Origin of the sequence: Clostridioides sp. ZZV14-6150 (assembly GCF_020657875.1) — a bacterium.
Classification (GTDB): domain Bacteria; phylum Bacillota; class Clostridia; order Peptostreptococcales; family Peptostreptococcaceae; genus Clostridioides.
The window spans coordinates 170,856-228,526 of record NZ_JAGWDA010000004.1; the positions used below are offsets into that span (position 1 = coordinate 170,856).

General features: G+C 28.1%; 56 protein-coding genes and 1 other annotated feature (2 of these 57 cut by a window edge). Of the genes, 12 read left to right on the top strand and 44 right to left on the bottom strand.

Annotation, left to right across the window (positions count from 1 at the left end; genetic code table 11):
- Window positions 1-685 carry the 3' portion of an NAD-dependent protein deacylase gene (locus KGF41_RS06900; RefSeq protein ID WP_227827189.1) on the top strand. 53 nt of this gene lie to the left of the window's left edge, so the window shows 685 of its 738 coding nt (coding positions 54-738); its start codon lies beyond the left edge, outside the window; its stop codon occupies window positions 683-685.
- Between the two features lie 118 nt (window positions 686-803).
- Window positions 804-1,124, top strand: a complete 321-nt coding sequence (locus tag KGF41_RS06905; RefSeq protein ID WP_009905401.1) for a MazG-like family protein — start codon at window positions 804-806, stop codon at window positions 1,122-1,124.
- 213 nt (window positions 1,125-1,337) lie between these two features.
- Here the strand turns inward: KGF41_RS06905 and KGF41_RS06910 are convergent, their stop codons facing one another.
- The 8 genes from KGF41_RS06910 to KGF41_RS06950 form a co-directional block, all read right to left on the bottom strand.
- Complete coding sequence (locus KGF41_RS06910; RefSeq protein WP_227827188.1) at window positions 1,338-1,487, bottom strand: hypothetical protein; 150 nt, start codon at window positions 1,485-1,487, stop codon at window positions 1,338-1,340.
- Between the two features lie 1,037 nt (window positions 1,488-2,524).
- Window positions 2,525-3,976: a leucyl aminopeptidase gene (locus tag KGF41_RS06920; RefSeq protein ID WP_227841968.1), complete on the bottom strand. Its 1,452-nt coding sequence runs from the start codon at window positions 3,974-3,976 to the stop codon at window positions 2,525-2,527.
- Window positions 3,977-3,991: 15 nt separating this feature from the next.
- Entirely contained in the window at window positions 3,992-4,432 is a 441-nt protein-coding gene (locus KGF41_RS06925; protein ID WP_227827474.1) for a MarR family winged helix-turn-helix transcriptional regulator, read from the bottom strand.
- Window positions 4,433-4,692: 260 nt separating this feature from the next.
- Complete coding sequence (ytfJ, locus tag KGF41_RS06930; RefSeq protein WP_227434208.1) at window positions 4,693-5,121, bottom strand: GerW family sporulation protein; 429 nt, start codon at window positions 5,119-5,121, stop codon at window positions 4,693-4,695.
- Window positions 5,075-5,707, bottom strand: coding sequence for a DUF2953 domain-containing protein (locus tag KGF41_RS06935; protein WP_227827185.1), 633 nt, complete (start codon window positions 5,705-5,707; stop codon window positions 5,075-5,077). The genes ytfJ and KGF41_RS06935 overlap by 47 nt, the downstream gene beginning before the upstream one ends.
- Window positions 5,708-5,905: 198 nt before the next feature.
- Entirely contained in the window at window positions 5,906-6,445 is a 540-nt protein-coding gene (gene scpB, locus KGF41_RS06940) for an SMC-Scp complex subunit ScpB (protein ID WP_227827184.1), read from the bottom strand.
- Between the two features lies 1 nt (window position 6,446).
- The gene (locus KGF41_RS06945; RefSeq protein ID WP_227827183.1) at window positions 6,447-7,166 is read right to left on the bottom strand and encodes a segregation/condensation protein A; all 720 of its coding nucleotides are present in this window, start codon (window positions 7,164-7,166) and stop codon (window positions 6,447-6,449) included.
- Between the two features lie 29 nt (window positions 7,167-7,195).
- Entirely contained in the window at window positions 7,196-7,792 is a 597-nt protein-coding gene (locus tag KGF41_RS06950; RefSeq protein ID WP_227434204.1) for a site-2 protease family protein, read from the bottom strand.
- A gap of 258 nt (window positions 7,793-8,050) precedes the next feature.
- Here KGF41_RS06950 and KGF41_RS20865 point away from each other — a divergent pair, with 258 nt between their 5' ends.
- From KGF41_RS20865 to KGF41_RS06960, 3 genes are all read left to right on the top strand, one after another.
- Complete coding sequence (locus KGF41_RS20865) at window positions 8,051-8,185, top strand: hypothetical protein (protein ID WP_255287758.1); 135 nt, start codon at window positions 8,051-8,053, stop codon at window positions 8,183-8,185.
- A gap of 207 nt (window positions 8,186-8,392) precedes the next feature.
- A complete protein-coding gene (locus KGF41_RS06955; RefSeq protein WP_227850151.1) occupies window positions 8,393-9,247 on the top strand; it encodes an AraC family transcriptional regulator in 855 nt (284 codons plus the stop codon).
- Between the two features lie 3 nt (window positions 9,248-9,250).
- Window positions 9,251-9,673 (top strand): DUF2000 domain-containing protein, encoded by a 423-nt coding sequence (locus tag KGF41_RS06960; RefSeq protein ID WP_227434201.1) that lies wholly within the window; start codon window positions 9,251-9,253, stop codon window positions 9,671-9,673.
- 114 nt (window positions 9,674-9,787) lie between these two features.
- On the opposite strand, the gene KGF41_RS06965 is transcribed toward KGF41_RS06960, so the two are convergent.
- The 3 genes from KGF41_RS06965 to KGF41_RS06975 form a co-directional block, all read right to left on the bottom strand.
- On the bottom strand, window positions 9,788-10,951 hold the full coding sequence (locus KGF41_RS06965; protein WP_227434200.1) for a D-alanyl-D-alanine carboxypeptidase family protein: 1,164 nt from the start codon (window positions 10,949-10,951) through the stop codon (window positions 9,788-9,790).
- A gap of 53 nt (window positions 10,952-11,004) precedes the next feature.
- Complete coding sequence (locus KGF41_RS06970; protein ID WP_227434199.1) at window positions 11,005-11,205, bottom strand: CD1290 family small acid-soluble spore protein; 201 nt, start codon at window positions 11,203-11,205, stop codon at window positions 11,005-11,007.
- Between the two features lie 201 nt (window positions 11,206-11,406).
- A complete protein-coding gene (locus KGF41_RS06975) occupies window positions 11,407-13,083 on the bottom strand; it encodes a ribonuclease J (RefSeq protein ID WP_227827473.1) in 1,677 nt (558 codons plus the stop codon).
- Between the two features lie 216 nt (window positions 13,084-13,299).
- Here KGF41_RS06975 and KGF41_RS06980 point away from each other — a divergent pair, with 216 nt between their 5' ends.
- Window positions 13,300-14,037: a metal-dependent hydrolase gene (locus tag KGF41_RS06980; RefSeq protein ID WP_227827181.1), complete on the top strand. Its 738-nt coding sequence runs from the start codon at window positions 13,300-13,302 to the stop codon at window positions 14,035-14,037.
- Between the two features lie 120 nt (window positions 14,038-14,157).
- Here the strand turns inward: KGF41_RS06980 and KGF41_RS06985 are convergent, their stop codons facing one another.
- From KGF41_RS06985 to KGF41_RS07070, 18 genes are all read right to left on the bottom strand, one after another.
- Entirely contained in the window at window positions 14,158-14,616 is a 459-nt protein-coding gene (locus tag KGF41_RS06985) for a Fur family transcriptional regulator (RefSeq protein WP_227434196.1), read from the bottom strand.
- A 275-nt stretch (window positions 14,617-14,891) separates the two neighbouring features.
- On the bottom strand, window positions 14,892-15,179 hold the full coding sequence (locus KGF41_RS06990) for a DUF1292 domain-containing protein (RefSeq protein WP_009889069.1): 288 nt from the start codon (window positions 15,177-15,179) through the stop codon (window positions 14,892-14,894).
- Between the two features lie 77 nt (window positions 15,180-15,256).
- Window positions 15,257-15,682, bottom strand: coding sequence for a Holliday junction resolvase RuvX (gene ruvX / locus KGF41_RS06995; RefSeq protein ID WP_227827180.1), 426 nt, complete (start codon window positions 15,680-15,682; stop codon window positions 15,257-15,259).
- 151 nt (window positions 15,683-15,833) lie between these two features.
- Window positions 15,834-18,005: a hypothetical protein gene (locus tag KGF41_RS07000; RefSeq protein ID WP_227856523.1), complete on the bottom strand. Its 2,172-nt coding sequence runs from the start codon at window positions 18,003-18,005 to the stop codon at window positions 15,834-15,836.
- Between the two features lie 9 nt (window positions 18,006-18,014).
- A complete protein-coding gene (locus tag KGF41_RS07005) occupies window positions 18,015-18,272 on the bottom strand; it encodes an IreB family regulatory phosphoprotein (RefSeq protein ID WP_003419418.1) in 258 nt (85 codons plus the stop codon).
- A 24-nt stretch (window positions 18,273-18,296) separates the two neighbouring features.
- Window positions 18,297-20,936, bottom strand: a complete 2,640-nt coding sequence (gene alaS, locus KGF41_RS07010) for an alanine--tRNA ligase (RefSeq protein ID WP_227856524.1) — start codon at window positions 20,934-20,936, stop codon at window positions 18,297-18,299.
- 67 nt (window positions 20,937-21,003) lie between these two features.
- Window positions 21,004-21,247: a binding site (T-box leader), on the bottom strand.
- Window positions 21,248-21,388: 141 nt separating this feature from the next.
- The gene (gene mnmA, locus KGF41_RS07015) at window positions 21,389-22,468 is read right to left on the bottom strand and encodes a tRNA 2-thiouridine(34) synthase MnmA (RefSeq protein WP_227827177.1); all 1,080 of its coding nucleotides are present in this window, start codon (window positions 22,466-22,468) and stop codon (window positions 21,389-21,391) included.
- Between the two features lie 146 nt (window positions 22,469-22,614).
- A complete protein-coding gene (locus KGF41_RS07020) occupies window positions 22,615-25,455 on the bottom strand; it encodes a cell wall-binding repeat-containing protein (protein ID WP_227856525.1) in 2,841 nt (946 codons plus the stop codon).
- Window positions 25,456-25,782: 327 nt separating this feature from the next.
- A complete protein-coding gene (gene nifU / locus KGF41_RS07025) occupies window positions 25,783-26,223 on the bottom strand; it encodes a Fe-S cluster assembly scaffold protein NifU (RefSeq protein ID WP_227840395.1) in 441 nt (146 codons plus the stop codon).
- A 56-nt stretch (window positions 26,224-26,279) separates the two neighbouring features.
- Complete coding sequence (nifS, locus tag KGF41_RS07030; RefSeq protein WP_227827174.1) at window positions 26,280-27,473, bottom strand: cysteine desulfurase NifS; 1,194 nt, start codon at window positions 27,471-27,473, stop codon at window positions 26,280-26,282.
- Between the two features lie 17 nt (window positions 27,474-27,490).
- The gene (locus tag KGF41_RS07035) at window positions 27,491-27,940 is read right to left on the bottom strand and encodes an RrF2 family transcriptional regulator (RefSeq protein WP_227827173.1); all 450 of its coding nucleotides are present in this window, start codon (window positions 27,938-27,940) and stop codon (window positions 27,491-27,493) included.
- 109 nt (window positions 27,941-28,049) lie between these two features.
- Window positions 28,050-28,820 (bottom strand): GNAT family N-acetyltransferase, encoded by a 771-nt coding sequence (locus KGF41_RS07040; protein WP_227850150.1) that lies wholly within the window; start codon window positions 28,818-28,820, stop codon window positions 28,050-28,052.
- 30 nt (window positions 28,821-28,850) lie between these two features.
- Window positions 28,851-30,116: a replication-associated recombination protein A gene (locus KGF41_RS07045; protein WP_227827171.1), complete on the bottom strand. Its 1,266-nt coding sequence runs from the start codon at window positions 30,114-30,116 to the stop codon at window positions 28,851-28,853.
- 115 nt (window positions 30,117-30,231) lie between these two features.
- Window positions 30,232-31,017, bottom strand: coding sequence for a GTP-sensing pleiotropic transcriptional regulator CodY (gene codY / locus KGF41_RS07050; RefSeq protein ID WP_227827170.1), 786 nt, complete (start codon window positions 31,015-31,017; stop codon window positions 30,232-30,234).
- 163 nt (window positions 31,018-31,180) lie between these two features.
- Entirely contained in the window at window positions 31,181-33,268 is a 2,088-nt protein-coding gene (gene topA, locus KGF41_RS07055; RefSeq protein ID WP_227827169.1) for a type I DNA topoisomerase, read from the bottom strand.
- Between the two features lie 32 nt (window positions 33,269-33,300).
- On the bottom strand, window positions 33,301-34,401 hold the full coding sequence (dprA, locus tag KGF41_RS07060; protein ID WP_227827168.1) for a DNA-processing protein DprA: 1,101 nt from the start codon (window positions 34,399-34,401) through the stop codon (window positions 33,301-33,303).
- Between the two features lie 18 nt (window positions 34,402-34,419).
- Window positions 34,420-36,003 carry a YifB family Mg chelatase-like AAA ATPase gene (locus KGF41_RS07065; protein ID WP_227827167.1) on the bottom strand — a complete coding sequence of 528 codons (1,584 nt, stop codon included), beginning with the start codon at window positions 36,001-36,003 and terminating at the stop codon, window positions 34,420-34,422.
- Window positions 36,004-36,033: 30 nt separating this feature from the next.
- Complete coding sequence (locus KGF41_RS07070; protein WP_227827166.1) at window positions 36,034-36,378, bottom strand: YraN family protein; 345 nt, start codon at window positions 36,376-36,378, stop codon at window positions 36,034-36,036.
- 184 nt (window positions 36,379-36,562) lie between these two features.
- On the opposite strand from KGF41_RS07070, the gene KGF41_RS07075 reads away from it, so the two are divergent.
- From KGF41_RS07075 to KGF41_RS07100, 6 genes are all read left to right on the top strand, one after another.
- A complete protein-coding gene (locus KGF41_RS07075; RefSeq protein ID WP_227827165.1) occupies window positions 36,563-37,726 on the top strand; it encodes a sensor histidine kinase in 1,164 nt (387 codons plus the stop codon).
- Entirely contained in the window at window positions 37,719-38,363 is a 645-nt protein-coding gene (locus KGF41_RS07080) for a response regulator transcription factor (protein ID WP_227827164.1), read from the top strand. Before KGF41_RS07075 ends, KGF41_RS07080 begins: the two co-directional genes overlap by 8 nt.
- Before the next feature lie 187 nt (window positions 38,364-38,550).
- Window positions 38,551-39,486, top strand: a complete 936-nt coding sequence (locus KGF41_RS07085; RefSeq protein WP_227827163.1) for an ATP-binding cassette domain-containing protein — start codon at window positions 38,551-38,553, stop codon at window positions 39,484-39,486.
- A 13-nt stretch (window positions 39,487-39,499) separates the two neighbouring features.
- Window positions 39,500-40,597, top strand: a complete 1,098-nt coding sequence (locus KGF41_RS07090; RefSeq protein WP_227827162.1) for an ABC transporter permease — start codon at window positions 39,500-39,502, stop codon at window positions 40,595-40,597.
- Between the two features lie 2 nt (window positions 40,598-40,599).
- Window positions 40,600-41,664, top strand: coding sequence for an ABC transporter permease (locus KGF41_RS07095; protein WP_227827161.1), 1,065 nt, complete (start codon window positions 40,600-40,602; stop codon window positions 41,662-41,664).
- A 243-nt stretch (window positions 41,665-41,907) separates the two neighbouring features.
- Window positions 41,908-42,405 (top strand): CarD family transcriptional regulator, encoded by a 498-nt coding sequence (locus KGF41_RS07100; RefSeq protein ID WP_227827160.1) that lies wholly within the window; start codon window positions 41,908-41,910, stop codon window positions 42,403-42,405.
- Between the two features lie 122 nt (window positions 42,406-42,527).
- Here KGF41_RS07100 and KGF41_RS07105 read toward each other — a convergent pair whose 3' ends face one another.
- From KGF41_RS07105 to ftsY, 15 genes are all read right to left on the bottom strand, one after another.
- The gene (locus KGF41_RS07105; protein ID WP_227827159.1) at window positions 42,528-42,776 is read right to left on the bottom strand and encodes a hypothetical protein; all 249 of its coding nucleotides are present in this window, start codon (window positions 42,774-42,776) and stop codon (window positions 42,528-42,530) included.
- Between the two features lie 65 nt (window positions 42,777-42,841).
- Complete coding sequence (locus KGF41_RS07110) at window positions 42,842-43,858, bottom strand: alpha-hydroxy-acid oxidizing protein (protein ID WP_227827158.1); 1,017 nt, start codon at window positions 43,856-43,858, stop codon at window positions 42,842-42,844.
- Between the two features lie 57 nt (window positions 43,859-43,915).
- Window positions 43,916-44,683, bottom strand: coding sequence for a ribonuclease HII (locus KGF41_RS07115; protein ID WP_227841973.1), 768 nt, complete (start codon window positions 44,681-44,683; stop codon window positions 43,916-43,918).
- Between the two features lie 71 nt (window positions 44,684-44,754).
- Window positions 44,755-46,947: an adenosylcobalamin-dependent ribonucleoside-diphosphate reductase gene (locus tag KGF41_RS07120; protein ID WP_227841974.1), complete on the bottom strand. Its 2,193-nt coding sequence runs from the start codon at window positions 46,945-46,947 to the stop codon at window positions 44,755-44,757.
- Between the two features lie 527 nt (window positions 46,948-47,474).
- A complete protein-coding gene (gene brnQ / locus KGF41_RS07125) occupies window positions 47,475-48,770 on the bottom strand; it encodes a branched-chain amino acid transport system II carrier protein (protein WP_227827155.1) in 1,296 nt (431 codons plus the stop codon).
- Between the two features lie 1,133 nt (window positions 48,771-49,903).
- A complete protein-coding gene (brnQ, locus tag KGF41_RS07130) occupies window positions 49,904-51,196 on the bottom strand; it encodes a branched-chain amino acid transport system II carrier protein (protein WP_227827154.1) in 1,293 nt (430 codons plus the stop codon).
- Window positions 51,197-51,586: 390 nt separating this feature from the next.
- The gene (gene ylqF, locus KGF41_RS07135; RefSeq protein ID WP_227827153.1) at window positions 51,587-52,483 is read right to left on the bottom strand and encodes a ribosome biogenesis GTPase YlqF; all 897 of its coding nucleotides are present in this window, start codon (window positions 52,481-52,483) and stop codon (window positions 51,587-51,589) included.
- 317 nt (window positions 52,484-52,800) lie between these two features.
- Window positions 52,801-53,151 (bottom strand): 50S ribosomal protein L19, encoded by a 351-nt coding sequence (gene rplS, locus KGF41_RS07140; protein WP_227434167.1) that lies wholly within the window; start codon window positions 53,149-53,151, stop codon window positions 52,801-52,803.
- A 188-nt stretch (window positions 53,152-53,339) separates the two neighbouring features.
- Window positions 53,340-54,035: a tRNA (guanosine(37)-N1)-methyltransferase TrmD gene (gene trmD, locus KGF41_RS07145; protein WP_227827152.1), complete on the bottom strand. Its 696-nt coding sequence runs from the start codon at window positions 54,033-54,035 to the stop codon at window positions 53,340-53,342.
- A gap of 8 nt (window positions 54,036-54,043) precedes the next feature.
- Window positions 54,044-54,559 (bottom strand): ribosome maturation factor RimM, encoded by a 516-nt coding sequence (rimM, locus tag KGF41_RS07150; protein WP_227827151.1) that lies wholly within the window; start codon window positions 54,557-54,559, stop codon window positions 54,044-54,046.
- Between the two features lie 110 nt (window positions 54,560-54,669).
- On the bottom strand, window positions 54,670-54,897 hold the full coding sequence (locus tag KGF41_RS07155) for a KH domain-containing protein (protein ID WP_227434164.1): 228 nt from the start codon (window positions 54,895-54,897) through the stop codon (window positions 54,670-54,672).
- A gap of 65 nt (window positions 54,898-54,962) precedes the next feature.
- Window positions 54,963-55,235, bottom strand: coding sequence for a 30S ribosomal protein S16 (gene rpsP / locus KGF41_RS07160; protein WP_003419338.1), 273 nt, complete (start codon window positions 55,233-55,235; stop codon window positions 54,963-54,965).
- Between the two features lie 39 nt (window positions 55,236-55,274).
- On the bottom strand, window positions 55,275-56,627 hold the full coding sequence (gene ffh / locus KGF41_RS07165; RefSeq protein ID WP_227434163.1) for a signal recognition particle protein: 1,353 nt from the start codon (window positions 56,625-56,627) through the stop codon (window positions 55,275-55,277).
- Complete coding sequence (gene ylxM / locus KGF41_RS07170) at window positions 56,624-56,992, bottom strand: YlxM family DNA-binding protein (RefSeq protein WP_227827150.1); 369 nt, start codon at window positions 56,990-56,992, stop codon at window positions 56,624-56,626. The genes ffh and ylxM overlap by 4 nt, the downstream gene beginning before the upstream one ends.
- Before the next feature lie 102 nt (window positions 56,993-57,094).
- On the bottom strand, window positions 57,095-57,671 hold the 3' end of the coding sequence (gene ftsY / locus KGF41_RS07175) for a signal recognition particle-docking protein FtsY (protein ID WP_227827149.1). The gene runs 716 nt beyond the window's last position; the window shows 577 of its 1,293 coding nt (coding positions 717-1,293); the start codon falls outside the window, past its right edge; it ends in the stop codon at window positions 57,095-57,097.

Below are 57,671 nucleotides of genomic sequence, written 5' to 3' on the forward strand. Positions count from 1 at the left end.
TTTTGGTGGAGCAGGTGTTTCAACTGAATCTAATATACCAGATTTTAGAAGCTCTACTGGACTTTTTAATCAAAAACTTAATAAACAATTTACTGCTGAGCAATTAGTTTCACATACTTTCTTTGTTAAATATCCAGAAGAGTTCTTTGAATTCTACAAAGATAAACTAATATATCCTAATGCAAAACCTAATAATGCCCACATAGCTTTGGCAAAGCTAGAAGAAATGGGTAAACTTAAAGCTGTTATAACTCAAAATATTGATGGGCTTCATCAAATGGCTGGAAGTAAAAATGTTTTAGAACTTCACGGTTCTGTACATAGAAATTATTGTACTAACTGTGGTAAATTTTTTGATTTAGAAGCTATGCTAAATCTAGGAGGTAATATTCCTCATTGTGATGATTGTGGCTCTATAGTAAAACCTGATGTAGTGCTTTATGAAGAAGCTCTTGACAGTGATGTTATTACTAAGACAATTTCTGCTATAAGTAATGCTGATTTACTGATTATAGGAGGTACATCATTAGCTGTATATCCAGCAGCTAGTTTTATAGATTATTACAAAGGTAAATATATTGCTCTTATTAATAAGGCAAACACAGTTTATGATAAATCTGCATCTCTTGTAATTAATAGACCTATTGGAGAAGTTCTATATGAAGCTGTATTAAGACAAATATAGATTTATTTTACTATTTTTATTATATATATGAGTTTTTATGTTGAATTTAAAGTTTCTTTTTAGCATTATTTTTGTTATAGTATTTTAGTATAAATATATAATTTGAAAGGAGCTTTTTATGAAACTAAAAACTATATCTTTACCAGAACTTAATAATTTAGACCCAACACTGGAGTCTACATTTATCAAAATGGGTGAAGAACAAGGCGAATTAGCTGAATGTATAGGCAAATTCAGAAATCTAAGTGGAGAAAATAATGACTTAGATGAAGTTGATATCATAAAGAAAACTGCTAAAGAATTGATGGATGTGGCTCAAACATGTGTAACTATGATGTTTAAACTAGAAGAGCAATATGGTATTAATCTTGATGAAATACGCAAAGAACATATAAAAAAACTAGAAAAAAGAGGTTACATAAAAAACATAGATAAGTAAACCTTCTATCTCTAAATATTTATTAAAATAAATTTAAAGTATGAAATATTTAATTTCTGTGTAAATTTGCTATTAAATGGTATCTCAAAATGATTTTTTTAGATTGTAATTGAGATACCATTTTTTGTTTTATTTGCATATATTATTTAATATTTTCATAAACGATTAAATTTTATCCAGTATAACGAGTTTTTTGTCAGCAAAATTTTATTTTTAACTTCTATATTGTTCTCTCTTATTTTCATAAATTTTACTATATTCTTCTACTGCTTCCTCCCATGCTTCTATATCTGTTATCCCCTTTTCAATTGCTAATAAATGAACTATCTCAGCTAACTTTGATGCTGATTCTATTATTCCCATTTGTTACACCCTCTCTATTGTCAAATACTTACAAAAACTGTTAATTAGTTCTAATATTTGTTATTATTATTCCCAAAAACTTTAATAAATAAAAATATTTTTATTTTTTGACATGATTCCAATATGCCCACTAAATTTAAAAATTTTTATCTCTTTAAAATTTCTATATAAAATCTTAACTTTATTAAATTTTTTATATATTAAATTGATAGAGGATGAATATATTTATATAGGTACATATTAATTTATTATAGGAGAGAATGCTCTATGTTTAAAATTTTTCTTTTTTCTAGTGAACAGTTTGTAAGTCTTTTTATATTCGGATTATTTCTATATCATTGTCCAAAGCTAACAAAAAATATTTTACCCTATAGTTACACAGTTGAGAAAATACTTTGTACCTTAATGGTAATAGTCGTTGCCTTAGAACAAATTTTAATTATTTCTTCAGGGAATTATAGCACCTTGAATTCCTTACCAATTGGAATTAGCCATATTTGTCTATACATATGTATAGCTATATTAGCTTTTAAACAGTATCATTTTTTTAACATATTTTTTTCTTGGAGTTTAGTCTGTTCTGTTGGAGAACTTATTTTTTCTAAAAACTTAGGATACGAATTCCCTAGCTTCATATATTTTCTATTTATCTTCTCTAAATGTTTGATAATATATGCAAATATTTATATGGTTGATGTAAGAAAATTTAAAGTTAACAGACATGCATTTAGAGATAATTTTGGAATTTGTCTTATTTACTTTTCATTTATATTTTTACTAAATACATTTACTGATTCACAATATTACTATAGCTTTTTAAGTTACAATACAACTACCATTTTCATATTTATTTTTGCTACTAGCATTGTGTACATACTTCCTCTTTTATCTAATATAGATACCTTTATCCTTAAAAAAAAGAAAAAGAGTAAATAATTTATTTAAATTTATAAATAAAGCCACTTGGACATTTTTTAAGTTTTAAAAATATCCAAGTGGCTTTACACGTTAAACTATAGTTTTTGTATTATATAATTTTATATCTCTGCTAAATAATACAATGTCCTAACAGGCTCTCCTGTCGCTCCTTTTGATTTATATCCCTTTGATTTTGATGATGTACTTGTACCTGCTATATCCATATGTATCCATGGAGTACTGCCAACAAATTCTCCAATAAAGGCTCCTGCTGTTATGCATCCAGCATTTTTACCTCCAGTATTTTTAAGGTCTGCTTCTTCTCCCTTTACCATATTTTTAAACTCATCATAAAGTGGCATCTTCCAGACTCTTTCTCCAGATAAAGTAGATGCTTTTTCCAACTCACAATAAAAATCCTCATTATTTGTTACTACAGGAGTTGCAACATTACCTAATAATGTTAGAGCTGCACCAGTCAATGTTGCTACATCAACAACTTTTGTCACTTTTTCATTATTTATAATGTAATATATTGCGTCAGCTAATGTAAGTCTACCTTCTGCATCTGTATTTAAAACTTCAATAGTTTTTCTTGCCATAGAATTAATTATATCTCCTGGCTTATATGAACCTCCTGATAAAGCATTTTCACATGCAGCCACTACTGCTATAACATTTTTCTTTAATTTACTCTGAGATATGGCACACATAGCTCCTATTACACTTGCCGCTCCAGCCATGTCTGTTTTCATATCTAGCATAGATGCATTTGATTTTAAAGAATATCCACCAGTATCATAAGTCAATCCTTTACCCACTAGACCTAGTATATCTGTATTTTCTTCATCTCCAAAATAGCGCATTACTATAAATCTTGGTTTATTAACTGAACCTTTTGATACAGCAAAAAAAGCTTCCATACCCAATGCTTTTATTTTTTCTTCTTCATAAATCTCAACATTAAATCCATACTCTGCCCCAAGTCTAACTGCCTCTATTGCCAATGTCTTTGGGTATATTATATTTGATGGTTCGTTAACTAAATCTCTAGCTATTATAGTTGAATTAGATAGTATTTTAGCTTTTTCTATTTCATACTCTGCTTCTTTTTCAGTAAATATAATTATATTATCTATTTCTCTTTCTTCAAAAGCTTCACTTTTTGTCTTATATTTATCAAATTTATAGTTGCCAAGCAATATTCCTTCTGAAAAAGCACCTATCTGCTCTATGTCTAAATTAACATTTATTATGTTAATATCATTATTTTTACATACTTTATTTCTAAATACCCCTTTTATTTTTTTACACAAGTTGCCACCTATGATTCTAAGTTTTTCCTTATCTAAAGATTCTTTCTTACCAAGACCAACTAAGCAAAGGTCTACTAGATTGTCATTTTCAAGCAATGTCACAATTTCTATGTTATTTTCTTTAGCACTGAAGTTTTTACTTACAATATTTAATTTATCAAACATTGTAGAAACATTCTCATCTTCAAACACAGTAACTACAGTTATAGCATCATCCAAACTTTTTAATATTTCTTTAGAACATTTTATATGCATATTAAATTCTCCTTTTTAAAATAATTGTTCAATTATATTTCTAGAGTCTTCCAAAGAAGCAGATAATTTATCTTTGTTTTCTATATCTAAACAGTTCATTTTATCACTTATTATAGATATAAATTTTAATATTTCATCATCTAGTATTTTTTCTCCACTTTCAGTTATTCCATAAAAAGTATTTCGTCTATCTCTACTATCTTCTTCCCTATATACATACTCTTGCTCAACTAACTTATTAAGTAATATACACAAACTAGAAGTAGATACATGTAAATCTCTACTTAAATTTTTAAGTTCCATTTTATTATGTTTTCTTATACTTACTAAAGCAAAAAATTGCCTTTCTGTAAGTACTTTACCTTTTTTATATCTTTCATTATTAATAATCTTTATTAAATTATGAAAGTTATTCATACTCTCCAACAACAAAATAGATAACTCTTTATCACTCATAAAATTCACCTCAAAATTAATAATTGGGACTCCCTCTTATCCCCCAAATATGTTTATATATCTCTAATATAATACTTCTTTTCTTTTTATAATTATACTATAGATAAACTTTATTATCCATTTAAATTGTTTTAAACTAAAATATTATTAGGTATAAAGTAAAAAACATTTAAATTACATTATAAAATAGTGAGACTTATATCAATCTCACTATTTTATTCAATGATATATTTTATTTTCAAAACTATTCTAATCTTATACTACATATTGTTCTTGTCTGTATTTTTATTATTTTGAGATATATTCTGAATTTTTTCTAATACTCTAGGAGTTATAGACAAGATATTATCCACTAGATTAATATTACTATCTAAGCTCATTATTCTAGTCTCTCCACTTTCAACTACTACAAATGCTACTGGTTGTACAGATATAGCTCCTGCACTACCTCCTGCAAAATTTGTATCTGCTTTTTCACTTTTTATTTCAATATTTTTATCTTTCTCATCATATCCTTTTGAATACTCTCCTCCACCTATACCAAATCCAATTGTTACTTTTGATATAGGAACAACTACTGTAGTATCTGTTTTTATAGGGTCTCCTATAATAGTATTTGCATCTATAGAACCTTTAATAGTTTCAAGAGTTGTTTCCATAAGACTTTGTATCGAACCTGTTGCTCTCATTACTATCACCTCCCTTATAATTTCCTTTATTTTTATTCATAACTTTATTAACCATTATTATAAAATGAAATAAATCTTTTATTCTTGACCTTATATGTATCCTTACATTTCCCAAAAAGTAATCTTTTGTAAAATTTGGATTTACATTTAAATATATTTTTTCTGCATCAATTATATTAAATAAATTTCCATATAGGGTATTTATTAATACATACACAGAAGATGTCAAACTTATATTTTTAGTTCCAAAATCAATGTTTGAATAAAATTCATGTATTTTTATCTTTTTTAATAGTCTATAAACACTTAAAAGGTCATCAGCTAATAATATACTAGAGTCTATATTATTCTTCATCCCCTCTTTTTTATCATTATTGTTACTATTTTCAGCTGGATAGAGTTGTCTATTTATATTTATTAAATCAAACATGTATTTTATATTAAGTTTTAAACAAACATCTTTATTGTTTATATCTGCTATTAATAAGATATTTATATGAGACATTAAAAACAATATAATTATACTTATTATAAAAATTATTGCTACTATTAAGTATTTAAAATTAAGTAATTCATTAATCTCCATGTTTATATTATCATCAAAAAATTACTATTTATACTTAATTAACCATATTTATTTTACCAAAACCATTTTTTTATATTCACAAAAAAAACACAATAACTTAGATTATTTTAAACCGTCTAAAAAATTTAAAACTATAAACTAAATTACTGTGTTCTTCATATTTTTATTTTAAAATTAACATTATCTTTGTATAACACTTTATTCATTTGTTACTGCTTCTTGATAAGTTTCTATAGCAGGCAACTCTTCAAGGCTTTCTATATTTAACAGCTTTAAAAATTCATCTGTTGTCTTATAAATTATTGGTTTTCCTATTTTATTAAGTCTACCAGCCTCTCTTATAAGTTGATTTTCAAATAGAGTTTGTAACACCTTATCACATTTTACTCCCCTTATATCTTCTATCTCTACTTTTGTTATTGGTTGTTTATATGCAATTATAGTAAGAGTCTCTAGTGTAGCTTGACTCAAACTTTTCTTTTTCTTTGGTTCAATAATTTTTTTTATATATTCTGCATAATCTTCATTTGTACACATTTGATATTTGTTTTCCAATTTGATTATCTGAATACCTCTATTTTTTTCTCTATACTCATCAATAAGCAAATTTAACATAATCTCTATCTCTTTTGATGAAAGTTCTTTATTTATTATATAATTTAATTCTTTTATACTTATTGGGTCACCATATGCAAACATAATAGATTCTATAATACACTTTATATCTTCTCTTTTCATTTTAACACTCCGAACTTTTTCTTATTAAAATATCATCAAAAAATATATCTTGTACCACTACTATTTCTTTTTCTTTTATAAGCTCCAATATAGATAAAAAAGTAGCAATTATTTCATCATTTTCATATGATTTTATGATATTTGTAAAAGTAACTTCTATTTTCTCTTTTATAACATTTCTTATATACACTATTTTTTCTTCCACAGATATTATCTTTTTTCTCACTATTTTATCCAATTTTTCATCATTAGTATTTTCAATTTGTGATGTTTTAACCTTAAATATATATGGAAGTATATTTTTTATTGCCTCTATTGATATATCTTCTAAATCTACATTATCATCAATAACTATTTCTTCTTTTGTTCTATAAAATCTTTCATTAATATAAGTTATATTTTCCCTTATATCTTGTGATGCTATTTTAAATTTTCTATATTCTTCTAATTTCTCCATAAGTTCTATTCTTGGGTCTTCTTCTTCATCCTTTTGTTTGTAAAGTAAGTATTTAGATTTTATCTCTAAAAGCTTAGATGCCATAGTTATAAATTCGCTAGTTATCTCTAAATCCATTTTATCTAACATTTTTAGATAATTAAGATATTGCTTAGTTATATCTATAATTGATATATCTTTTATATCTATCTTATGTTTAGTTATCAAGTCATACAGCAAATCTAATGGTCCCTCATAGACTTGTAATTGTATATTATACTTCATATTAACCCCTCTTTAAGTTGTTTATTTTATTAAACAAATAAATATACTATTCTTAGTAATACGGTATATATTGGTGTTAATATTATTTGATATATACCTGTAAATAAAGCAATCAACAAAATTATATAACTCATATTTTCAAATTTATACACATATTCATTCCATTTATATGGAACAAGTGTAGATATAACTCCCCATCCATCAAGTGGAGGTATAGGAAGTAAATTAAAAGCAGCAAATCCCATACTATATAAGAATACATATTCAGCTATTGTATTTATCGCATACATGTGCACATATTTATTTATAATGACACAGACTATAGCAGTCAGAACATTACAGAAAACACCTGCAAGTGAAACTATCAAATTGCCTATCTTGTAATTTTTAAAGTTATTAGGATTTACTGGGACTGGTTTTGCCCATCCTATTCTAAGAATAAACATAGCCAAAAGACCAATTGGGTCGACATGTCTTACAGGATTTAATGTCATTCTTCCATAAGCCTTAGCTGTATCATCACCTAATAAATGTGCCGAGTATGCATGACCAAACTCATGTATTGATATTGCCATGGCTATACCAACCAAACTTGCTACGATTTCTCCTATATTCATACTTAACATTAATGTACATCTCCTAAATTGAATTTTTAATACTATTATAACAATTAAATAACTTATAATCAAAATTATTTTATATTATAATAATTGTGTATACAGGCATAAAATTAAAATTCATTTTTTATTTTATAACTTTTATTATTATATCATATTAGCTGTAAAAATATAATAATTACACTTATTGGTAGTATAATATTATATTGACATAAACTGACATTGTTGTTATCTTATCCGTGTATTACAAATAAAGAGAGTAACAAAATGAATAGTACTGTAGAAAATAATGAACTGAAATTTATATACACAATTGAATCAGATACAGCCCTTGTATTAAAATTTATAAAAGAATTTGCTTCTTATGGGAACATGTTAGACGAAGTTATTGCAACTGAATAAATACTTAATAACTAGCTATTTGTAAAGAAAAAGGCAGAAGCTTTAATCGGTTAGCAAAATAAATTACATATAAATATTATTTAATTTGACAACTAAAAAAATTAAGTTGTCATTTTTTTAGTTGTTATTAGTTTTTAGTCAATATCATACAAGAAGTACAAAAAAATATATGTTACACTTTATACAATATGAAAGGAGGTTGTTCAGGTGAAACAAGAAAAACGCACAGTATGTTTTGATAGTGAATTAGAAGTTGAAGCATATAGATTCAAAGGTATCATGCAAAATTTTCCAAACCATTTTCATGAACACTATGTAATTGGTTTTATAGAGAAAGGTCAAAGATATTTATCATGCAAAAACAAAAAGTATACTACAAGCACAGGAGATTTATTACTTTTTAATCCTTTTGATAGTCATACTTGTGAACAAATAGATAATGAAGTTCTTGATTATAGATGTATTAATATTAAACCAGAAATAATGCAAAAAGCTGTCTTAGAAATTACAGGGAAAAATTATTTACCTAAGTTTAATCAGCAGGTAATATTTCGTAGTGAATTAGTACCTTTACTACAAGAACTACATCATATAATTATGGAAGAACAATTAGATTTTAAAAAAGAAGAAATATTCTTTTTCCTAATTGAACAAGTAATAAAGGAATATACAGAACCAGTTTTGCAGTCTAACTCAGAAAAAATAAGTACAGAAATTCAAATAGTCTGTGATTATTTAGAAAATAATTATGCTGAACGTATAGCACTTGATGAGTTAAGTTATCTAGCAAAAATGAATAAGTACTCATTACTTCGTAATTTTACAAAATTAAAAGGCATTACACCTTACAGATACCTTGAAAATATACGAGTAAATAAAGCTAAGAAACTTTTAGAAAATGGAATAGAACCCATAGATGCTGCTATACAAACAGGATTTGTAGACCAAAGTCACTTTACAAATTTCTTTAAAAACTTTATTGGTCTTACACCTAAACAATATCAAAATATATTTATAAACAATGATAAAAATAACTCTAAAGAAGATGAAAAGGAGAATTAAAAAATGGAAAATAAAAATGTGAAATGTGTTATGGTAATAGATGAAAATTTACCAATGGGAATTATATCAAATACAGCAGCGGTAATGGGAGTTACACTAGGTAAGTATACTCCAGAAATAGTAGGTCCAGATGTAGTTGACAAAACAGGTAATAATCATTTAGGAATTGTTGCTATACCTGTACCTATCTTAAAAGGAAACAAAGAAATTATAAAGAATTTACGTAAAAAATTATATACTCCTGAATTTGAAGGATTAACTGTTGTAGATTTTTCAGATGTTGCACAAGGTTGTAATATTTATGAGGAATTCACACAAAAAATTGCCACTGTCCAAGAAGACGAACTACAGTATTTTGGTATAGGAATATATGGAAATAAAAAGCAAGTAAATAAACTTACAGGTAGCATGCCTTTACTTAGATAATCATTGTAAGCATATGATTATAACAACTTTTAATAGACTAAATAAAAATACCCATATAGTACTTCTATACGGGCATTTTTTATGTGAATTATAGTTTTATCTTATCACAAGTGATTATATCATATTATCAATTATTCTTTGAAGCATTTGTAGGTAACTTGCCTTATTTATATCTTTATTATTTATTAATTCTACTTCACCTATTACTTTTTTATCTTTACATATCTTTATCTTTCCTAAAACAGTACCTTTTTTAATTGGCATTTTAGGATTTTTTACTATTTCTATTTTCTTTTCAAACTTTTTAGAACTTCCTTTTTTAATAAGAGCATTTAAGTCTTCTTTAGCAACTAATTTGACTTTATTTTCATCAGCTTTATCTAATGTAAGTGTAGCAATATTATCTCCCTTACTACATAGCTTAACGCTTTCATAATTTGCAAATCCATAATTTAAAAGACTAGATGCATCATTAAATCTTTCGGGAGAAGTTTCTGCACCTAAAGTTGCCGCAACTAAATGAGTATTACCTCTTTTTGCTGATGCTGATAGACAATATTTAGCTTCTTGAGTAAATCCAGTTTTAACACCAGTAGCTCCTTGATAATGCTTTATAAGCTTATTAGTATTTGCAAGACCTACTGTAACTTGTTTTTTACCTACTACAACCTTATCCATCCATGTAGTTAAGTATTTGCTTATCATTTCATGTTTTAATAATTCTCTAGACATTAAAGCTATATCATGAGCAGATGTATAGTGATTTGCTACTGGAAGTCCATTTGTATTTGCAAAATGAGTATCATTCATATTTAACTCTTTTGCTTTAGAATTCATCCTATCAACAAATCCTTCAACACTTCCAGCCAAGTGTTCAGCCATAGCTACACAGGCATCATTTGCAGAAGCAACAGCTATACCTTTTAATAAAGTATCAACTTTTTGAGTTTCTCCTGGCTCTAAAAATATTTGACTACCACCCATACTAGATGCAGTTTCACTCACTTGTACTTCATCATCAAGTTTAATATCACCTGAATCCAAAGCTTCTACAATAAGTAACATTGTCATTACCTTTGTTACACTGGCAGGAGGAAGCTTTTTATGAGCATCCTTTTCATATAAAATTTGTCCACTACCAACATCCATCAAAATTGCCGATTTTGAAGATATATTTAGTTGGTTGGCATCAGCATTGTCCTTACTATTTGCAAAAGAAAAACTCAAAGGAGTAAATGCAAGTAATATAGCCAAAGCAGTACTAGCTAATTTTTTCATAGATGTCACCTCTTAAAGTTTATTTAAACTTATTTTCTCACAATTAACTTTTTTTATTCTAAATGCCTAGATATACCTTGACCTAAATTTTTTTTCTTTTCAAGCTTTTTAAAATAACCTTCTAAAACACCTTTATTAGATGCATTTTCTATTATTTCAAAGGCATCTTCATAATTCATTCCATATTCTCCTGCTATTTCCATCTTAGTTTGTTTTAAAGCTTTTCTAGCATTTTGTTTTGAAATATTATCCATAAATATCCTCCTATTAATAAAATTTATATATAAGTAGTTTTTACTAATAAAAGATTGTTATAATTGGTATTTTATGTAATATGTAAATTTTTCAATATTAAAAAGACCCCTTGTAATTCTTAAGATGATATCAATTTAATTTTTTGATATCATTTTAAAAATTACAAGAGGTCTACTTTTCAATTTTATAAACTTTATATCCTATACTTCCATTATTATAGGAAGTATCATTGGATTTCGCTTAGTTTTTTGATATAAATATTCTTTTAGGTTTTCTTTAATGTTATTCTTTAAATAAGCCCATTCTTTAATATTTTTCTCTTCACACTCGTTTAGAACGTTTTTGATTATATCCTTTGCTCCATCCATTAAATCTTCAGACTCTCTTACATACACAAAGCCTCTAGATATTATATCTGGACCTGCTAAAACTTTACCTTCATCTTTAGAAATAGTTACTACAACTATCATAAGACCATCTTCTGATAAATGCTTTCTATCTCTTAAGACTATATTACCTACATCTCCTACACCTAATCCATCAACTAGTATGTTTCCTGTTTGTATACGATTTGCTACTTTAGCAGAGTTCTTATCTAACTCTAAAACATCTCCTGTTTGCATGACAAAAATATTTTCCTTGTCCATACCAAGTTGTTCAGCTATTTCAGCATGTCTTTTTAACATTCTATATTCACCATGAGCTGGCATAAAAAACTTTGGTCTAACTAATGCATGTATAAGCTTTAATTCTTCTTGACAGGCATGTCCAGAAACGTGTATATCCGCTATATCACTATATACTACTTCTGCTCCTTTTTCAAATAAGAAGTTTATTACTCTTGATATTAATTTTTCATTTCCTGGTATTGGATGAGCGGATATTATCACTAAATCGCCACTCTTTATTTCTACTTTTTTGTGCTCTGAAAAAGCCATTCTAGCAAGAGCTGACATAGGTTCACCTTGTGAACCAGTCGTTATTATCACTAACTCGCCATCTTCATACTTGTATATATCATTTAAATCTATTAGCATATCATCAGAAATATCTAAATATCCTAATTCCTTGGCAACTCCAACTACATTTACCATTGAACGACCTGATATAGCAACCTTCCTATTAAACTTTTCAGCGGTATTTATTATTTGTTGTAATCTGTGTATGTTAGATGCAAACGTAGCAACTATAATTCTTCTACCATTTCCCTTTGCAAATAACTCATCAAGACCTACTCCAACAGTTTTTTCAGACATAGTAAATCCTGGTTTTTCTGCATTAGTACTATCTGCTAACATTAAAAGAACTCCTTTTTTGCTTAACTCACAGATTCTATGCATATCCATAACATCACCATCAATTGGAGTTAAATCAATCTTAAAGTCTCCTGTATGGTATATTATCCCTTGGTCTGTGTGTACTGCAATAGAGTAAGCATCTGGTATACTATGGTTATTTTTCAAAAACTCTACTTCCATATTATCAAGCTTTATAACTTGTCTTGGAGTTATGACATTTAACTTAACATTATTCATCTTATGTTCTTTCAATTTTACTTGTATAAGACCTATACTAAGTCTCGCTCCATATACAGGAACATTTATCTTTTTTAGTATATATGGAAGAGCTCCTATATGGTCTTCATGTCCATGTGTAATAAATATACCCTTTATTTTATCCCTGTTTTTGACTAAATAAGTTATGTCTGGTATAACTATATCTACCCCTAACATTTCATCTTCTGGAAAACTAAGTCCAGCATCTATAACAATTATTTCATCTTTATACTCAACAACAGTCATATTTTTTCCAACTTCGTTAAGTCCACCTAAAGCCATTACCTTTATCTTGTTGGTGTTCTTTTTGAACAATTGCATCATCTCCTTCTGTCTATTTAATTTTTTAACACGTTCTACAATCTTAAATAATATCAAATCACGCACTCGCTACCAGTTATTCTTATTGTACCATAATTCGTATCATATTTTAAGCTATATTTAAAATACATTTAACGTATTATTTTGACAAACCTATTTTATTTTGATATCCTCTAAATATTATATGATTTAATATCTGATATTTTAGGAGGATTTATGCGTGGTAAAACTCATTGTGCAATAGGAATTTTAACAGCTATCCAGACATCTTTAATTTTTAAAATTCCTATATCTCTAGTAGATATTTTAGTTTCAGCTACTTTTGCAGTACTGCCCGATTTGGATAAATCTAATTCTATGGTCTCAAATTTCATTCTAAAAAACAATATATCCAAATACATATATAGAATTTTTATATACGCTATTAATATTATTATTTTCTTTATTTCAATAAATATAAATGATAATTTTTATTTAAGTGCAATAATTACATTTGTTGCAATTATAATTATTGAGGCAAAACTAACCCATACATTTCTGAGAAAAATCTTTCTATCATTAATATTTATACTATTAGCTATATGCTTATACATCGTAGAAGTTGAAATATATTTTATAATTTTTTGTCTAATGTTGTCAATTTTCCCCTGGCTAAAGCACAGAAGCTTTTCTCATAGTATATTTGCAACCATCATAATATATTTTTTACTAAAACAAATAGAATTAATCACTAGTATTAATAATTTATCTTTTTATGGAACACTTGGCTATGCAAGCCATATGTTTTTAGGGGATTTATTTACAAAACAAGGAATACCACTTTTTTATCCACTAAGTGAAAAAAAGATTTCCTTAGGATTTTTAACAGTCGGAGGACCATTTAGTAATTTTATAGAAAAATCATTTATTTTCATACTTATAGGATTAATTATATTTTCAATATTAAAATTATAAAAAGCTTTAAAGTTATTTATCTTTATACTATATATCCAAATTTATAATAAAAAATGGAAGAATAGCATAGAATATAAAAGTTCTATACTATTCTTCCATCGACATTAAATTACAGAAGAACTATTCTTCTGAATCACTTATTTTATTACACTCATCACATAATCCATAAAATTTAACATCATGATCAAGTATTTTAAATTTGTACAATGATTGTATTTCTTTTTCTATATTGTCTAAAAGGTCTTCTTTAGCTTCCATTATCTTTCCACAATTTTTACAAATAAGATGATGATGATTATGACAGTCTTCTTTATGTAGACTAATCTCATATCTTATACACCCATCATCTAAGTTTAGTTTTGATATTAATCCTATTTCGTCTAATAACTGCATTGTTCTGTATACAGTAGCTAGACCTATTTCAGGACAGTCAACCCTAACTAAATCATAGATTTCTTCACTACTTAAATGTGAATGGTCATGTTGAAGCAATATCTCAACTATTGCTCTTCTTTGTGGCGTAATCTTAAAACCAGTTTCTTTTAACTTGTCTTTTAATAAATCCATTGTGTTTGCCATAACATCACCCTTACTATTTTCAATTGATAATCTTTATTAAGTAATATTGTAATTGATAATTCTTTTTTTGTCAAGACATTTGAAAAAATTTAATTTCTTCTCATAATATAAATATATACCCATAAAAGATATATTATTCACCAAAATCTATAAATTTTTTAATAAAAAATAAAAAAACAGATATATACTATAAATACTTTTTACAATTAATAATTCTTAATTAAAGTAAATACAGTAAAATACCTGATTTTTTATATACAAACTTAATTATTTACTTAGTTAAGTCCATTTGATTCATCTTCATCGTAATTTAAACCTTCTTCTTCCATTATAGCAGTATATACAGCTACAACAGTTTCATACTCTTCATCACTTTCTAAAGGTATTAGTATTTCTCCTTCTTCATCTTCATCAATTCTAAATATTAAAGCTTCTTCAGCCTCTTCATCATCTAAAGGCATTAATATTGCATATTCTTTTCCTTCTGCTTCTAATGTTAATATTATTTCAAATTGGCTTTCTACACCATTTTCATCAATTAAATTTATTATATTTTCTTCCATAATGTCATTCACCTCAAATTTATTTTTATTTTTATTATTTATATTATATATCATAAGTATTCAATTTTATAGTTCTTTTATGAATTTCTTTTAAAATCTAAATATCCTTGTAAAATTATTACTGCTGCTAACATATCTATAACCTTTTTTCTTTTTTGTCTGCTAACATCTGCTTCTAACAAAGACCTCTCTGCTGCTACTGTAGAAAGTCTCTCATCCCAAAAATCTACATCAATTCCTGTTTCTTCTTTCAATAATTCACAAAACTTAATTACCTTTTCTCCTTGTGGTCCTAAAGTACCATTCATATTTTTTGGTAATCCTGACACAATTTTATTTACTTGTTTTTCTTTTATTATAGCTTTTAATTCTTCAATATCCTTCTTCTTGCCAACTCTTCTTACCGTTTTTATACCTTGTGCAGTTAATCCCATTAAATCACTTACAGCAACTCCAATAGTTTTATCTCCAACATCAAGACCCATTATTCTTCCATCTAACATATTTTCTCCTTTTATTTACCTTATTTTATAAACCATATACATTTCATTAATTATAAAAATTGCAATATGAATTTTTGATGTAAGCTGTTTGGTTTACATTAATAATCATATTGCAATTTTTTATTCAAAGCATATATGCATTAAAAAATTTTTAGTTATTTTTTTCAAATATTATCATGTTTATGCTTATTATTATAAGTGGTATAAGTATATATATAGATGCTGTAGATGCAGCAACTATACCAGAATCATTAACTAAAAGAGTAATTATACAACCAACCATAGATGCAATGAATCCTTTGAACAAAATTGGGAAATTATTCATTATCTTTCTAAAATGTCTAGATGGTTTAAATATAAGTACTGCAATCACACCAATTCCCACAAGTAAAATATTTACCCATACACTTGTCTGTGCTAATTGCATATTCATTTGAATTTTTCTTCCAAATGTCTGTAATATCTCCCCTGGTCCATTTAAGAAAATTCGTTGTACAAACATCCCTAAATGAGATTCACTACCAGAGATTATATCTAGAGCTGCAAATGCACAAACAACAACTACAGCTGAAATAGCTAATAATGCAATTTTTTTAATGTCTAGTTTAACATCATATATAAGCATTATAAACAACAAATATGCTACACATTCTGATATCGCTCCACCAACATTTGCCCCCATAGAAGGATATGCACTAGTTATAAGTATTATTAATGAAAATATTACAACAAGTGGCTTAGAAACCTTCTTGTAATGTAATAAAACTGCTAAACCAAATACTGCACTTGCTATGGTTACACCTTCATACTCATTTCCTACACCATAGTATCTGGCACCAATAACAGCATCATAACTCATTATATTATTTTGCATTAAGTACGTTCCAAATACAGAATCTATAACTATTACTAAAATAGTCAGTGTTGCAAAAAATCCCATATGTTTTATATCATTGTCTTTAAATAACTTTCGACCTAATAAGTATAACACTAGTGTAGTTACAAATATTCCCAAAGATATTGTGATTGGGGTCTTAAAATTCATTAAAGGAGCCAACATAAATGACAGAGGCATTATTATACCCAATTTTATAAACTCCTTAAGTACTTTGAATACACGCTCTTTATGTGGCATATAATTTCTAAAGAATATTGCAAACATTGCAATTACCCAAGAAGCAGATATTACACCTACAAATCCATTTATAATACTTGACCTTATAGATGATATAGATACTATCTTTTTATAAAGTGATTGTAGGTAATTAGCATTATCTTCTCTGTCAACCAAAGAATAACTTCTACCTACCATTTCATCATTTTTAAGACCAAATTCATTTAATATGTCCACTCCAACATCTAAGTTTGCAACAATACCAGCTTTTCTTGTCGTAGCAGACTCCAATAGACCTTTTCCTTCTCCATTAAATTTTATTATTGGAGAAAGTCTTCTCTTATTTTTATAATCTAAATCACTTGGAAAAGCACTTGATATATAAACAGTATCATTTTCTCCAGCCATAGAAAATACTTCTTTAAGGTATTTATCTATATTTTTTACAATATTTTTCTTCATTGCAGCATAAGTATTATCATTTAGATTCAATCTATACACATCTAATCTATATGTATCTCCAAGCTCTACAAATATAGCATCACTATTTTTATAAGACTTTTTAGTTTCATCTAATAACTTATTGTAGTCCGTAGCTATTCCAAACGGCATCTTAGAATCTTTTTTGTTAATATCATCAATATTACCAGAATCAATTCTTCCATATTGATCCATAGCAACTAAACATAAATTTCTATTTTTAACCAATTGATTATTTTCAATTATATCAGCATTTCCAATTACTGAGGTTTTTAGCCCATTTTCTGATAAAGTTTTTCCTAATGAACCTAAGCTTGCTCCATATTCTCCATACTCTAGATTTTCATTTATTGACCTATTAATACTTAAATTATTTATCTCTTTAGCTTTTTGACCTGTTGCAACTTCAAAAGTTTTAGCAGTATCTTGGTCTACTTTTTGAAAATTGATATAGTCTTCAGTAGTTACATCAGCTCTTGTTCCTGCACCCATACTAGCATAAGACCTTCTATCATCAGTACCTTGATCCCCTCTTATATTCATAAGAGCTATATGGCCTCTTTTTTCTAGCTCACTCTTTAAGATTGGAACCTTCAACATACTTCCAAGATTGGTCCTATTCATATCAATAAATATGACTTTGCCCTTTTCTTCAGCAGAACTGTAGCTAGCAATTGATACAAAAATCATAATAACTACTGCCAACAATGACATAATCTTTTTTCTCATTTATTTGACCTACTTTCTATTCAGATAGTGCGTGATTACTTCTTCAAGTATCTCATCTCTTTCAAATTTTTTAATTATAGCTCTTGCATTTTTATGACTAGTTATATAACTAGAATCACCAGAAAGGAGATACCCTATAATTTGATTTATAGGGTTATATCCTTTTTCAACTAGTGCTTTATATACAAAATCTATTGTGTCTCCCACACTCATTCTATCTTCTGGTATTCCTTCAAATTTCATAGTATAGTCTAAATCTTTTTCCAAACTAAAACCCTCCTTAAGTGAATGTTATTTAACTTGTGTCTTAATAACCTCACTTGCATAGCTTAGAGCTTGGTCAACCTTAGATATGTCACTAGCTCCTGCCTGTGCCATATTAGGTCTTCCTCCACCTTTTCCTCCAGCTATTTTTGCAACTTCTCTAACTATATTACCTGAATGTATTCCTTTATCTAATACATCTTTAGTAGCAGTAACTACAAAGTTAACTTTATCATCTACTATATTTGCCAATACTACTACACCAGATCCAAGCTTATCTCTTAAATTATCTGCTGTTTCTCTTAGTGTATCCATATCCATACCTTCAAATTTATTAGTTATTAAGTTAACTCCATTTACTTCAAGCTTAGAATCAAAAATAGAATCAGCCGATTGTAAACTCATTTTAGTCTTTATATCATGTAATTCTTTAGATAAATTTTTATTTTCTTCTAATAAAGAACTTATTCTTTGAATTAAATTATCTTCTTTAGATTTTAAATTTACACAAACTTCAGATATAATTCCTTCTTTTTCTTTTAAGTATTCATAAACAGCTTTTCCTGTTATTGCTTCTATTCTTCTTACTCCTGCTGCTACTCCACCTTCAGACAAGATTTTAAACATTCCTATTTGAGAAGTATTTGTCAAGTGAGTTCCTCCACAAAGTTCTGTAGAATAATCTCCCATAGAAACTACTCTTACTTCATCACCATATTTTTCACCAAATAGTGCTGTAGCTCCTTTTTCTTTTGCTTCTTTTATATTCATAATATCACATTTTATGTCTAAAGATGATAAAATAACATTATTTACTTTTTCTTCTATCACTTTTAATTCTTCATTTGATATAGCTTCAAAATGAGTAATATCAAATCTTAATCTATCTGGAGTAACTAAAGAACCAGCTTGATTAACATGCTCTCCTAATACTTCTTTTAATGCCTTATGAAGTAAATGTGTAGCACTATGGTTTCTTGCAGCAGACATTCTAACATCTCTATCTACTAATGTCTTTACTCTATCTCCATTGCTTGTTTTTCCTGATTTTATTATACCTATATGTTTTATACTATTATTAGCACCTTTTTTAGTATTTAATACTTCCACTACTAAATTTTCATTAGTTATTAATCCACAATCACCAACTTGTCCTCCACCTTCAGGATAGAAAGTGGTATTGTCTAGTACTATGGATACTTTATCACCTTCTTTTGCATTTTGAACTAACTCATCATCTTTAACTATAGCTTCAATAGTTCCTTCACCATATAATTCACTATATCCATTAAACATACTATCTATAGTAGATTCTAATTTTGATAGAGGGTCTTCCTTCCAACTTTCTCCATCCATATTTCCTCTAGCATTTCTAGCTCTTTCTTTTTGTTTTTCCATTTCTTCATTGAAAGACTCTTCATCTACAGATAAATGTTCTTCTTCTAAAATTTCTTTAGTTAAGTCTATAGGGAATCCATAAGTATCATACAGTTTAAAGGCTTCTTGACCACTTAAAACAGCTTTTCCTTCATTCTTTAATACTTCTATATATGAGTTCAATATTTCTGTTCCTTGGTCTATAGTTTCATTGAATTTTTCTTCTTCTATTCCAACAACCTTTTTAATATAACTTTCTTTTTCAACTAAAACTGGATATGCTTTATCATTTACCTTTATAACTTCATCTATTAGTTTTTGTAAGAATAATTCTTTTACACCTAATAGTTTACCATGACGAGCAGCACGTCTAAGAAGTCTTCTAAGAACATAGCCTCTTCCTTCATTTGATGGAAGTACTCCATCACTAACTAAAAATGTTACAGCTCTTATATGGTCAGTTATTATTCTTATTGATATATCATTTTTTGGATTTTCTCCATATTTTACTCCTGTTAACTTTTCAACTGCTTCTAATATAGACTTAATCGTATCTACTTCAAAGATAGTATCCACACCTTGCATGATACATCCCATTCTTTCAAGACCCATACCTGTATCTATATTTTTACTTTCTAATAGACTGTAGTTTCCTTCTTCATCTCTATCAAACTGAGTAAATACATGGTTCCAGAATTCTAGGTAACGGTCACAATCACAGCCTGGTTTACAGTCTGGATTATCACATCCATATTCTTCTCCTCTATCAAAATATATTTCTGAACAAGGACCACAAGGACCTGTACCTATCTCCCAGAAGTTATCATCTTTACCAAGTCTAACCATTCTATCTTCTGGGAAATTCATTTCTTTTGCCCATATATCATAAGAGTCATCATCTTCTTCATATACAGTTACCCATATTTTATCTTCTGGTATACTTAGCCATTCTGTGATAAATTCCCATCCCCATTTAATTGATTCTCTTTTAAAGTAATCTCCAAATGAGAAGTTACCCATCATTTCAAAGAAAGTAGCATGTCTTGCAGTTATACCTACATTTTCTATATCTCCTGTTCTTATACATTTTTGAGATGTACACATTCTTAAACTTGGAGGTACTTCTACACCTGAAAAATAGTTTTTTAAAGGTGCCATACCTGAGTTTATAAGCAATAAACTCTTGTCATTGTTTGGTACTAAAGAATAGCTGTCTGCTACATAGTGACCTTTTGACTCAAAAAATTCTAAAAACTTACTTCTTATCTCGTTTAGTCCCATCTTTTCCATATTATGTTCCTCCTAATAAATTATATTTTTTCGTTTAAATAAAAAACCTCGTCCCTATAAATAAATTTATAGGGGCGAGGACAATCGCGGTACCACCCTAATTATCATAAAAAATTATGATATCTTCGGAAAACCTTAGCTATAACGTAACTACCGTCAATCTCTACTTAAATCTACCTTTTAATTCAAGGTACATTGTTCAAAATTGCTACTAAAAGGCTGCTTCAAATATTTTATTCTAAGGGCTTTCAGCATGTTCCCTCTCTCTGTAAGACATCAAATACTTTACTATTCCTTATCACTGTATTTATTTTTAATTAATATAATAATTATATTACTAAATTTTACAAAATTAATCAATACTATATTTTCATATACAATAAATTTATTTTATAAACTTTGTTTTAGATTTATAGACTATATTACTTATTTTATAAGTTTCTTAGAGATTTTTATAAACTTTTCTCTATTATTCCTCCACCTACGACAATATCTCCATCGTACATTACAACAGATTGACCTTTTGTAATAGCCCTTTGAGCTTCATCAAATACTATTTTAATAGTATTTTCTCCTACCTTATAAATAGTAGCTGGCGATGGTTTTGCTGAGTATCTTATTTTGGCTTGAACTCTTAATGGTTCTTCTAATTTATCTATTGATATAAAGTTAACATCTTTTGCAATAAGTTCTTTTTTAAATAATTCTTCATTGTCTCCAAGAACGATAGTATTATTTATTGGATTTATATCTACTACAAACATTGGCTTGCCAAAAGTAATTCCAAGACCTTTTCTTTGTCCTATTGTATAGTATAGTATACCTTTATGTTTTCCAAGTATATTTCCTTTAGTATCTACAAAAAAACCTTCTTCAATACGCTTTTCAGAATGTTTTTTTACATAATTTGCATAGTCATTATCTTTAACAAAACAAATTTCTTGACTATCAGGTTTATTGTGAACTGCCATTCCCATTTCTTTAGCAATTTCTCTTACTCTGTCCTTTTCATAATCACCTATTGGTAGTAGTGTATGTTTTAATTGTTCTTGTGTAAGATTATAAAGTGCATAAGTCTGGTCTTTTTTATCTGTAACAGATTTTTTTAATAAATATCTTCCTGTATCTTCATCTTTTTCTATTTTTGCATAGTGACCTGTAGCCACATAATCGCACCCTATTTGTCTAGCTCTTTTATAAAAATCATCAAATTTTATATGTTTATTGCAAGCTATACAAGGATTAGGAGTTTTTCCTTCTAAATATTCATCTATAAAATAATCTATTACTTTTTCTTTAAATACTTCTCTAAAATTTAGAACATAAAATGGTATTCCTATTTTATTTGCCACTCTTCTAGCATCTTCAACTGCTGATAAAGAGCAACAACCACCTTCATTTTCAACTTCGTCATCGTCTTGCCATAATTTCATAGTAACACCAATGACATCATATCCTTGTTGTTTTAAAAGATATGCAGCTACAGAGCTATCCACTCCACCACTCATACCTATCATTACTTTTTTATTCATAAACAAATTTCACCTCATCTTTTGCATTACTTATTATTATACCATATAGAGCAAGCATTGTATTTATTTAAAATATAGCTTGCTCTATTTTCTAAAAAAAATAATGTTATTAAGTAATTTTAAAAGATTTAAGAATGATTTTATATTTATTTAACTACTACTACTGACGCTGTTGTTTCTGTTATTATATTATTAGAGTTACTAACATCAACTAGTTCTATTTTCACCTTATAAGTACCTTCTTTATTTCCAACTAGATAAACAGGTGTTGTTGCATCTTGTAATAAAAAACCTTCCATTGGTCCCCATCCTGTTTTTACTATGTTAAACCAATTTTCGTTGCTATCTTTAGCAATTAGTTGTATTCCATCTAAATCTGCTGAATCATCTTCTGGTTTTATTTGAACTCTTACATTGTTATAATCATTTTTGCCTTTATTTAGTGTAATATCTACAGGTGTTCTACCCTTTACACTTTCAAATTTAGGTATGCTACCATTTTCACCCTCATCTATTTTATTTTCTTCCGTTATATTAGCTATATCATTATTTTCATTTATAGTGATAGAAGCTTTACCCCAAGTAGCAATTTTTGAATCTTGTGATAATGTACAATCCCCATATCCATTAACAATCACTTTATCTTTATCATAGTTATCAGTTTTTATTGGAGTATATTCACTTATCTTGCAATCACCTATTAAATCTAGTCTTGCATTAGTTTCATTTACAATTCCATCATCTTTTACATATTCTACATTGACTCCATACCATCCGTTTCCACTTGTTACAAGGTTTGAAGCTATTACTGCTGAACCATTTACTATTAAACCTGCTCCTTTATTATTATTTAAAGTTACATTGTTTAATTCAACATTTTGTGATAAATAAACATGCATTCCTGATTTGTTTAATTTATCTGAATCTAAGCCTGTTACTTTTAGATTGTTTATTTTTACACCATCTTTTCTGTCTATTGTTACTATATTTTCGTAGCCTGGTTTAGTGTCAGTAAATTCTACAGCTTTTTTCAATTCAGCATCATTAATACCATTTATAATTATTTTTTTATCTATAACAACTGGCTTTTTAACATCTATTTGTCCACTTATTTCCCACACTTGACCATCTTCTTGTAAAGCAAGTGCTTTTTCTAATGTATCAGTATCAGTAACCTTTATTGTCTCCACTTTAACAGGTTCAGCTACTGTTACTGTAATACTTGGAAGTGATACTTCTTCTGCAAGCTTATATCCACTTGATAAGCTTGCACTAAATATATACTTTCCTGCTACTTGGCTAGCATATTCTGGTGTACTTTTCCAAGTTACTCCTACTTTTGTATTCGCTACTCCAGACACAGTTGCTGATAACTCTTTTGGTAAGTTTAATTTACTTAATTCCGTTCCATTTTCTACATTTTGTACTTTTATTGAATTATCAAGTGCTGTTATTGATGTTATCAGTTTATCTTTTACAGATGAACCACCACTTGAACTTCCTCCACTTGATGAAGAGCCTCCAGATGAACTTCCACCTGGTTTAGTGCCATCTACACTTGGAGTCTGAGAACCTTCTACTTTGTCAGTTATTGTTCCTTCATTTTTTATATTTGTTCCTGTAGCATCATTTTTTATGTTTGTTATTTTTCCATTGTTTTTAACTACAACATTGCTAGAATTATTTTGTATTTCTACTTTTTCTATTTTTGCTCCACTTTCATTTATTATTGTTCCACCTTTACTATCCTTAACCAAAACTTTATTTATTGTACCTTTATTTACTATATCTGCATTTGGAGCAGTTACTACTATTGTACCTGTATATGTACCATTTAAATTTACAGAAATTGAATTATTTGTACTCAATGATAAATCATTTGACATAGTTCCTGATGGCTTAATATTTATAACATCATTTGCATCCGCTTTAGCTAAAGCTATTTTTAACTCTTCTACATTTTTAACTTCATATGTTGTTGTAGATTGTGATTTTTTTATCTCAGAGAAAGCAGTCTCATTGCCTGAACCACCAACTTGTGTAACTGTTTTTAAGCTCTTAGTATTTAATACTTTTTCTTGTTCTTTATTTAATTTATTTCCAACTAAAACTACTGGTGAATTATTTTTTGCCGCCAATGAACCCACTGCTAATGAATCTATAAGGTCTCCTTGTTTATTCATACCATCTTTTGTTATATACGCATTTTTCAGCTCTTTTGAACTATATAATCCACTTATAACAGCCGCATTAGTTTCATTTCTATCATTTCCTGATAATCTCTTAGGACTAGGTAAAGTATTTTTTGTAACTTCCGAAATTGACTGCACTCCTCCTATTACATAAGATGTCTTTATACCTTTATCTTTTATAAACTTACTTGATTGTTTTATTCCATCTTTTGGACTAGAAAGAATTATTGGCATTTTATTTTGAGCTGCAATAGCTCCTACACTTACTGCATCAGCAAGACCTTTTTCTCCATTAACTACAACTATCTCTGAAATATTACTACTTGCTTTTCTTCCAAGAGACTCATCTAATTTTTTAGCTATTTCTAAAGAAGTTTGATATCTGTCATTTCCTGAGATTCTTTCTGTATCAATTTTTAATGATTTTAATTGTGTCTCTACCTCTGAACCTAAAGTTTTTGTCCCACCTATTAAATATACTTTTTCTGCTTTTAACCTTATTATTTCTGCTTTAGTCCTATCATCTAATTTATTATTTTGTGTCAAAAGAATTGGTGCATTTTTAGAACCAGCAAAAGGAGTTGCAGTCAATGCATCTACTATAGTATTGTCATTAACTAATATTACATTTTTAGATGTATCCCATCCTTTTTTACTTATTTGTATAGCAGTTTCCCATCGACCTGAACCTTTAAGTGTATCACTGTTTGTTTGAGCACTTGACATGCCTGCTGTCGCACTGCTAACTACTAATGATATAGTAAGTATTGCTGCTATCCTCTTTGGTATTTTCATAACTGTTCCCCCTAATATTGTATTTAGTTGAAATGTGCCTTTTTAAAGAAAATAGCATTTTTAAGTAAAATTTTTTAAAAGTATATTTGTATATGAAATCCTTGTAAACAATTGATTTGTTGAGATTTTTTATATTTTTTAATGTTTAAATATTATGGATGTGTATATTTTTTTATTATTTGATTGATTTTCAAAACGGGCTAGAATGGTAGTTTGTACAATAAAAAATAGCCGTTTTCTTTAAAACGGCTATTTTTCATCTTACTATACCATTATACACTTTTTTAAAATGATTTTAAACTTTTTTTTGGAAAATTATTCCTTATTTTATTCTTCTTCCTCAATATCATGGTCATGAGCATCATCTATAACATATCCATCTAATTCTGGTATATGGATACTATTCTTTTTAGCATAGTCTATAAGTGCTGCTTTTACAGCTTGTTCTGCTAAAACTGAACAGTGCATTTTTACTGGTGGTAAACCATCTAAAGCTTCAGCAACAGCTTTATTTGTAAGGTCTAATGCATCTTTTATAGTTCTTCCTTTTATCATTTCAGTTGCCATAGAAGAACTTGCTATAGCTGAACCACAGCCAAATGTTTTAAACTTAACATCTTTTATTATGTCTCCTTCTATGTCTAAAAATATCTTCATTATATCTCCACATGTAGGATTTCCAACTTCACCTACACCACTTGCATCTTCAATTTCTCCCATATTTCTTGGGTTCATAAAATGTTCCATAACTTTATCACTATATTGCATTGTTTTTTTCCTCCTACATTAATTTATGCCTACTTTTTGTGTCTTATCTTCTTTGTCTATTTTACTAAGCCTTGTTTCTTTGCATCATCGTAAAGTGGTGACATACTTCTAAGTCTTTCTATAACTTTTGGTAAATTCTCTAATATATAATCTATATCATCATCTGTTGTAAAATCTCCAACTGTAAGTCTCAATGAACCATGTGCTATTTCATGTGGTAAACCTATTGCAAGAAGTACATGTGAAGGGTCTAATGAACCAGAAGTACATGCAGAACCACTTGAACCAGCAATTCCTAACATATCTAATAATAAAAGTATTCCTTCACCTTCTATAAATTGGAATGCAAAGTTTGCATTTCCTGGCAATCTATTTTCTAAACTACCATTTATTCTTGTATAAGGTATTCTTTCTAAAACACCATCTATTAACTTATTTCTAAGACGAGTTAAAGTCTCAACATGGTTTTGCATATTTGCTTTAGCTAATTCTGCTGCCTTTCCATATCCAACTATTGCAGGTATATTTTCTGTACCTGCTCTTTTGCTTTTTTCTTGTGCTCCACCATGAACAAAGTTATGAAGTCTTACACCTTTTCTTATGTATAAAGCTCCAACACCTTTTGGTCCATATATTTTATGTGAAGACATACTCATTAAATCTATTCCTAGTTCTTTAACATCTACTGGAATATTACCTGAAGCTTGTACTGCATCAGTATGGAATAATATATTGTGTTTTTTAGCTATTTCAGATATTTCTTTAATAGGTTGTATAGTTCCTATTTCATTATTTGCGAACATTATACTTATTAGTATAGTAGTATCTTTTATTGAATCTTCTAATTGTTTTAAATCAATTTTTCCTTCGCTATCAACATCTAAATAAGTTATTTCAAATCCATGATGTTTTGCTAAATATTCACATGTATGAAGTATCGCATGGTGTTCTATTTTTGAAGTTATTATATGATTACCTTTATTTTTATTAGCATAAGCTACACCCTCTAATGTCCAGTTATCACTTTCTGAACCACCTGCTGTAAAATATATTTCACTAGGTTCAGCATTTATAAGGGCTGCTACTTGTTCTCTTGCTTTATCTAAAGCATCTTTTGCTTCTCTTCCGAATGTGTGAAAACTAGATGCGTTACCAAAATAATCAGTTAGGTATGGCATCATTGCATCTAATACTTCTTTTTTAACAGGTGTTGTTGCAGAATAATCCATATACAATCTTCTTTTTTCCATTACATTCATCTCCAAATCTATTTTATAGTTATATTTGTTATATCATTTTCTAATTTATTTTTGTTATAGTCATTTATCATATCTTTAAGAGTAATCGAATCTATAACATCTTCTATACCCTTTTTCATCTTTTCCCAAACTATTTTTGTTACACACATGTTTGAGTTTTCACAGACATCTTCATCTAGTACACAGTCAGATAATGCAACTGGACCTTCCAATACTACAAGTATATCTCCTACTGTTATATCCTCAGCATTTTTTGAGAGCAAATACCCTCCTTGAGCACCTCTTACACTTTTTACTAGACCCGATTTTTTTAAAGATGAAAATATTTGTTCTAAGTACTGATCCGATATTTTTTGCTTTTTAGCAATAAATTTTAATGATACTGGACCATTATCTTGATTTAATGCTAATTCAAACATTGCCTTTAGCCCATATCTACCTTTAGTAGACAACTTCATACATTATCACCTCTATATAGAAATCTAATTCATACTGTTTTAGTAGGAATTACTTTCAACATAATTTTATTATACCCTACTAATTTTGTCAAGATTAATTTTATTTTTTTTATTTTGAATAAATCCCCCATTTTCCAATGTCTTCAAATCCTAATTTTTTATATATCTTTCCAGCTTCTTCATTATCATAAAACAAACAAGGCATTTTATTCTCTCTTAAAAGTTCTGAACATAGTTTAATTAAACATTTTGTAGCAAGCCCTCTAGCTCTATATTTAGGATGTGTACCTACGCCAATTATCATTGCATGAGTCCTATTTTCTGATGTACTCTTTGCCATTGATACCACTTCTTTGTTAATCTCTATACAATATCCTCTACCTGTTCTTAAGCCATTTTTTAAACTATCTAAAGTTGTACTGTGGAATTCATCTATTAAATCATAAAGCCTAACTGTTTTCTTTAGATTTCCAAGTCTAATTCTCTTGACCTTTTCATTACAATTATTATCAACTAAAAATTTTTTAGTTTGAAGCTTACAAAAATCAACTATTTTTAAATTATTAAGTCCTAATCGCTTTGCTAAAGCATCTACAGCACTTATTTTTCCAGAAATTTCTTCGTAATCAGTATCACAAAGCAATTCATAAAATCCTTCAACATCATACTCTCCATCTGAATAAAACATCATAAATTCAAAGTATTTGAGTAGTACTGCTCTGATTTCACCATTTAAACCTATATCTGCCCATAAATTTAAAAAGTTATTTCCATATCCATATCTTTCAATATCCCCTATTATAAATAAATTGTACTCAGGTTCTTTTTTTAAATATTTCATAACTCTACTATGATAACTTGAGTTAAGTTTTATAATCATAATATCTACCCCCGATACATAAAATTCAACTTAAAAATCGCTATCTAAATACTCTAGATATTTTTTTATATTTTTCTCAGTTTTGTTTTCTTGTGGTATGTAGTAAATACTATCTTTTATGCTATCTGGTAAATACTGTTGTTTTACATAATGATTTTTAAAGTTATGAGGATATTTATATCCACATCCCCTACCTATATCTTTAGAACCAGAGTAATGAGCATCTTTTATACTATTTGGTATGTCTTTAACAAATTCTCTATCTAATTCATCTAATGCTTTCATTATTGCCATACATGCAGAATTAGATTTTGGTGATGTAGCTAAAAGAATAGTAGCTTCTGCTAATGGTATTTTTGCTTCAGGAAATCCAAGTTGCATAGCTGAATCTACACACGCTTTTACAATGACAACTGCATTTGGATAAGCTAAACCTATATCTTCACTAGCTATTACTAAAAGTCTCCTACAGATACTTATTAAATCTCCACCTTTTATAAGTCTTGCTAAATAGTGTATGGATGCCTGTGGGTCACTTCCCCTTATAGATTTTTGAAATGCACTTAAAATATCATAGTGACTATCACCATTTTTATCATAGTTTATAATTTTATTAAATGTAGATTTTTTTACTACATCTGAATCTATATAGATTATGTTATCTTTATTTGGTTTAGTTGAATAAACTACTACTTCTAAAGCATTTAAGGCTCTTCTCATATCTCCATCAGATATAATAGCTATATCCTCAATAGCATCATTATTACATTCAATATCCATATAACTATCTTCATTTAAAACTTCAATTGCCCTTTTTAATCCTTTTTCTATATCTAATTTTTCTAAAGGCTTAAATTCAAATATAGTCGACCTACTTAGAAGAGCTTTATATACATAATGATATGGATTTTCTGTAGTACTAGCAATCAAAGTTATACTACCATTTTCCATAAATTCTAATATCGACTGCTGTTGTTTTTTATTAAAACTTTGTATCTCATCTATATATAGTAAAACCCCATTTATATTATTTATACTTCCAAGTTCTGCTATTACCTTTTTTATATCTTCTAGTGATGAATTAGTGGCATTTATTTTATAAAAATTTTTATTGCTTTTTTCTGCGATAATTTCTGCTACAGTAGTTTTTCCAACACCAGGTGGACCAAAAAATATCATATTTGGTAAAAAATTAGTCTGTAATATCTTAGACAGTATTTTTCCATTACCAATTATATGACTTTGACCTATTACATCATTCATTGTTTTTGGTCTTATTTTATCTGCTAAAGGCATATTCCCACTCCTATTCTAAAAAAAGTATTTAATGATTATTATCCCAATAATCCGTCTAAAAAAGGTATCTATTTGAAATAGATACCTTTTCTAATCACAATCTATAAAATTTAGATTATTGATTGTTTTTTAATTTTTTTAATTCATCTGTAAGTTTATCATTAAGTATTCTTATATGAGTTCCTTTCATACCTAATGATCTTGATTCTATCACACCTGCACTTTCAAATTTTCTAAGTGCATTTACTATAACTGACCTAGTTATACCAACTCTATCAGCTATTTTACTTGCTACAAGTAAGCCTTCTTTACCGTCTAATTCAGCAAAAATATGTTCAACTGCTTCAAGCTCGGAGTAGGACAGAGTGCCTATTGCCATTTGAACTACAGCTTTTTTTCTCATTTCTTCTTCTAATTCTTCACCTATTGCTCTTAATATCTCAAGACCAACAACAGTTGCACTGTATTCAGCTATCACTAAATCATCATCATTAAATGACATTGAATATCTTGAAAGTACTAATGTTCCAAGTCTTTGTCCACTTCCTAGTATTGGTACTACAGTAGTATATTTTTGTAATCTTCCTTGCTCTTCAGGGAAAATCTCCAATATCTTCTCACCATTTAAGTTTTCTAGTGTCTCATCAATTTTTAATAAGTTTTGAGTATATTCTTCTGAGAATTTTTTTTGCTTAGTATATTCGTCTTCTATAACTGAGCTATCTTCAATGTCATTTAAATGAAGCCCTAGAATTTTACCTTTTGCACTTACTACATAAACATTAGAATTTAATACATCTCCTAATGCTCCGGCCAGTAAATCAAAAGAGACACTACTTCCACCACTTGTTTGTAATGTTTTATTTATTTTTCTTGTTTTTTGTAATACTTCACTTGCCATTTAATCATCTCCTCATGAAATTTAGGCCTTTTAATAACCTTTATATTTTCTAATATTATTCTCACTCTTAATGAAAATTTATTTTTATATTAGTTGTTTACACTTGAAAGATTATCATAGTTTGGAACCTTTTTCAAGAGAATTATGTGATTTTTTTCAATTTTCACTCTTTTCCGTCATTATGCTCTTTTGACTCTTTGTTGCATTCTTTATTGGAGCATACTGTTTTCGTTTCAGATTTAGTCACTTTTTCAACCATATATGAACCACACTTTTCACAAAACTCTCCTGTTGGCTTATTCCAAGCTACAAAGTCACAGTTTGGATAATTAGAACATCCATAAAAAGCTTTCCCTCTTTTAGATTTTCTAAGGATAATTTCTCCTTCTTCACATTTTGGACATTTAACACCAATTTTATTCATAATTGGTCTAGTCGTTTTGCAATCAGGATAGTTTTTACAAGCCATAAACTTTCCAAACCTACCATATTTTATAACCATATTAGAACCACAGTTTTCACAGATTTCATCAGTTTCTTCATCCATATTTATTTTTTCTATATTCTCAAGTGCTTCTTCAATCGCTTCCTTAAGTGGTGCATATGCTTCAGATACAATTTCTTTCCAATCTGTATTTCCTTCTTCTATAACATCAAGCTTGCTTTCCATATCAGCAGTAAAATCTACATCTATAAATTTATGAAAATTATTTTCTAAAATATCAGTAACTATTATTCCAAGTTCTGTTGGACATAGACTTGTGCCTTGCTTTTCAACATATTCTCTATTTAATATAGTAGCTATTGTTGGAGCATACGTACTTGGTCTACCTATTCCCAGCTCTTCCAATGTTTTTACCAAACTAGCTTCTGTATATCTTGCTGGTGGTTGTGTAAAATGTTGGTCTGGCAATATATTTTCTATACTTAATATATCTCCTTTTTCTATACTTGGTAGAATCTTATCTTCTCTTTCTGAAAAATTGTATACCTTAGTATATCCATCAAATTTCATTTTTGAACCAGTAGCTTTAAATACAATATCTCCAGCCTTACATTCTACATTTAGTATATCGAATACTGAATCCTCCATTTGACTTGCTATAAATCTTCTCCAAATTAAATTGTATAGCTTATATTGGTCTTTACTCAATGAAGCTTTTATACTATCAGGAGTTCTATCAACGGAAGTTGGTCTTATTGCCTCATGTGCATCTTGAACCTTTTTAGTATCTGGTTTCTCTTTTTTCTCTACAGGATTTTTATAGTAATTCTCACCTAAGTCACTTATTATATAATCCTTAGCTTTTTCTTTTGCTTCATCAGATATTCTCTTAGAGTCAGTTCTTATATATGATATAAGACCAACAGTGCCTTCACCTTCTATATCTATACCTTCATATAATTCTTGTGCTATCATCATTGTTTTTTTAGTAGTAAAAAACAACTTATTTGCACCTTCTTGTTGAAGCATACTTGTTGTAAATGGTTTTGGAGCTGATTTACGTCTTGATTTAGATTCTATCTTTTCAACTTTTAAATCCTTTCCTTCCATTTCTTTTAGTATTTCATTAACAGCATCTTCATTTTCTAATTCAATTTTTTCATCATTCTTGCCATAAAATTTTAAAGTTATATCTTTATCTTTTAATGTCTTTGCTTCAACATCTATTGTCCAATATTCTTTTGGAATAAACGCTTTTATCTCTTTTTCTCTATCGCAAATTAATTTTGTTGTTACTGATTGTACTCTACCTGCACTAAGCCCTTTTCTAACCTTTTGCCATAATATAGGGCTTATTTGATATCCTAAAAGTCTATCCAATACTCTTCTAGCTTGTTGTGCATCTACTAAGTTTATATCAATATTTCTAGGATGCTTAATTGCTTTTTTAATTGCATCTTTAGTTATTTCATTAAACTCAATTCTACAATCATCAGATTCATCTAAATTTAGTATATGAGCTAAATGCCATGATATAGCTTCACCTTCTCTATCGGGGTCAGTTGCTAGATACACTTGTTTAGATTTTTTAGCTTCTTTTTTTAATTCTTTTATTACGTCGCCTTTTCCTCGTATGTTTATATATTGAGGTTCAAAATTATTTTCTATATCTACACCTAATTTACTTTTAGGCAAATCTCTGACATGACCAACTGATGCTTTCACTGTATAATGACTTTTACCTAAAAATTTTTCTATAGTCTTAGCTTTTGCAGGCGATTCTACGATGACTAATGTTTTGGCCATAAAACCACACACCCCCACTACCTAATCTTAATTTATACATTTAAACTGTACGTTTTATTATTCATCTCTACTACTAACTCATTTAGTACTAATTCATTGATTATTGAATTTACATACTTTATTTCTATACCAGTATAATCACAAATACTATCTATATGCAAGCTTCCTTCTCTTTTTATAGCTTCAATTATTTGCTTAGACTTGGCATTTAAACTTATATTATCATATTTTTGATTTATTTTTTTATCGATAATATTAAATATGTTATACTCATTCAAAATATCATCTATATTTTCAATTAATTTCGCACCTTCTTTTATAATTTTATGACATCCTCTACTCATTTGAGAATTTATATTACCAGGTATCGCAAAAACATTTTTCCCATGTTCAAGAGCAAACTCTACTGTTATTAATGCACCACTTCGTATTGCGGCTTCTACAACCACTACTCCATCACTTAATCCACTAATAATTCTATTTCTATTAGAAAAATGGTATGGAGCTACTGTTGAATTAATATTATACTCTGATAATAATAGTCCCCCATTTTCTAATATTTTATTTGATAAATGTAAATTTTGTTTTGGAAGAGGGTTGTCTACTCCTGACCCAAGCACTGCTATAGTCTTAGATTTTCCATTCATACAACCTATATGTGAATATGCATCTATTCCTATGGCTAATCCACTTACTATATTAACTCCATATTGGGACAATTGACAACTCATTGTTTTTGCACAACTAATTCCATAAGCTGTAGGCTTTCTTGAACCTACTATAGCTATATTAAAATTATTATTAACTAAACTTATGTCACCTTTGTAAAATAATAACTTTGGAGCATTGTATATATTCTTCAAATTTTCAGGATATTCTTCATCATATTGGCAAATATATTTAATTGATTTTTTGTAAAGTAGTTCTTTTATATTTTCTAAATAAGCGTGACCTCTATATTTTACTATATTTTTTCTAATATTCAAGCTTATATTTTTTAAATTATATATTTCTTTTTCAGAAAAATCAAATATATCTTCAATATTTACTATATCATTTTCTATTATTTCAATTGTTTTTGTTGTTATTCCACTAATTGATTTTAACCATAAATAGATATCTTTTTTCTTCATAAAATACACCTCAAAAACCTATTTAAAATAACTATAATAAGCTCTTCTAAATGAAAAAGCTTCTATAATACATTGTGAATTTATCAACTCTATTCCTTCTAAATCAGCTATTGTTCTTGCCATCTTTAAAAGTTTTGTATAACTTCTACTACTTAAGTTATATTTATTAAATATTACTTTAGCCATTTTTGAAGCTTCTTTTTCTAATTTACAATATTTTAATAAATTAGAGGCCTTAATTTCACTATTATTTTTTATATTATCTTTTTTAAATCTATTTATTTGTATTTTTCTAGCATTTTCTACTCTTATCTTTATTTTTTGAGAACTTTCTTCTTGTTTTGATGAATTTAAATCATCATATTTTACAGTATTTACTTCTACAAAAATATCAAACCTATCTAATAATGGTCCTGATATTTTATTTATGTATTTATTAATTTCATTACTCCTACATCTACACTCTGTATTTGACATATAATAACCACATGGACATGGATTCATAGCTGCAATTAGTAATACTCTACAAGGATATTTTGTACTGTACTTTACTCTAGATATATTTACATATCCATCTTCTATAGGTTGTCTCAAAGTCTCAAGGATTTTCCTATCAAACTCAGCGATTTCATCTAAAAACAAAATACCTCTATGTGCTAGTGCTACTTCTCCAGGTCTTGCATCTGTTCCTCCTCCAATTAAAGACTGCTTTGTAGTCGTATGATGAGGAGCCCTAAAAGGTCTCTTATCAATTATGCCTTTATTTTCATCTATCATACCCAATACACTATAAACCTTACTTACCTCTATCATCTCTTCTACACTTATATCTGGTAAAATTGTTATTACTCTTTTTGCAATCATTGTTTTACCTGAGCCTGGAGGCCCAATCATAAGCATATTATGATTTCCAGCAGCAGCTATCTCTGCGCTTCTCTTTATAAAATAATTTCCTCTAACATCATTAAAATCTTCATCATATTTGCTTTCTTTTGTATCATAAAATTCAGGATATTTACAATATGTATAGTTACTATTTGTTTCTATTTCTTCATTTAAAAAAGACATTATTTTTTCTTTATCGACTTTTATTTCTCCGTTTAAAAAACCTATACATTCTTTTAAACTTTTAATAGGTATTATATCAATTTCTTCTATAAATAGACTTTCTTTTATATTGTCAACTGGTATAAAAATACGTTTTATATTTTGAGTCTTTGCACCTATAATTATGGGTAATATACCTCTTACTTTTCTTATTTTTCCATCTAATGATAATTCTCCTATAAACATACTTTCTCTTATATAATTTTCATCCTTTTTTATTAATCCTCTTAAAAGACCTATACTTATTGATAAATCTAAAAAAGCACCTTCTTTTTTTATATCTGCTGGTGATAAATTTACAACAATTCTTGTATTTGGAAATTTATATCCACTGTTGATAATAGCTGATTTAACTCTCTCTCTCGCCTCTTTAATTTCTTTACTTGGAAGCCCGACAATATTGAAGCTAGGTATACCATTACTTGTATCCACCTCAACCTTTACTAGAAAACTCTCAATTCCTATTAAATTACTCGAATTAATAATACTTAACATATAGTAATCCTTTCCAAAACTTTATCTTTCTTAAAAAGCATTCATTATGTGATTTACTCTTTTTTCTGATAAATAAACTTCTACAACATCAAACCTTATGGGAATATTATGTAAATTATTTTTTGTGATATAGTATTTAGCAATCTCAACTATCTTTTTTCTCTTCTTGAAATTTACAGATTCACAAGGATAACCATACCTTAAATTAGACCTTGATTTTACTTCTACAAATACAATCTCATCATCCATCCTTACTATTATATCTACTTCTCCAATCTTTAATCTGTAGTTTTTTTCTAGTAGTTTTGCACCTTTTGACAATAAATAATTAATTGCTACTTCTTCTCCAAAATCACCTTTTTCTTTGTTATTCATTTTTTACTCCAATACATTAGATTTTTACTTTTTGATTATGGTCAGTATACAATTTAACTATTCAAATTTTTTAGATTGATTTTATTTTCATTAATATTAATAGATACCTCTATTGACTTTATTCTTTTATGATATTATTCTAGTTTTCATAAGGAAAGTTTATTTTTATGGAGGAATGTTTTTAATGAACAGAAAAAAATTAGTTACTTTTATACGATATTTATCCCTATTTATATTGATTGTAAGTTATCTAAACAATGCTGAAAATACAATGTATTCAATTATGACAATAATAATATTATTTCTAATTATAATAAATAATCAAGTCAGATTTTTTTCTTTATCAAACAAGAATAGAATTGTACTTATTTCTTATTTTTTAGAGCTTATCTTAATTTTTATATTGTATAATTATACAAAGACTTTTAATTCACTTTACTTTGTTCCTTTAATTTTGGACATATCATTTTTTATAAATGAAAAATACAAATACATATTATTGTTTTTCATTATAGTATCTTCCTTTATTATTAGTTTAGATAAAAACTTGTATCTAGCTTTGGAATCAAGTTCAATATTATTGATTATATCTATACTTTCTATATATATAGAAAGTGAAAATATATCTAAACTATACAATCAAAGCCTTTATGATAAACTTAGAATTTCTAAAGATAAATTAAAAAAATCTAATTCTGATTTAGAAATTTATGCAAGTTCTATAGAAGAACTAGCCATTTTAAAAGAGAGAAACCGAATATCTAGAGAAATACACGATAGTGTTGGACATTCTCTTTCTACAACAATAATACAGTTAAGTGCCATAGAAAAGCTCTTAAATGATAAGCCCGAAGTATCTGATTTAGTACATGAACTTAGAGAATTCGTAAATGAAAGTTTTCAAGATGTTAGAAGAGCTATCTCTGAGTTAAAGCCTATTGAATATGAAAATTATCAAAATTTGTTTAAAATTAAAGAACTAATTAAAAGCTTTATTAAGCTTACAAATATTAATGTAAGACTAACTATATCAAGAAACACTTGGAGCCTATCTAGAGCTCAGTCTATAGCTTTATATAGACTTATTCAAGAATCGCTTTCCAATGCATCAAGACATGGAAAAGCAAGTGAAATCAAAATTTTTATAACATTTAATCCTTCAAATCTTATAATTACGATTAGTGATAATGGTATAGGATGTGAAAATATAAAAAAAGGAAATGGAATTAACAGTATTAGCGAAAGAATATATGAACTAAATGGAAAAGTTGAATTTGATAATCACAATGATGGATTTACAATTAGAGCTTCTTTTCCCAAATTTTTAGGGGGTGATTTTTTTGAGTAAAATTAAAGTTCTTATAGTTGATGATGAAAAATTAATTAGGAAAGGTCTTAAGATTATATTGTCATCTTATGATGATTTGGAGATAATTGGAGATGCCTCTAATGGATATGAGGCTTTAGAATTTTGTAAGTCAAATGATGTAGATGTTGTTCTTATGGACATTAGAATGAATATTTGTGATGGTGTTTTAGGCACAAGACTTATAAAAGAATATGATGAGTCAATAGCACTATTAATTTTAACTACCTTTAATGATGATGAGTATATAAAAGATGCAATGAAGTTTGGAGCTTCAGGTTACCTTCTAAAAGACAGCTCTGATGAAGTATTGCATGAGGGGATACGCTCTTCATTTTTTGGCAATGTTGTACTTGACAAAAATGTAGCTGAAAAAATCATGTCATCTGAAAAAACTGTTGAACATGAGCATATTTCTAATATATATAATTTAACTGAAAAAGAAATATCCATAATTAAATTAATTGCACATGGACTTAGTAATAAAGAAATAAGTCAAGAATTATTTTTATCTGAGGGTACCATAAAAAATAATATAACTAATATTTTAGGCAAATTGGAGCTTAGAGATAGGACTCAATTGGCTATATTTGCTTTCAAAACTAAAATTGTAATATAGTATGTCAATAAAAAGTCTAAACTATAAACAAAATTTTCAAAAACTTAACTTATAATAAAGCTAAAACTATAAAGTGACTTAAGTCACTTTTTTTAGTGACTTATAGTAATAGAAATACACCTAATAATTCTTTATTATAATATTATAGATTTTTAAATTACACAAAAACATTTTGGGAGGGATTTTTATGGATATAGTTAAAGTAAATAATATAACAAAAAGATTTAATGATAAGTTAGCACTTGATAACATTAGTTTTTCTGTTAAAAAGGGGGAAATATTTGGGCTTATTGGTCCAAATGGTGCTGGTAAATCTACACTTATAAATATAATTACCAATCTTACTTTACCAAATAGCGGTAATATTCAAATAAATGGTGTAGATTTGTCAGCAAATCCTATGAGTGCAAAATCCATAATAGGATTAGTTCCACAAGAGTTAGCAGTTATGGAAACACTAACTCCTTTTGATAACTTAGAATACTTTGGAGCTTTTTATGGATTAAAGGGTAAGTTGCTTCAAGAGAGAATCAATGAAGCCTTGGAAGTTACAGGTCTAGCTGAAGTTAAAAAGAAAAAAGTAAAAAAACTATCTGGTGGTATGCAAAGAAGATTAAATATTGGGATAGCACTTTTAAATCATCCTAAAATATTAATATTAGATGAACCAACTGTAGGTGTTGACCCTCAATCAAGAAATCACATTTTTAATTTTATAAAAGATATATCTGAAAAACAAAAAACTACTATTATATATACATCCCATTATATGGAAGAAGTTGAACATCTTTGTTCTAAAATCTTTATTATGGATGAAGGTAAAGAAGTTGCTTTTGGGGATAATAATTACCTAAAATCAATAGTGTCTACAAATACAAAATTAATTATGGAAATAAAAAATATAAATGCTCAACTTATATTTGATTTAAAAAATATTAAAGGTGTTATATCTGTTTTAGAAAATACTTCAGTAATAACATTAGATGTAGATAAAAACTTTCAGTTAACAGATGTACTTTCTGCTGTTGACAAAAACAATTCAAAAGTAATACGTATCTCTTATGAAGAACCTAGTTTAGAAGATGTATTCTTAAATCTAACAGGTAAAAACTTAAGGGACTAATGGGGGTGATTTTATGAAATTATATATAAGTGTAAAAACTATGTTAAAAGGTCTGAAAAGCTCATTCATGCTTAATTTGATATATTTCTTAGCTCTACCTCTACTTTTAGCTGGGTTCCTTGGAATGGTAACAGAAGATATGTTTCAAAATCCTATAAAAACAGAACCTATGTCAATTGTTGTATATGATAAAGATAACTCCAAATTATCAAATAATTTGACAAATTATTTAAAAGATGATTTATCTTCTGTATTAAAAATACAGAAAGATTATTCTGATGCAGATTTAAAACTTACAATACCTAAAGGATACGAAAACAATATTTTAAAGGAAAAATCAAATACTTTAAGTATAGAAAAACTTGGAACTAGAGATGACATAGCAGTACTACTTCAAAATATATTAAATACTTATCATGAAAAATTATATTTAAATAATTCTCAAAAACTAAGTTCAGAAGAGTTTTCTAAGTTGTTTAATAAGAGTTCTATTGCCAATTCTATAATAAAAAGTGATACTGAACAAAACTCATATGAATACTTTGCTTTAGTTTCATTAGGATTCCTTGTAATAATTTTTATAATGAATAATATTTTATCGAATTATATAAGTGAATCAAAAGGGCTTTCAAAAAGACTTTATTCTATGCCTATAACTAGAGTGCAGTTTTTAATTTACGACTTTGTAGGTTTATGGATTTATTCATTTATATTTCTATTATTATATGTTTTATTCTTTAGGATACTTGGAATAACATTTAAAGGTAATCTTGCCACATTAACCTTAATATGTGCTATATCATCATATTTTATGACTTCTATATCTACTTTTGTAACTAGTTTTTTTAGTAAAAAATATGGTACATTCATAGTCTATATATTACTTTTCTTACAAACAATTTTTGGAGGTATTTTTAACATGATAAGTGAAGCTTTTAGTAAGTTTGTAAGTTTATCTCCAACTTATTTAATAGGAACTCTGTATAGTGATTATGAAAGTTTCAAGACTTTAAATTCAATAAGTAATTTAATTGTAACATGCTTAATTATTTCTACAATATTGATTATACTCTCTATTGTAAAAGAAAAATATAAATGGAGGGAGATTTAATAATGATTAGACTAATTCTTGCAAATATAAAAAGATATATAAAAAATCCTTCTCTTTTAGCTAGTATGGTCATGATTCCTATTATATTAATTGTTTCTCTTAACCTTTTTTCTAGTAAATCAGACAATCAATCAATGTATTTTTCTCCAGTAGCAGTTGTCTCTAACTCTTCAGGAAAATATGAACATAAATTGATAAATAATTCAAAGCTAAAGGAAAACACATTTAGATTAAATGAAGAAGATAAGGCTATGAACTTACTAAAAAATAATAAAGTTTCTGCAGTATTTGTTTTGGACAAAAACTTTTCAACTGATATAGATAACTTAAAACGACCTGCTGTTAAATGTTTCAAAACTGAAAATGGTGGTGGTAGTCTTTGGGCAGAATCAGAAATAGAATCTTTTATCAATAATTCTTTAAAATCAAAAATAGATAAAAATATGGATGAAAAATTAACTAAAACAAGTATAGTTGATAATAAGCCTGATAAAAACACAGATTCATTTTTAACAGTTTTCTTAATATGTTATTTTATGTATATTAACGCAGCGTATCTTGCCTCTGACTTATTTACATTAAAAAAATCAAATGTTTTAAGGAGACTTATTTCTACAAAACATAAAGATATAAAAATAATTTTTAGTATACTCTTAGGGTTATTTTTTATTCAAGCAATTTTATACACTGTAATACTTGGATGCCTTACATTTGTTGGAGATTTTAAATTAACCCCAAATATATTAATGATTGTACTAGCAAATAGTTTTGTTTCCACTGGATTTGTATTTTGGATAGCTAGAGTATTTAAAAATGAAAGTTCTATAAGCCTTGTAACTACATTTTATTCTTTAATAGGTTTAGCTATATCTATATCTAGTCTGATACCATCAATGAGTGAATTATCATTTATGACTAATCTATCAAAGCTTACACCTTTTTACTGGACTATAAATGCCCTTAGAATCAATGATAGTATCTTAATAAATGTAATCGTTCTAATACTTATTGGAATAGTATTTGTAACAGCTGGAAGTTTTAAATTAAGAGATTTTGCAAAAAACTAATAATTACTAAATATAGTTAGTATATAATTTTATACAATACTAACATAATATTTCAATATTTTAAATCATTTTATATTATATTTTTATAGTCAGTTTTATCTATCTTTGATGATAAACTTATTATTATATATTAATACCTTTGACTTGTCAATAGTTTTATGATATAATATTAATTATTAGATAATTAAAGCATTGTACCCCAATTGCAATATCTAAAATTCAGTTTGGAGGTATAACTAACATATGTATAATATTGGTGAAAGTGTGATGTATCCAAAAGAAGGAGCCTGTTATGTAAGTGATATTGTAACAAAGGAAATAAATAAACATATGCAGAAATACTATGAATTAACTGTCATTTTCAATAGCACTCTTAAAATTTCGATTCCCGTTTTGAATGCTGACAAGATTGGTGTACGTCCAATTATGAACGAAAATGAAGTTAATAATTTTATCCAATCAATTGATAAAATAGATGGTATATGGATTTTTGATAGAAAGCAACGGCTTAAATTATACCATGATAAATTTCATTCAGGAGATGTCTTTGAGATTGTAAAATTAATTAAGATGCTTATGATACAAGATTGTTCAAAACAATTATGTAGTACAGATAAGGACTTTCTAAATAAAGCTCAGAGATTTGCTTTGTCGGAATTAGCTGCTGCTCAATGTAAATCTTATACAATCGTATTGGAAGAAATGAAAAAACATATTCTAAATCCGAAAAGTAATAATTAAACCAGTCTTAAAGACTGGTTTTATTTTTTAGATTAATCATATTTATTACCATACTTTACCTTAGATTTCCTAAAAAAACCAAGTGTAAATCATATTACTGATTTACACTTGGTCAACAAAACCTAATCTTCCTCAAGTTCCTTTTTTTCTTTTAATAATACATTTAATTCATTTGCTTCTAAAATCTGTGCTTCTAGAGTGTCCAGTAACTCTTGTTGCCATTCCACACATTTATCTTTGTAATCAAAAGGTAGCGTTCTGTCAACTATGTACTTATCAATACATTCCTCCGCACTTTTAACTATTTGTTTTCTTTCATCAATAAATTTTTCCAATTCTACTAAGGCTTCTTCATAAGCTTTTTTACTCATATAAATTCCCCCTTTGTACAATTATTCTACATTAAAATGATTTTTCCTCTTTTTTGTATAAAAATTTATTTGTATATAACTTTTCCATCAATATCTTTTATAGTTTGACATCCAGTTAATATCATAGAACCACTTAATTCTGATTGAAGTTTATTTACATAAGTTTCTACACCATCAGTTGCTCCACCAAATGAAGCTGTTACAAAAGGTCTTCCTATTAATACTGCATCTGCCCCTAGGCCTATCATTTTTAATACATCCAATCCTGTTCTAACTCCACCATCTGCAAGTATTGTAACTTTACCTTTAACAGCCTCAGCAATCTTTGGTAAAACTTCACATGCTCCTGGTGTACAGTCAAGTACTCTTCCTCCATGATTTGATACAACTATTGCATCTACACCTGCTTCAACTGCCATTAATGCATCTTCTACAGTCATTATTCCCTTTAATATAAATGGTAATTTAGTAGAGTTAACTAGTTCTTTTATTTGCTCAATATTTTTAGGAAGCACTGGTTTTCCATGTAGCGATAAAGTTACTAAACCACAAGCATCTATATCAACTCCAACTGCAAACGCTCCAGCTTCTTCAGCTAGTCTTATCTTTTTTATAATATTTTCATTGTCCCAAGGTTTAATAAATACAATTCCAGCACCATTATACTTTTTAACTACATCTAAATTTTCCATTAAAAATGCATCTACTGCTGTATCTCCAACCATTGCATAGATACCACTATTGGCACATCCTGCAACTACTGGTTCTATGTAATCTCTTTCATTTATTTTTCCACCCATATTTAAAGTAGTTCCTGTTACTGGAGCTGCAAATATAGGAGCACTCATTTTTTTACCAAATATTTCTATAGATGTATCAGGATTTGAAACATCATGTATTACTCTCATATTTACTTTTACTTTTTCTAAGCTCTTACTATTTTCTATAAAAGAAGAACCACTTCCTTTACCTCCCATACCAGGTACTTCACCTGCACAGACAACTCCATTACAAACTTTACAAACTTTACAACTTCCATTTAAATTTTCTCTAGCATTTTTTAATAGTTCATTATAATCCATCTCTAATCCCCCATTAATTATAGTAATTTATATCGTACATATTATATCACATTATGTTTACAGTATATTTTTCAAGAAGCTTTTTCTATGTATAGGAGTTATCCCATGTTTTTCAATAGCTTCATAGTGTTCTTTTGTTCCATATCCCTTATGAGATTTAAATCCATATTCTGGATATACTCTATCATATTGATACATTATACTATCCCTAGTAACCTTCGCCAATATACTTGCTGCTGCTATTGATATAGATTTTGAATCTCCTTTTATAATTGGATTTTGAACTATATCAATTCCTGGTATTGTCGCTGCATCAACAAGTAAATAATCTGGTGTTTGTTTTAAACAATTTATTGCTTTTTTCATTGCCATATATGTGGCATTTAATATGTTAAATTCATCTATTTCTTCGTTATTTACTATCCCTATTCCATAATCTAATGCTTCTTTTTTTATTACTTCAAAAAGCTCATCTCTTTTTGCTTCACTTAGTTTCTTAGAATCATTTACGCCTTCTATTTTTGTATTTTGCTTAAACACTACAACTGAAGCTACAACAGGACCTGCAAGTGGTCCTCTTCCAGCTTCATCAATTCCTCCAATATATAAATAGCCTTTACTATATCCTTCATTTTCAAACACATTTATAGTTTCTAATCTTTCTGCTTCTTTTCTAATATTGTCCAGCTTCTTGGCAAGCTTTATAGCGAGACTTTGAACAGATTTTCTTTCATCCACTCTTAATATTTCTATATATTCCATATACTTTTCAACTTCTAAAGTCTCAATTATTTCTTTAATCTCCCTCACACTTTTGTTCTGCATACTATCCCCTCATCTTTCACCTGTAAAAATATTATTGTCTTAAACATATTAAGAATCCACTAACTTAGAATTTAATTGCATCCACTATATCCACATTTTAAACATATACTACATCCACCTGTGTGTGCAATTCCTTCACTTCCACACTCAGGGCATACAAACTTTTCATCTTCTTCAAAATTTTTATTTTTTAATTCTTTGGCTTTTTCTTTTTTATTATCTTTTTCTTCTTTATTATTTTTATAAGATTCTTTTTTATTATCTTCTTTTTTGTTATTTTCTTTATTATTTTCTTCTTTTTTTTCATTTATTAAGATTCCACTCCTTTTGCATCCATCTCTAAATATTGTCACTCCCTTAAGACCAGCTTGCCATGCCATAACATATATGTTAAAAACATCTTCAATTGTAGTTTCAAAAGGTATATTTATTGTAGATGATATAGAAGCATCAATATACTTTTGCCATACTTTTTGCATATTTATTCTTTCTTCATATCCTATATTCATAGCAGTAACAAAAAAATCTGGTAAACATTCTTCATCTGTAATACCTTTTTTATCCATATATTCTTTAACTATTGGAGTATATACTTTATAATACACATCTTCATCATGTAAGCTTTCAGTTTTTCTTATATATGAAAGATTAAATATAGGTTCTATTCCTCCACTAATACCTATCATTGTAGATATAGAACCTGTAGGAGGTATAGTTAAGAGTTGTGAGTTTCTAAGCCCATACTTTTTAACCATCTCTTTAGTATCATCATTTAAGTTTTCTATAAAAAATCTAGATTTAGAAATATTTTCATATTTATACTCACTAAATGTCCCGTATTCTTTAGCAATTAAAGCTGATTGTTTTACAGCTTCGTTAAGCATAGTTTTACCAATTAAATCACACAATTCTAAAGATTTATCAGAACCATATCTTATCCCCATCTTTATAAGCATGTCAGCAATACCCATTACACCTAAGCCTATCTGTCTATATTTGTAGACACTATCCCTTTGTTCTTGTAATGGATGTAAATTTAATCCCTCATCTAATACATCATTTAAAGCTACCACAGCTTCTCTAACACAAGATTTTAACTTATTAATATCAAAGGTAGCATGTTCCCCAAATGGTTGTATTACAAACTCTGATAAGTTTATTGAGCCAAGCAAACAGCTTCCTCCACTTGGAAGTGGCTCTTCTGCACAAGGATTTACCCCTGAAAAACAAAAGTCCTTATCTTCACTCATAAGGTTATATGTTTTTATTTTATCCCAAAATAATATGCCTGGTTCTGCATAATCCCAGTTATTTTTAACAAACTTATTAAACAAATCATATGCATTTACTATCTTAACTATTTTTTCTCCAGTAGTTTCAACTTCAAACGTACAATTATACAATTTTTTTTCCTTTACAGCTTGCATAAACTCATCTGTTACTCTTACAGAAATATTTGCTTTAGTAACCTTCTCCAAATCGGTTTTTATATCTATAAATTCCTCTATTTCTGGATGATTTACATCCATAGAAATCATAAGAGCTCCCCTTCTACCTCTTTGACCAATCAAACCTGTTGTCATGCTATAAAGTTCCATAAAAGACACTGCTCCAGTTGTATATTTTGCAGCATTATTTACTTTTGCACCTTTGGGTCTTAATTTTGAAATATCAATTCCAACCCCTCCACCATAACTAAAAGTTCTAGCAAGTTTTTTTGCGGTGTCAAAAATATCTTCTATACTGTCTTTTGGTGGCTCTATCACATAACAATTAGAATAAGTTACTTTTTTACCTTCTTTATGTAAACCTCTATTTGCTAAAATTCTACCTGCAAATAAAAATCTCTTTTGTCTTATTAACTTTGATATCCTTGGACTATTATTTGAAATTCTCTTTATCCATTCATCAAAACTTTCTCCATTATGTCTATACTTATTTTTCCATATTGATTTTTGTAATTCATCAAACTCCCAAGCCTTATGTCTTATTTCTGAACGTCTTTCTCTATATAATATGTAGTGTTTTGCTATATCTTTTCTATTTGATTCCATAAGTAATACTTCCACTATATCTTGGATTTCTTCTACAGATAAGCATTCCTCCATAGAATTATAATCATTAGCGATTTTTCTAGATATATCATATGCTAAATCTCTGTCTACTCCACCTTCACTATTTATACTAGCCTTATAGACAGCATCTTCAATCTTACTTTTACTAAAAAGTTCTTTTGTCCCATCTCTCTTTATTATGTACTTCATTTTTAGACCTCCAATAAATTAGTATTACATTAATACACCTATTAGTTGTAATTCTAAACAAACTTTTTTCTATATTTGTATGTTCTCATATTAATTATCTCACACAATATATATTATACTATTTTATATTCAATATAACACGCTTTATAGTTTTCTCAGTTAAGTAAATGAACTTTCTATATTCTAAATATCTTCTATTAAAAACTTAAAAATAATATAAAAAAGTATATAAAAGTGTAATTATACTCTTATATACTTTATTTTTTTATAAATTTTATCATTTTTTACTCCATTATTTACCATTAAAATTAACAATAAATTCTTTATATTTTACATATAAATATGTTACATATCATAAATATTATTTGTAAATATATATAACAAAGTTCAACCTAACAATAATCTATCTTTAAACTACTGTATTTAATATTCATTTACATATAAAGTTTTACATATCAAAAAGGAATTGCCTCCTAAATGATTTTAATCACTTTAAGGCAATTCCTATATGTATTAATTATTCTTTATTATTGTACAGCTTTACTACTTTGAGATGGAATAAAGTTTCCTATTATTCCTGCTATTAAAACTGGAACTACCCAGTTAAATCCTAATGAAGCTAATGGTAAGCTATTAACTAGAGGAATATTTACACCAAAGCTTGTTGCAACTGTTAATACACTTACTAACAATGCCATATATGCAGCGCATTTGAATACATTGTCATTTTTAATTTGATTACTAAATAATGCTAGTATAACTAGAGTTATAGTTGCTGGATATACCATACTTAATATAGGAGAAGAGAATTTTATTATTGTACTTACTCCAAAGTTTGATATGATTGCACTAAACACACAAACTACTATAACTATATGCTCATATTTTAATTTTCCATTTGTAAGTGTTGAGAAATACTGACCTGCTGCTGAAGAAAGACCTATAGCTGTTGTTAAACATGCTAATGCAACTATAATAGCCAATAGAATCTTACCTGTATTTCCAAGTAATGCTGCTGTTATTGAAACTATTAAAGCTGTTTGTTGAACATCTTGTCCATATATTTCAGATACAGTTGCTCCAAGGTAACATAATCCACCATAAACTAGTGCCATACCTATTACCGCTATAACACCTGCACTTACTGTAGCTTTCATCTTTTCTTTTTCACCTGTATATCCTTTAGATATTACTGACATGATTATAATTGATGCAAATACACTAGCTGCTAATGCATCCATTGTTTGATATCCTTGAGTTATACCTTCTGAAAACACATTTTGTATTAAAGAAGCATCTCTTATGTCTCCTAATGGAGATACAATACCTTTAACTATCAATACTGCTAAAGCTATAAGTAAAGCTGGAGTTAAAATTGATCCAACTATATCTACAACTTTTGATGGTCTTATTGTTAAAACCAATACTATAGCAAAGAATACTATAGAGAATATTACTGGGCTTATTCCTGAACCTATTGTAGGTAGTATACCCATTTCATAAGTTGTTGCTGCTGTTCTAGGTATTGCCAAAAGTGGCCCTATACAGATTACCATTGCACATCCTAGTACAATACTTAATCCTTTACCAGCTCTTGAAAACATTTTTGATGTGTCTCCATTGAACTTAGTTGCTGCTATAACTGCTAATAATGCCAAACCACCATCTGCGAAAAGGAATCCTATGAAAGCTACTAGCCAGCTACTTCCAGATAAAACTCCTAGATATGGAGGGAATATTAAGTTCCCAGCACCAAAAAACATTGCAAATAGTGCAAATCCAATTACAATTACATCTTTAAACTTGATTTGTTTCTCACCCATTTAAAGCACCCCCATTTGAATTTTACTACTTTTTATTACATTTTACCAAAAAATAAGTCCAATCTCTTCTTAAATGAAAACCTTTTGACGAGATTTTATTTAATTATACATTTTTGACTTAAACTTGTCAATTATGTTTCATAATTTATAAAATCTTCGCAATATTTAGTACAACTTTCTTAATTAAATAAAATTAACATGTATACTTTAAACATAGCTGTTTTTTTTATTTTTATTTAATTTTTCTTGACAAAATTAAAACTTTTAAATCATCTTAATTGTGCGACTTTTTGAATTATTTGCATTATTTCCAATTTATATTGCTTTATAGACAATATTAATGTATGCATCACTCTCCTTTTTATTTGTGTATAATCTTTTGAGTTCAATTTAAATTTTAAATATTTTGTGTTTATTATATAATCTGAAAAAAAAGCAGTCAATATGATTTTTAATTTTTTTAATTTTCAAAATTATGATACTTAGAAAATCGTTTTCCTTTTGTCATAACTTCTATTTACGTTAATTCTTGTAGTATTTTGTATTTATTTTGCTAAACTCACTATTAATTTTACTGAATTTCAATTCTACACTTATAAACTTTTTACTTACTTGAGTACCTTCAAATCATTTTTTCTGAAAATTTTTTATTATGATTTATTGATTTATTTTTCTTCATAGAAACTATATTATAAGTTCCAACTTACTAAAACTTTGCAGTTGCTAGTATTCAAGTTATTCTACTTATTTTTTAGAATTTAATGAATAATCTTAATATAAACTAATTAGAAAACAATTTAGTAATTTACATAAGTTATTTATACGTTCAAATGCCTTAAATTTCATTTTATTATTTTATTATTGTCACAATTTTATTTATATAATATTTTTGTAAAAGTCAACTAATACACATATCTTAACTTGTAATATTCTTTTAAATATCTTTTATAAAGACTCAATATTGTTAAAAAATAAACATATCTTTTTTTAATACTTTTATCTAATTTTACTATATTAAATACAAGGAATTAGTATATACTCAAAAAATAAAAAGAGTTATCTATATAAATAGTTTCATTTATTATAGATAACTCTCCTTATTTATAAATATCTATATTTCAATTAAATAAGATTTAATTTGTTCCAAGTGTATTAGATTGACTCTTTGATGGTATAAAGTTACCAATTATTCCAGCTATTACAACTGGAATTACCCAGTTAAATCCTAATGAAGCAAGAGGTAGAGAATTTACTACTGGAACGCTTACTCCATAACTAGATATAACAGTTAATATACTTACAAGCAGTGACATATATACTGCTCCTTTGTATACATTATCATTCTTAATTTTTTCATTAAAGAAAGCTAAAATTATTAAAACAATTGATGGTGGATAAACTATACTTAGTATAGGAGATGCTATCTTTATTATAGTTCCAACACCAAAAGATGCTACTACTGCACTAAATACAGATACGGCTAATACTATTTTTTCATAACTTAACTTACCTTTTGTAAGTCTAGAAAAATATTGCCCTGTTGCAGATGTAAGACCTATAGATGTAGTTAAACATGCTAGAGATACCACTATTGCTAAAATCGCTTTCCCAACATTTCCAAGCAATCCTTGTGTTATATTTACTATTACTTGTGATTGTACTGCATCTGTTCCATACATTGTTGATACAGTTGCTCCAAGGAAACATAATCCCCCATAAACTAATGCTAAGCCACCACAAGCAAGAACACCTGCTTTACCAATCATCTTTAACTTTTCACTAATACTAGTATATCCTTTTTCATTTAAGGATACTATCAGTACTGATGCAAGTGCTATTGCTGCAAATGCATCCATTGTCTGGTAACCTTGACCAATACCTTCTGCAAATACATTAGGTATCATAGGTTTATCTATTATCTCTCCAAGAGGAGATACAACACCTTTTATAATTATGAATGCTAAAGCTATTAGAAGAGCTGGAGTTAAAAATTGTCCAACTATATCTACGACCTTAGATGGTCTTATTGTTAATACATATGATATCGCAAAATAAACTATACAGAATAATAACACTGGAATTGAGCTTCCAAATAAAGGCATCATACCCATTTCATAAGTTGTTGCACCTGTTCTTGGTATAGCTAAGAATGGCCCTATACATAAAATATCTACACAACCTATAAGAATCCCTAATTTCATACCACATCTTTTAAACATTTCTACTACGTTTCCATCGAATTTAGCTGTAGCCATTACTGCTAGAAGTGCCAAACCAGCATCGGCAAATGTAAATCCTAAGAAGGCAATTAACCATTCTGGACCTGTAATTATTCCCAAATATGGTGGAAATATTAAGTTACCTGCTCCAAAGAACATTGCGAATAATGCAAATCCAAATACTATCATATCTTTGGTCTTACCCATTATAAAATCCCCCTTTTTAACCTTATTAAATTAATAAAGTTTCTCAGTTGTTCACGTTTGCATAAATAAATTAACTAAAACAATAAGAATTCATTATTAAATTAATAAAATTAAATAAATTAAATTTTTAATATATTGTATTTATTTGTGCTTATTATATATTATATGAAACAAGCAAGTCAATATGCCAAAATTGCAAATTATCACACTGATTTTAATTTTCAAAAAATTAGGTGTATTTGTCTTAAATTAATATTTTTTAAAGTTTTCTAATCTAATTTATACTTTTATGTGACAGTTTTTGTCTATATTTCAGAAAAGTAAAAAAAACCTTTTTAAAAAGGCTTTTTTTTACTTAATAATATTAATTTTTTAACCTAGCTTTAAAATCTATCTTTTAACACTCTCTGGTACTTCTAGTGTTATATTACCTATTTTTCCATCTCTAAATTCATTTAAAACAGTAGTAGCTATACGTGTATAATCAAGCTCTTTCCCACCTGTTATGAATCCTCTTTTGTGGCCAATCATATCCATTGTTTCAATTGGAGTTTCTCCTAAAGAGTCTAATTTATATCTAGCTTTCAACTTTTCTGGCTCTATTATCATAAGTTTTTCTATAAGTCTTAAAGCTAAAGTCTCAACATCTAAAATCTCATCTTTTATAGCTCTACTAAATGCTAAGTTTAAGGCAACTTCTTGGTCTTCAAACTTTGGCCAAAGTATTCCAGGTGTATCTAAAAGTTCAAGATTTCCCTTTAATCTAACCCATTGCTTACCTTTAGTTACTCCTGGCTTATCTCCTGTCTGAGTACTTTTTCTACCTGTTAATTTGTTTATAAGAGATGATTTACCTACATTTGGTACACCAACTATCATTATTCTTATAGCTCTTTCTTTTCTTCCTTTATCTTTTAAAGAACTCATTTTTTCTCTAGTTACATTCTTACATTCTTCCACTATCTTATTTATACCTACACCTTTTAGTGTATCTACTGGTATAGCTTTTATGTTATTCTTTTTATAGTACTCAATCCATTGATTTAACTTATCTCTATCTGCCATATCGCTTTTATTTAATACAACTACCCTAGGCTTATCTCCTACAAGCATATCTATATCTGGATTTTTGCTACTAAATGGGATTCTAGCATCTAAAAGTTCAACCACTACATCAATTAGTTTTAAGTTATTTTTTACTAATTCTTTTGTTTTCTTCATATGACCTGGATACCAGTTTATATGTAGATTATTATCCATAAGATACTCTTCATATTCATTTGACACATATATCACTCCTTTAAAATAGTATGTTATTATTACCTAATTTTACTTAAAAATATATCTACTTAAGACCTTACATTGTCACCCTTTTAACATCATACTTTACATAATATTATCTTCTTATTTTTAGTATTATTTCAAAATATAATCCAATATTTATTGATTTTATTTTCAATTTTAAAATTCCTAAATCTATCAATAAATAGTATATTTTCAACAAATAATCATATCTACTTACAATTTAATTATTTGTTATGATTTCAATTAAAATAGAAAGAGGACTGATAAATCAGCCCCCCATTTATAAGTAAAGTTTTTAATTATCTATTTCTAGCTTCTTTTATCTTAGCAGCTTTACCTACTCTACCTCTTAAGTAGTTTAGTTTAGCTCTTCTTACTTTACCTTTTCTAGTTACTTCTATTTTTTCTATTTTTGGAGAGTGAACTGGGAAAGTTCTTTCTACACCAACATTGAAAGACATTTTTCTAACTGTAAAAGTCTCTCTTGCTCCTCCACCTTGTCTCTTTAATACTACACCTTCGAATATTTGTATTCTTTCTCTTTTTCCTTCTATAATTCTAACGTGTACTTTAACTGTGTCCCCAGGTCCAAAATTAGGAACTTCATTTTTTAATTGTTCTTGCTCAATTGCTCTTAGCATTTCATTCATCTTTCTTCCTCCTAGATATCATAGACGTTCTTAACTACCCGACCAGTGTAAACAGAGGAACGCCCGTATTTTCAACATTTTATATTATACTATACTTCTATAGTTATTACAAGCACTTTTATATTTTTAATTCCATTTATAGCCACTTTATTGTATACATGTATATTAAGTTTTTATTGTATATGTTTTTATTTTTCTTGAGATTTTTTATATAAGTCTAATCGTCTTTCCTTAGTTATCCTTATAGATTCTTCTCGTCTCCACTCATCTATCTTTTTATGATTTCCTGATAAAAGCACTTCTGGTACCTTTAACTCTTCAAACTCTCTAGGTCTTGTGTAATGAGGATACTCCAATAGATTATCTTTAAATGACTCCTCTTCAAATGACTCGTCCTGATTTAATACTCCTGGAATTAACCTTGATATAGAATCTATCATTATAAGTGCAGGCAGTTCTCCTCCGGTTAGTACATAATCTCCAATTGAAATTTCATCAGTTACTATTAAATCAATAATTCTTTCATCTATTCCTTCATAGTGACCGCATAGAAGTATTATATCTTCTTCAATAGACATCTCCTTGACTATAGATTGATTGTATACCTTACCTTTGGGAGTTAAATAAATTACTCTTGGATTGTTTATATTATGGGTTTTTATTATATGCTTATATGTGTCATATATAGGTTGAGGAGTCATCACCATACCAGCTCCTCCTCCAAATGGATAATCATCTACTTTTTTATGTTTATTATTAGAAAAATCTCTTATGTTATATATATGCACGTCAATTATACCTTTTTCAACTGCTCTTTTCATTATACTTTCATTCATGTATGAATTAAATATTTCTGGGAAAAGCGTCATTATATGAAATCTCATATTACCACCTAATCTATCATACCCTTAATAGGGTCTATAATCATTTTTCTTTCATTTATATCTATAGTAGGTACAAATTTTTTTATAGCTGGTATCATAAATTCCTTATCTTCTTCACCTTTTATTACATAAACATCATTTGCAGAATATTGAAGTACATCCTCCAAGACCCCTACATACTTTCCTTCTATAGTTAAAACTTCCATACCAATCATATCTGCTATAAAAAACTCACCTTCTTCAAGTTCTCTACTCTCTTCTCTAGACACATACATAAATTTATTTTTTAGCTTTTCTGCTTTTTCTATAGTGTCTATACCTTTTATCTTCATTATAACCATAGAGCCTTTATATCTTACATTTTCTACAGTCCACTTGTTGTTTAAATCTTTTCCTAAATAAAAATCTTTCAATTCATCAAATCTATCTATATCATCAGTAAGTGGATAAACTCTTACTTCACCTTTTAGACCTTGTGTGTTTACTATTTGCCCTACCTTAAAATGGGTTAATTTTTCTTTCATGTTATCACCTTCTTAAAAAAATTTAATCTTATGTTACCATATCATCATAAATTCTTAAAACTGTACACAGTTATACAAAAAGGACTAGGCACTATACCTAATCCTCCTCTTTATACTATCTCAAGAGAAACTTTTATGTTTTCTCTATTTGCAACAGATCTTACGACAGTTCTTATAGCTTTAGCTATTCTTCCCTGCTTCCCAATAACCTTACCCATGTCATCCTGAGCAACTGTAAGCTTTAAGACGATACCGTCATTGTCTTTAAATTCCTCAACAACAACTGAGTCAGGATTATCAACTAGAGCCTTAGCTATATCTACAACTAGCTCTTTCATATATTTCATCTCCTAAAAGTAACCTCAACAATAAGTATTTACTTATACTAGTTGCTAAGAGAAAATTATTTTGCTTGTTTAGAAGCTTCGAATTTTTCTATTACTCCGTTTTTTACAAGTAATTTTTTAACTACTTCTGTTGGTTGAGCACCAGTAGCTAACCATTTTATAGCTTTTTCATCATTTATTCTTACTTGTTTAGGTTCAGAAATTGGATTATAGTATCCTATTTCTTCTATAAATTTTCCATCTCTTGGAGCTCTTGAATCAGCTACTACTATTCTGTAGAAAGGTTTTTTATTAGCTCCCATTCTTTTTAATCTTATTTTAACTGCCATTACAGTCACCTCCGAATAATTTTTACTATTTTTTATATTTTATTTAAAAAAAGGTAAACCGCCTAAGCCGCCCCTTTTCTTCATACTTTTTTGTGAACCAGCAAACATCTTCATCATTTTTTTCATTTCATTAAGTTGTTTTATAAGTCTATTTACATCTTGTACAGTAGTTCCACTACCTCTAGCTATTCTTTTTTTCCTAGAAGCATTTAATATTCCTGGGTTACGTCTCTCATATGTAGTCATTGATTGAATTATGGCTTTAGTTCTATTCATTTCTTTACCATTCAAATCTACATCTCCAAGTTGGTCTTTTATATTTCCCATACCAGGCATCATACCAAGTATCTTGTCTAGAGGTCCCATATTTTGTATTTGTTCCATTTGTTGTAAAAAATCTTCAAAATCTAGTTCTTGTTTTTTGATTTTTTGTTCTAATTCCTTAGCTTTTTCTAAGTCCATACTTTCTTGTGCTTTTTCTATTAGGCTTAATACATCTCCCATACCTAATATCCTTGATGCCATCCTGTCTGGGTGGAAAGGTTCTATATCATCTAGTTTCTCTCCCATCCCCATAAACTTTATAGGTTTTTGTGTTACTGCTCTTATTGAAAGTGCAGCTCCACCTCTAGTATCTCCATCTAACTTAGTTAATACTACTCCATCAACACCAAGTGCTTCATTGAAGCTTTCTGCAACATTCACTGCATCTTGCCCTGTCATAGAGTCTACAACTAAAAGTATTTCATGTGGCTTAACTTCTGACTTAATTGACTTTAACTCATCCATAAGCACTTCATCTATATGAAGTCTACCAGCAGTATCTATAATAACCAAATCGTTAGCATTTTTAATTGCATGACTTAAACCTGCCTTGGCAATATTTACTGGACTTTCTTTATCTCCCATATTGAATACAGGTATATCCAATTTTTCACCAACAACTTGAAGTTGCTTTATAGCTGCTGGTCTATAAATATCACAAGCTACCAATAGAGGCTTCTTGCCTTGCTTTTTAAAATATCCTCCAAGTTTTCCTGCTGTTGTAGTTTTACCTGCACCTTGCAATCCAACCATCATTAAAATCGTAGGAGGTTTTGAGGAAATCATTACTTTACTTTGTACATCCCCCATTAAACTTGTAAGTTCTTCATTTACAATTTTTATTACATGTTGAGCTGGTGTCAAACTTTGCATAACCTCTTGTCCAACACATCTCTCTTGAACTTTTTTTATAAAATCTTTAACTACCTTAAAGTTAACATCTGCTTCAAGAAGAGCAAGTTTAACTTCTCTCATAGCATTTTTTACATCTGCTTCTGTAAGCTTTCCTTTTGACTTTAACTTACTAAATGCCCCTTGTAGTTTATCAGACAATCCTTCAAATATCATTTTATCATCTCCCTACATACATCTTCTATATTTTCTAGCTTAGGGATTAAATTAGCACAATCTCTATTGTGCAATAAATCTTCTTTAATGTCAATAATTTTATTTCTTATAAATTTAATATTTTTTTCCTGTTCTTGAAGCTTAGATACTAAATGTAGCTTTTCTTCATAATCTCTTAGTATCTTTTCTGAACGTTTCAATGTATCATATATACCTTGTCTTGATACACTTAGATTCTCACTGATTTCACCTAAAGAGTAATCCTCTTCATAGTATAGAGCTACTATCTCTTTTTGCTTATCAGTTAGTAATTCTTTATACTGTTCAAATAACAATCCAATTTCGACCATTTTTTCTATATTCATATCTTACACTTCCTAGCAGTATACTGTAAAGGTTATTTACTTTACACTATTGTATTTTATATCATATAAACACTCTTGTCAACCATTATTTTTAAAAGAATACTAGTTACCAAATAATGCATCTGAAAATGATTTTGCATCAAAATCCTGTAAGTCTTCTACTCTTTCTCCAACTCCAATAAGTTTTACAGGTACATCTACTTCTGACTTTACTGCAAGCACTACTCCACCTTTTGCTGTTCCATCAAGTTTTGTAAGTACTATACCTGTTATATCTGCAACTTCTTTAAATGTTTTAGCTTGAACAACTGCATTTTGACCTGTTGTGGCATCTACTACAAGAAGTACCTCACGCTTTGCTTCTGGAAATTCTCTATCTACTATTTTAAATACTTTTCCAAGTTCATTCATAAGATTAGCTTTGTTGTGTAATCTCCCAGCTGTGTCACATATTAATAAATCTGCCTTTCTAGCTTTTGCTGCCTTTATAGCATCAAACACTACTGCTCCTGGGTCTGCTCCTTCTTGATGCTTTATTATATCTACATTAGTTCTATTTGCCCATATTTCTAATTGCTCTGTTGCTGCTGCTCTAAATGTATCTGCTGCTGCTAATAAAACTTTTTTTCCATCTTTTTTATATCTATTTGCTAATTTTCCTATCGTAGTAGTTTTACCC

Excerpts from the sequence above, each read along its gene's own strand:
- KGF41_RS06905 (WP_009905401.1), top strand. The coding sequence starts at position 804 with ATGAAACTAAAAACTATATCTTTACCAGAACTTAATAATTTAGACCCA.
- KGF41_RS06910 (WP_227827188.1), bottom strand. The coding sequence starts at position 1,487 with ATGGGAATAATAGAATCAGCATCAAAGTTAGCTGAGATAGTTCATTTA.
- KGF41_RS06920 (WP_227841968.1), bottom strand. The coding sequence starts at position 3,976 with ATGCATATAAAATGTTCTAAAGAAATATTAAAAAGTTTGGATGATGCT.
- KGF41_RS06925 (WP_227827474.1), bottom strand. The coding sequence starts at position 4,432 with ATGAGTGATAAAGAGTTATCTATTTTGTTGTTGGAGAGTATGAATAAC.
- ytfJ (WP_227434208.1), bottom strand. The coding sequence starts at position 5,121 with ATGAGAGCAACAGGTTCGATACAAAGTCTTATGGAAACAACTCTTGAA.
- KGF41_RS06935 (WP_227827185.1), bottom strand. The coding sequence starts at position 5,707 with ATGGAGATTAATGAATTACTTAATTTTAAATACTTAATAGTAGCAATA.
- scpB (WP_227827184.1), bottom strand. The coding sequence starts at position 6,445 with ATGAAAAGAGAAGATATAAAGTGTATTATAGAATCTATTATGTTTGCA.
- KGF41_RS06945 (WP_227827183.1), bottom strand. The coding sequence starts at position 7,166 with ATGAAGTATAATATACAATTACAAGTCTATGAGGGACCATTAGATTTG.
- KGF41_RS06950 (WP_227434204.1), bottom strand. The coding sequence starts at position 7,792 with ATGTTAAGTATGAATATAGGAGAAATCGTAGCAAGTTTGGTTGGTATA.
- KGF41_RS20865 (WP_255287758.1), top strand. The coding sequence starts at position 8,051 with ATGAATAGTACTGTAGAAAATAATGAACTGAAATTTATATACACAATT.
- KGF41_RS06960 (WP_227434201.1), top strand. The coding sequence starts at position 9,251 with ATGGAAAATAAAAATGTGAAATGTGTTATGGTAATAGATGAAAATTTA.
- KGF41_RS06965 (WP_227434200.1), bottom strand. The coding sequence starts at position 10,951 with ATGAAAAAATTAGCTAGTACTGCTTTGGCTATATTACTTGCATTTACT.
- KGF41_RS06970 (WP_227434199.1), bottom strand. The coding sequence starts at position 11,205 with ATGGATAATATTTCAAAACAAAATGCTAGAAAAGCTTTAAAACAAACT.
- KGF41_RS06975 (WP_227827473.1), bottom strand. The coding sequence starts at position 13,083 with ATGCAATTGTTCAAAAAGAACACCAACAAGATAAAGGTAATGGCTTTA.
- KGF41_RS06980 (WP_227827181.1), top strand. The coding sequence starts at position 13,300 with ATGCGTGGTAAAACTCATTGTGCAATAGGAATTTTAACAGCTATCCAG.
- KGF41_RS06985 (WP_227434196.1), bottom strand. The coding sequence starts at position 14,616 with ATGGCAAACACAATGGATTTATTAAAAGACAAGTTAAAAGAAACTGGT.
- KGF41_RS06990 (WP_009889069.1), bottom strand. The coding sequence starts at position 15,179 with ATGGAAGAAAATATAATAAATTTAATTGATGAAAATGGTGTAGAAAGC.
- ruvX (WP_227827180.1), bottom strand. The coding sequence starts at position 15,682 with ATGTTAGATGGAAGAATAATGGGTCTTGATGTTGGAGATAAAACTATT.
- KGF41_RS07000 (WP_227856523.1), bottom strand. The coding sequence starts at position 18,005 with ATGAGAAAAAAGATTATGTCATTGTTGGCAGTAGTTATTATGATTTTT.
- alaS (WP_227856524.1), bottom strand. The coding sequence starts at position 20,936 with ATGGAAAAGATGGGACTAAACGAGATAAGAAGTAAGTTTTTAGAATTT.
- mnmA (WP_227827177.1), bottom strand. The coding sequence starts at position 22,468 with ATGAATAAAAAAGTAATGATAGGTATGAGTGGTGGAGTGGATAGCTCT.
- KGF41_RS07020 (WP_227856525.1), bottom strand. The coding sequence starts at position 25,455 with ATGAAAATACCAAAGAGGATAGCAGCAATACTTACTATATCATTAGTA.
- nifU (WP_227840395.1), bottom strand. The coding sequence starts at position 26,223 with ATGCAATATAGTGATAAAGTTATGGAACATTTTATGAACCCAAGAAAT.
- nifS (WP_227827174.1), bottom strand. The coding sequence starts at position 27,473 with ATGGAAAAAAGAAGATTGTATATGGATTATTCTGCAACAACACCTGTT.
- KGF41_RS07035 (WP_227827173.1), bottom strand. The coding sequence starts at position 27,940 with ATGAAGTTGTCTACTAAAGGTAGATATGGGCTAAAGGCAATGTTTGAA.
- KGF41_RS07040 (WP_227850150.1), bottom strand. The coding sequence starts at position 28,820 with ATGATTATAAAACTTAACTCAAGTTATCATAGTAGAGTTATGAAATAT.
- KGF41_RS07045 (WP_227827171.1), bottom strand. The coding sequence starts at position 30,116 with ATGCCTTTAGCAGATAAAATAAGACCAAAAACAATGAATGATGTAATA.
- codY (WP_227827170.1), bottom strand. The coding sequence starts at position 31,017 with ATGGCAAGTGAAGTATTACAAAAAACAAGAAAAATAAATAAAACATTA.
- topA (WP_227827169.1), bottom strand. The coding sequence starts at position 33,268 with ATGGCCAAAACATTAGTCATCGTAGAATCGCCTGCAAAAGCTAAGACT.
- dprA (WP_227827168.1), bottom strand. The coding sequence starts at position 34,401 with ATGAAGAAAAAAGATATCTATTTATGGTTAAAATCAATTAGTGGAATA.
- KGF41_RS07065 (WP_227827167.1), bottom strand. The coding sequence starts at position 36,003 with ATGTTAAGTATTATTAATTCGAGTAATTTAATAGGAATTGAGAGTTTT.
- KGF41_RS07070 (WP_227827166.1), bottom strand. The coding sequence starts at position 36,378 with ATGAATAACAAAGAAAAAGGTGATTTTGGAGAAGAAGTAGCAATTAAT.
- KGF41_RS07075 (WP_227827165.1), top strand. The coding sequence starts at position 36,563 with ATGAACAGAAAAAAATTAGTTACTTTTATACGATATTTATCCCTATTT.
- KGF41_RS07085 (WP_227827163.1), top strand. The coding sequence starts at position 38,551 with ATGGATATAGTTAAAGTAAATAATATAACAAAAAGATTTAATGATAAG.
- KGF41_RS07090 (WP_227827162.1), top strand. The coding sequence starts at position 39,500 with ATGAAATTATATATAAGTGTAAAAACTATGTTAAAAGGTCTGAAAAGC.
- KGF41_RS07095 (WP_227827161.1), top strand. The coding sequence starts at position 40,600 with ATGATTAGACTAATTCTTGCAAATATAAAAAGATATATAAAAAATCCT.
- KGF41_RS07100 (WP_227827160.1), top strand. The coding sequence starts at position 41,908 with ATGTATAATATTGGTGAAAGTGTGATGTATCCAAAAGAAGGAGCCTGT.
- KGF41_RS07105 (WP_227827159.1), bottom strand. The coding sequence starts at position 42,776 with ATGAGTAAAAAAGCTTATGAAGAAGCCTTAGTAGAATTGGAAAAATTT.
- KGF41_RS07110 (WP_227827158.1), bottom strand. The coding sequence starts at position 43,858 with ATGGATTATAATGAACTATTAAAAAATGCTAGAGAAAATTTAAATGGA.
- KGF41_RS07115 (WP_227841973.1), bottom strand. The coding sequence starts at position 44,683 with ATGCAGAACAAAAGTGTGAGGGAGATTAAAGAAATAATTGAGACTTTA.
- KGF41_RS07120 (WP_227841974.1), bottom strand. The coding sequence starts at position 46,947 with ATGAAGTACATAATAAAGAGAGATGGGACAAAAGAACTTTTTAGTAAA.
- brnQ (WP_227827155.1), bottom strand. The coding sequence starts at position 48,770 with ATGGGTGAGAAACAAATCAAGTTTAAAGATGTAATTGTAATTGGATTT.
- brnQ (WP_227827154.1), bottom strand. The coding sequence starts at position 51,196 with ATGGGTAAGACCAAAGATATGATAGTATTTGGATTTGCATTATTCGCA.
- rplS (WP_227434167.1), bottom strand. The coding sequence starts at position 53,151 with ATGAATGAAATGCTAAGAGCAATTGAGCAAGAACAATTAAAAAATGAA.
- trmD (WP_227827152.1), bottom strand. The coding sequence starts at position 54,035 with ATGAGATTTCATATAATGACGCTTTTCCCAGAAATATTTAATTCATAC.
- rimM (WP_227827151.1), bottom strand. The coding sequence starts at position 54,559 with ATGAAAGAAAAATTAACCCATTTTAAGGTAGGGCAAATAGTAAACACA.
- KGF41_RS07155 (WP_227434164.1), bottom strand. The coding sequence starts at position 54,897 with ATGAAAGAGCTAGTTGTAGATATAGCTAAGGCTCTAGTTGATAATCCT.
- rpsP (WP_003419338.1), bottom strand. The coding sequence starts at position 55,235 with ATGGCAGTTAAAATAAGATTAAAAAGAATGGGAGCTAATAAAAAACCT.
- ffh (WP_227434163.1), bottom strand. The coding sequence starts at position 56,627 with ATGATATTTGAAGGATTGTCTGATAAACTACAAGGGGCATTTAGTAAG.
- ylxM (WP_227827150.1), bottom strand. The coding sequence starts at position 56,992 with ATGAATATAGAAAAAATGGTCGAAATTGGATTGTTATTTGAACAGTAT.